Annotated in this window: 54 protein-coding genes (1 of these 54 cut by a window edge); 25 read left to right on the forward strand and 29 right to left on the reverse strand. The window is 68.6% G+C overall.

The features are described 5' to 3' along the window. Window positions 1-313 precede the first annotated feature (313 nt). The 5 genes from rplM (at window position 314) to erpA (ending at window position 2,862) form a co-directional block, all read left to right on the forward strand. Window positions 314-745 (forward strand): 50S ribosomal protein L13, encoded by a 432-nt coding sequence (gene rplM, locus IM738_RS25300; RefSeq protein ID WP_236963745.1) that lies wholly within the window; start codon window positions 314-316, stop codon window positions 743-745. A 12-nt stretch (window positions 746-757) separates the two neighbouring features. After that, window positions 758-1,150, forward strand: a complete 393-nt coding sequence (rpsI, locus tag IM738_RS25305; RefSeq protein WP_077332705.1) for a 30S ribosomal protein S9 — start codon at window positions 758-760, stop codon at window positions 1,148-1,150. Between the two features lie 95 nt (window positions 1,151-1,245). Next, entirely contained in the window at window positions 1,246-1,953 is a 708-nt protein-coding gene (locus tag IM738_RS25310) for a DUF6776 family protein (RefSeq protein ID WP_236963746.1), read from the forward strand. A 30-nt stretch (window positions 1,954-1,983) separates the two neighbouring features. Beyond that, complete coding sequence (locus IM738_RS25315; protein ID WP_236963747.1) at window positions 1,984-2,382, forward strand: bactofilin family protein; 399 nt, start codon at window positions 1,984-1,986, stop codon at window positions 2,380-2,382. A 114-nt stretch (window positions 2,383-2,496) separates the two neighbouring features. Continuing rightward, window positions 2,497-2,862 carry an iron-sulfur cluster insertion protein ErpA gene (erpA, locus tag IM738_RS25320; RefSeq protein ID WP_077332711.1) on the forward strand — a complete coding sequence of 122 codons (366 nt, stop codon included), beginning with the start codon at window positions 2,497-2,499 and terminating at the stop codon, window positions 2,860-2,862. A 73-nt stretch (window positions 2,863-2,935) separates the two neighbouring features. Here erpA and IM738_RS25325 read toward each other — a convergent pair whose 3' ends face one another. Next, the gene (locus IM738_RS25325) at window positions 2,936-4,204 is read right to left on the reverse strand and encodes a peptidoglycan DD-metalloendopeptidase family protein (protein WP_442908533.1); all 1,269 of its coding nucleotides are present in this window, start codon (window positions 4,202-4,204) and stop codon (window positions 2,936-2,938) included. Window positions 4,205-4,466: 262 nt separating this feature from the next. Between IM738_RS25325 and tyrS the strand changes: the two genes are divergently transcribed. Next, the gene (gene tyrS / locus IM738_RS25330) at window positions 4,467-5,729 is read left to right on the forward strand and encodes a tyrosine--tRNA ligase (RefSeq protein WP_236963749.1); all 1,263 of its coding nucleotides are present in this window, start codon (window positions 4,467-4,469) and stop codon (window positions 5,727-5,729) included. A 293-nt stretch (window positions 5,730-6,022) separates the two neighbouring features. On the opposite strand, the gene IM738_RS25335 is transcribed toward tyrS, so the two are convergent. The 10 genes from IM738_RS25335 to glgB all read right to left on the reverse strand — a co-directional run bounded on the left by IM738_RS25335 (window position 6,023) and on the right by glgB (window position 20,913). After that, window positions 6,023-6,715, reverse strand: a complete 693-nt coding sequence (locus IM738_RS25335) for an ankyrin repeat domain-containing protein (RefSeq protein WP_236963750.1) — start codon at window positions 6,713-6,715, stop codon at window positions 6,023-6,025. Next, window positions 6,712-7,203, reverse strand: a complete 492-nt coding sequence (locus IM738_RS25340; protein WP_236963751.1) for a GlcG/HbpS family heme-binding protein — start codon at window positions 7,201-7,203, stop codon at window positions 6,712-6,714. Before IM738_RS25340 ends, IM738_RS25335 begins: the two co-directional genes overlap by 4 nt. A gap of 104 nt (window positions 7,204-7,307) precedes the next feature. Beyond that, a complete protein-coding gene (locus IM738_RS25345) occupies window positions 7,308-7,946 on the reverse strand; it encodes a response regulator transcription factor (protein WP_236963752.1) in 639 nt (212 codons plus the stop codon). Between the two features lie 61 nt (window positions 7,947-8,007). Beyond that, a complete protein-coding gene (locus tag IM738_RS25350; protein WP_236963753.1) occupies window positions 8,008-9,489 on the reverse strand; it encodes a sensor histidine kinase in 1,482 nt (493 codons plus the stop codon). 239 nt (window positions 9,490-9,728) lie between these two features. Beyond that, window positions 9,729-12,206 carry a glycogen/starch/alpha-glucan phosphorylase gene (locus tag IM738_RS25355; protein WP_236963754.1) on the reverse strand — a complete coding sequence of 826 codons (2,478 nt, stop codon included), beginning with the start codon at window positions 12,204-12,206 and terminating at the stop codon, window positions 9,729-9,731. A gap of 36 nt (window positions 12,207-12,242) precedes the next feature. After that, window positions 12,243-13,775, reverse strand: coding sequence for a glycogen synthase GlgA (gene glgA, locus IM738_RS25360; protein ID WP_236963755.1), 1,533 nt, complete (start codon window positions 13,773-13,775; stop codon window positions 12,243-12,245). Between the two features lie 135 nt (window positions 13,776-13,910). Then, entirely contained in the window at window positions 13,911-15,173 is a 1,263-nt protein-coding gene (gene glgC / locus IM738_RS25365; RefSeq protein WP_236963756.1) for a glucose-1-phosphate adenylyltransferase, read from the reverse strand. A 142-nt stretch (window positions 15,174-15,315) separates the two neighbouring features. Further along, window positions 15,316-16,827, reverse strand: coding sequence for a 4-alpha-glucanotransferase (malQ, locus tag IM738_RS25370; RefSeq protein ID WP_236963757.1), 1,512 nt, complete (start codon window positions 16,825-16,827; stop codon window positions 15,316-15,318). 22 nt (window positions 16,828-16,849) lie between these two features. Then, window positions 16,850-19,006: a glycogen debranching protein GlgX gene (gene glgX / locus IM738_RS25375; protein WP_236963758.1), complete on the reverse strand. Its 2,157-nt coding sequence runs from the start codon at window positions 19,004-19,006 to the stop codon at window positions 16,850-16,852. Beyond that, the gene (glgB, locus tag IM738_RS25380; RefSeq protein ID WP_236963759.1) at window positions 19,003-20,913 is read right to left on the reverse strand and encodes a 1,4-alpha-glucan branching protein GlgB; all 1,911 of its coding nucleotides are present in this window, start codon (window positions 20,911-20,913) and stop codon (window positions 19,003-19,005) included. The genes glgX and glgB overlap by 4 nt, the downstream gene beginning before the upstream one ends. A gap of 97 nt (window positions 20,914-21,010) precedes the next feature. Here glgB and IM738_RS25385 point away from each other — a divergent pair, with 97 nt between their 5' ends. From IM738_RS25385 to IM738_RS25395, 3 genes are all read left to right on the forward strand, one after another. After that, window positions 21,011-21,940 carry a cation diffusion facilitator family transporter gene (locus IM738_RS25385; protein ID WP_236963760.1) on the forward strand — a complete coding sequence of 310 codons (930 nt, stop codon included), beginning with the start codon at window positions 21,011-21,013 and terminating at the stop codon, window positions 21,938-21,940. A gap of 118 nt (window positions 21,941-22,058) precedes the next feature. Continuing rightward, window positions 22,059-22,499 (forward strand): D-aminoacyl-tRNA deacylase, encoded by a 441-nt coding sequence (gene dtd, locus IM738_RS25390; protein WP_236963761.1) that lies wholly within the window; start codon window positions 22,059-22,061, stop codon window positions 22,497-22,499. Between the two features lie 35 nt (window positions 22,500-22,534). Continuing rightward, window positions 22,535-23,533 (forward strand): chorismate transformation enzyme, FkbO/Hyg5 family, encoded by a 999-nt coding sequence (locus IM738_RS25395; protein ID WP_236963762.1) that lies wholly within the window; start codon window positions 22,535-22,537, stop codon window positions 23,531-23,533. Between the two features lie 128 nt (window positions 23,534-23,661). Here the strand turns inward: IM738_RS25395 and ybeY are convergent, their stop codons facing one another. Continuing rightward, window positions 23,662-24,114 (reverse strand): rRNA maturation RNase YbeY, encoded by a 453-nt coding sequence (ybeY, locus tag IM738_RS25400; RefSeq protein ID WP_236963763.1) that lies wholly within the window; start codon window positions 24,112-24,114, stop codon window positions 23,662-23,664. Window positions 24,115-24,118: 4 nt separating this feature from the next. Further along, window positions 24,119-25,099: a PhoH family protein gene (locus IM738_RS25405; protein ID WP_236963764.1), complete on the reverse strand. Its 981-nt coding sequence runs from the start codon at window positions 25,097-25,099 to the stop codon at window positions 24,119-24,121. Between the two features lie 37 nt (window positions 25,100-25,136). Between IM738_RS25405 and ruvA the strand changes: the two genes are divergently transcribed. The 3 genes from ruvA to IM738_RS25420 are packed head-to-tail and all read left to right on the forward strand — an operon-like array spanning window position 25,137 to window position 26,221. Further along, window positions 25,137-25,715, forward strand: coding sequence for a Holliday junction branch migration protein RuvA (gene ruvA, locus IM738_RS25410; RefSeq protein ID WP_236963765.1), 579 nt, complete (start codon window positions 25,137-25,139; stop codon window positions 25,713-25,715). Between the two features lie 40 nt (window positions 25,716-25,755). Then, window positions 25,756-25,968 (forward strand): type II toxin-antitoxin system RelB family antitoxin, encoded by a 213-nt coding sequence (gene relB / locus IM738_RS25415; protein WP_236963766.1) that lies wholly within the window; start codon window positions 25,756-25,758, stop codon window positions 25,966-25,968. Further along, window positions 25,952-26,221, forward strand: coding sequence for a type II toxin-antitoxin system RelE family toxin (locus tag IM738_RS25420; RefSeq protein ID WP_236963767.1), 270 nt, complete (start codon window positions 25,952-25,954; stop codon window positions 26,219-26,221). Before relB ends, IM738_RS25420 begins: the two co-directional genes overlap by 17 nt. A 124-nt stretch (window positions 26,222-26,345) precedes the next feature. On the opposite strand, the gene IM738_RS25425 is transcribed toward IM738_RS25420, so the two are convergent. After that, window positions 26,346-27,497 (reverse strand): carbonic anhydrase, encoded by a 1,152-nt coding sequence (locus IM738_RS25425; RefSeq protein WP_236963768.1) that lies wholly within the window; start codon window positions 27,495-27,497, stop codon window positions 26,346-26,348. A 136-nt stretch (window positions 27,498-27,633) separates the two neighbouring features. On the opposite strand from IM738_RS25425, the gene ruvB reads away from it, so the two are divergent. The 3 genes from ruvB to IM738_RS25440 are packed head-to-tail and all read left to right on the forward strand — an operon-like array spanning window position 27,634 to window position 31,377. Beyond that, complete coding sequence (gene ruvB / locus IM738_RS25430) at window positions 27,634-28,692, forward strand: Holliday junction branch migration DNA helicase RuvB (protein ID WP_236963769.1); 1,059 nt, start codon at window positions 27,634-27,636, stop codon at window positions 28,690-28,692. Window positions 28,693-28,723: 31 nt separating this feature from the next. After that, window positions 28,724-29,683 (forward strand): SPOR domain-containing protein, encoded by a 960-nt coding sequence (locus IM738_RS25435; protein WP_236963770.1) that lies wholly within the window; start codon window positions 28,724-28,726, stop codon window positions 29,681-29,683. A 41-nt stretch (window positions 29,684-29,724) separates the two neighbouring features. Further along, window positions 29,725-31,377 (forward strand): rhomboid family protein, encoded by a 1,653-nt coding sequence (locus tag IM738_RS25440; RefSeq protein WP_236963771.1) that lies wholly within the window; start codon window positions 29,725-29,727, stop codon window positions 31,375-31,377. Here the strand turns inward: IM738_RS25440 and IM738_RS25445 are convergent, their stop codons facing one another. From IM738_RS25445 to IM738_RS25475, 7 genes are all read right to left on the reverse strand, one after another. Continuing rightward, entirely contained in the window at window positions 31,378-33,105 is a 1,728-nt protein-coding gene (locus IM738_RS25445) for a lysoplasmalogenase family protein (protein ID WP_236963772.1), read from the reverse strand. A 167-nt stretch (window positions 33,106-33,272) separates the two neighbouring features. Next, the gene (locus IM738_RS25450; protein WP_236963773.1) at window positions 33,273-34,208 is read right to left on the reverse strand and encodes an ATP-binding protein; all 936 of its coding nucleotides are present in this window, start codon (window positions 34,206-34,208) and stop codon (window positions 33,273-33,275) included. Further along, window positions 34,199-34,984 (reverse strand): AlbA family DNA-binding domain-containing protein, encoded by a 786-nt coding sequence (locus tag IM738_RS25455; protein WP_236963774.1) that lies wholly within the window; start codon window positions 34,982-34,984, stop codon window positions 34,199-34,201. Before IM738_RS25455 ends, IM738_RS25450 begins: the two co-directional genes overlap by 10 nt. Continuing rightward, window positions 34,903-35,172, reverse strand: coding sequence for an AlbA family DNA-binding domain-containing protein (locus tag IM738_RS25460; protein ID WP_236963775.1), 270 nt, complete (start codon window positions 35,170-35,172; stop codon window positions 34,903-34,905). The genes IM738_RS25455 and IM738_RS25460 overlap by 82 nt, the downstream gene beginning before the upstream one ends. Next, window positions 35,169-35,312 (reverse strand): hypothetical protein, encoded by a 144-nt coding sequence (locus IM738_RS25465; protein ID WP_236963776.1) that lies wholly within the window; start codon window positions 35,310-35,312, stop codon window positions 35,169-35,171. Before IM738_RS25465 ends, IM738_RS25460 begins: the two co-directional genes overlap by 4 nt. A gap of 123 nt (window positions 35,313-35,435) precedes the next feature. Beyond that, a complete protein-coding gene (locus tag IM738_RS25470; RefSeq protein WP_236963777.1) occupies window positions 35,436-36,602 on the reverse strand; it encodes a DSD1 family PLP-dependent enzyme in 1,167 nt (388 codons plus the stop codon). Then, entirely contained in the window at window positions 36,586-37,224 is a 639-nt protein-coding gene (locus tag IM738_RS25475) for a histidine phosphatase family protein (RefSeq protein ID WP_236963778.1), read from the reverse strand. Before IM738_RS25475 ends, IM738_RS25470 begins: the two co-directional genes overlap by 17 nt. A gap of 110 nt (window positions 37,225-37,334) precedes the next feature. On the opposite strand from IM738_RS25475, the gene IM738_RS25480 reads away from it, so the two are divergent. Continuing rightward, window positions 37,335-39,698 (forward strand): hybrid sensor histidine kinase/response regulator, encoded by a 2,364-nt coding sequence (locus tag IM738_RS25480; RefSeq protein ID WP_236963779.1) that lies wholly within the window; start codon window positions 37,335-37,337, stop codon window positions 39,696-39,698. Between the two features lie 114 nt (window positions 39,699-39,812). On the opposite strand, the gene IM738_RS25485 is transcribed toward IM738_RS25480, so the two are convergent. The 4 genes from IM738_RS25485 to IM738_RS25500 are packed head-to-tail and all read right to left on the reverse strand — an operon-like array spanning window position 39,813 to window position 42,773. Beyond that, complete coding sequence (locus tag IM738_RS25485) at window positions 39,813-40,496, reverse strand: DUF4136 domain-containing protein (RefSeq protein WP_236963780.1); 684 nt, start codon at window positions 40,494-40,496, stop codon at window positions 39,813-39,815. 52 nt (window positions 40,497-40,548) lie between these two features. Beyond that, entirely contained in the window at window positions 40,549-41,580 is a 1,032-nt protein-coding gene (gene ttcA / locus IM738_RS25490; RefSeq protein ID WP_236963781.1) for a tRNA 2-thiocytidine(32) synthetase TtcA, read from the reverse strand. 5 nt (window positions 41,581-41,585) lie between these two features. After that, window positions 41,586-41,969, reverse strand: coding sequence for a dihydroneopterin aldolase (locus IM738_RS25495; RefSeq protein WP_236963782.1), 384 nt, complete (start codon window positions 41,967-41,969; stop codon window positions 41,586-41,588). Between the two features lie 12 nt (window positions 41,970-41,981). Next, window positions 41,982-42,773 (reverse strand): SDR family oxidoreductase, encoded by a 792-nt coding sequence (locus tag IM738_RS25500; RefSeq protein WP_236963783.1) that lies wholly within the window; start codon window positions 42,771-42,773, stop codon window positions 41,982-41,984. Between IM738_RS25500 and IM738_RS25505 the strand changes: the two genes are divergently transcribed. The 9 genes from IM738_RS25505 to IM738_RS25545 all read left to right on the forward strand — a co-directional run bounded on the left by IM738_RS25505 (window position 42,772) and on the right by IM738_RS25545 (window position 51,376). Then, on the forward strand, window positions 42,772-43,941 hold the full coding sequence (locus IM738_RS25505; protein ID WP_236963784.1) for a class I SAM-dependent methyltransferase: 1,170 nt from the start codon (window positions 42,772-42,774) through the stop codon (window positions 43,939-43,941). The two genes, IM738_RS25500 and IM738_RS25505, sit on opposite strands and share 2 nt — an antisense overlap. A 9-nt stretch (window positions 43,942-43,950) precedes the next feature. Then, window positions 43,951-44,145 (forward strand): DUF2905 domain-containing protein, encoded by a 195-nt coding sequence (locus IM738_RS25510; protein WP_236963785.1) that lies wholly within the window; start codon window positions 43,951-43,953, stop codon window positions 44,143-44,145. Between the two features lie 79 nt (window positions 44,146-44,224). Beyond that, window positions 44,225-44,665, forward strand: a complete 441-nt coding sequence (gene trxC / locus IM738_RS25515; protein ID WP_236963786.1) for a thioredoxin TrxC — start codon at window positions 44,225-44,227, stop codon at window positions 44,663-44,665. A gap of 133 nt (window positions 44,666-44,798) precedes the next feature. Next, window positions 44,799-45,779, forward strand: a complete 981-nt coding sequence (gene glk, locus IM738_RS25520; RefSeq protein ID WP_236963787.1) for a glucokinase — start codon at window positions 44,799-44,801, stop codon at window positions 45,777-45,779. Between the two features lie 151 nt (window positions 45,780-45,930). Beyond that, on the forward strand, window positions 45,931-47,181 hold the full coding sequence (locus IM738_RS25525) for an ABC transporter substrate-binding protein (RefSeq protein WP_236963788.1): 1,251 nt from the start codon (window positions 45,931-45,933) through the stop codon (window positions 47,179-47,181). Window positions 47,182-47,281: 100 nt separating this feature from the next. Further along, window positions 47,282-48,550: an ABC transporter substrate-binding protein gene (locus IM738_RS25530; RefSeq protein WP_236963789.1), complete on the forward strand. Its 1,269-nt coding sequence runs from the start codon at window positions 47,282-47,284 to the stop codon at window positions 48,548-48,550. Beyond that, window positions 48,550-49,428 (forward strand): carbohydrate ABC transporter permease, encoded by an 879-nt coding sequence (locus IM738_RS25535; RefSeq protein ID WP_236963790.1) that lies wholly within the window; start codon window positions 48,550-48,552, stop codon window positions 49,426-49,428. The genes IM738_RS25530 and IM738_RS25535 overlap by 1 nt, the downstream gene beginning before the upstream one ends. Further along, on the forward strand, window positions 49,418-50,278 hold the full coding sequence (locus IM738_RS25540) for a carbohydrate ABC transporter permease (RefSeq protein ID WP_236963791.1): 861 nt from the start codon (window positions 49,418-49,420) through the stop codon (window positions 50,276-50,278). The genes IM738_RS25535 and IM738_RS25540 overlap by 11 nt, the downstream gene beginning before the upstream one ends. Window positions 50,279-50,281: 3 nt before the next feature. Then, window positions 50,282-51,376: an ABC transporter ATP-binding protein gene (locus tag IM738_RS25545; RefSeq protein ID WP_236963792.1), complete on the forward strand. Its 1,095-nt coding sequence runs from the start codon at window positions 50,282-50,284 to the stop codon at window positions 51,374-51,376. Window positions 51,377-51,544: 168 nt separating this feature from the next. On the opposite strand, the gene IM738_RS25550 is transcribed toward IM738_RS25545, so the two are convergent. From IM738_RS25550 to IM738_RS25565, 4 genes are all read right to left on the reverse strand, one after another. Beyond that, window positions 51,545-52,912 carry a sensor histidine kinase gene (locus IM738_RS25550; protein ID WP_236963793.1) on the reverse strand — a complete coding sequence of 456 codons (1,368 nt, stop codon included), beginning with the start codon at window positions 52,910-52,912 and terminating at the stop codon, window positions 51,545-51,547. Continuing rightward, window positions 52,909-53,613 carry a response regulator transcription factor gene (locus IM738_RS25555; RefSeq protein ID WP_236963794.1) on the reverse strand — a complete coding sequence of 235 codons (705 nt, stop codon included), beginning with the start codon at window positions 53,611-53,613 and terminating at the stop codon, window positions 52,909-52,911. Before IM738_RS25555 ends, IM738_RS25550 begins: the two co-directional genes overlap by 4 nt. Window positions 53,614-53,825: 212 nt before the next feature. Continuing rightward, window positions 53,826-54,236 carry a hypothetical protein gene (locus tag IM738_RS25560; RefSeq protein ID WP_236963795.1) on the reverse strand — a complete coding sequence of 137 codons (411 nt, stop codon included), beginning with the start codon at window positions 54,234-54,236 and terminating at the stop codon, window positions 53,826-53,828. Between the two features lie 9 nt (window positions 54,237-54,245). Beyond that, window positions 54,246-55,060, reverse strand: the 3' portion of a protein-coding gene (locus tag IM738_RS25565) for a multifunctional CCA addition/repair protein (protein WP_236963796.1). The gene runs 496 nt beyond the window's last position; only the last 815 of its 1,311 coding nucleotides appear in the window; the start codon falls outside the window, past its right edge; it ends in the stop codon at window positions 54,246-54,248.

A 55,060-nucleotide genomic window follows, 5' to 3' on the forward strand; every position in this document is an offset into this window, starting at 1 on the left:
CGACAGGCGGAGCGAGGACTTGAGTTCTCGTGCTACTTCCTGGCTTTATGAGGTTGCTGCGCTGCAACATGCTGTACGTGTGCACAGTCTCCTGTAGCGTTCAACTACTTTGTAACCACCTCGGTTCAAAGTGAACCATGACCTGGCCGGGTGGCTACTTGCCACGCCACGCCCAAAAATCGTACAATCAAAGGCTTCGCAGCGATTCAGTGGCTCCGCGACGAAGCACCAAATCCCACCTAAGAGTCTTCCATCAGAGAAGAACCGACCGTGGAAAAGAGCCCGCCAAACCACCTCTTTGCAGAGAAAACTCATGACTACTACGTTCAGCGCCAAACCAGCTGACGTGAAGCACGAGTGGTTTGTGATTGACGCGACCGACAAGGTCCTCGGACGAGTTGCCAGTGAAGTGGCTCTCCGTTTGCGCGGCAAACACAAGGCCATTTACACGCCTCACGTCGATACCGGTGACTTCATCGTCATCATCAACGCATCCAAGATCCGTGTCACGGGCACCAAGTCCACCGACAAGATCTACTACCGTCACTCGGGCTACCCCGGCGGTATCTATGCCACCAACTTCCGCGACATGCAGGCCAAGCACCCCGGCCGCGCGCTCGAGAAGGCCGTCAAGGGCATGCTGCCCAAAGGTCCTCTGGGCTACGCCATGATCAAGAAGCTCAAGGTGTACGGCGGTGCCGAGCATCCCCACACCGCCCAACAGCCGCAAGTGCTGGACATCTAAAGGAGCCTCAAGATGATTGGTGAATGGAACAATGGCACCGGCCGTCGCAAATCCAGCGTCGCCCGCGTGTTTCTGAAAAAAGGCTCCGGCCAGATCGTGGTCAATGGCAAGGACATCCAGGCCTACTTCGGCCGCGAGACCTCCATCATGATCTGCAAGCAGCCCCTGCTGCTGACCAACCATGCCGAGACCTTCGACGTGATGGTCAACGTGCACGGCGGTGGAGAATCCGGCCAGGCCGGTGCGGTGCGTCATGGCATCACCCGCGCCCTGATCGACTACGACGCCACACTCAAGTCCGGTCTGTCGCAAGCTGGCTTCGTGACCCGCGATGCCCGCGAAGTCGAACGTAAAAAGGTCGGTCTGCGTTCCGCACGCCGCGCCAAGCAGTTCAGCAAGCGCTAACCAGCGCCTGGTCTCTGCCGCAGAAACCGCCTTCAAGCCTGGCTTGGGGCGGTTTTTGTTTTCTGTGGCCCGTTTCTTGTTAAAGGGGTTGGCATATGAGGTTGCGCCTGTTGCGCAGAAGAATGACGGTGAGTGCGCCGCGCATGGCGATCCGCAGTGCCACGCCTTGGCCGCTTCGCTGGTTGCTCGCGGCTGTGGTGCTGGGGTTCTCGGGCGCACTGGCGCTGTGGGCCTTTGAGTTCGGCAAAGAGATTGCCGGGCTTGAGCGCAACGCCAAACAGGAGCTGGAGCAGTTGCGCAGCGAGGTGCAGGCATTGCGTGCCGACCTGGGCAAGGCACGGTCGGTCGTCAACACGTCGGAAAGCCTCTTGACCGCAGAGAAGGCCGCGCAGGCGCAGCTGATGTTGCAGATCGGCCAGTTGCAGGCCGACAATCAGTCGCTGCGCAGCGACCTCGGCTTCTTCGAGCGCCTGATCCCCGCCGCAGGAAGCGATGCGCTGAGCATCCGTGGCTTGCAGATCGAGCGCGTGGCTGAAGCTCAGCTCAGATGGCAAGTCCTGATGATTCAGGCAGAAAAAAATGCCCCCGATTTCAAAGGACAGCTGGAGGTGAGTTTCACCGGAACGCTGGATGGTCGTCCATGGACGGCATTGCACGCGCCTGCCCCCTCACCGGTGCTGATCAAGGGCTCTCTGCGCCAAGAGGGCCTTGTGGACGTTCCGCCGCAGGCCGTGGTAAAAATCGTGACCGCGAAAATCTTGCAGGGCGGGGCCGTGAAGGTTCTGCACACCATCAAACTCTGACCTCCGTCTCTCCTGAACCACCCCCCCCCCATGTTTGGCAAAAAAAAACAACCCCCCATCAAAAGCCTGATCGCCCAGGGAACGCGCATTGAAGGCAATGTGGTGTTCCACGATGGACTTCGCGTGGATGGCGAAGTGGTCGGAGACATCCGCGCGAGCGACGAGCAGCCCAGCATTCTGGTGATCAGCGAGTCGGCCAGTGTGAGTGGCCAGATCCATGCGGATCACGTCATCATCAATGGCACCGTCAAGGGTCCCGTGTTTGCCTTCGACCTGCTGGAGTTGCAGCCCAAAGCCCGCATCGAAGGGGATGTGTCCTACAAGGCGCTGGAAATGCACCAGGGTGCCACGATCTCCGGCCAGCTCAGGCCCATGACCGGCGGCCTCGAAGACAAACCCACACTGAAATTGGCGGCAAACAACGGGTGAGCACAATCCCGAGCGTTTTGCTATAGCATTGCATTTCGTCGTGAGTGAAGGGCATTCACGATACCCTTTTCGGACTTGGGTCAAGGCCCGATTCCCCACCATTCAAGGACACGCATGAGCGCCGTCGCCGACAACATTCAGACCGACATGCCAGCACCGCTGGTCTTCACCGACAGTGCCGCGGCGAAAGTGGCCGAGCTGGTGGCCGAAGAAGGCAATCCCGACCTGAAACTGCGCGTGTTTGTGCAAGGGGGCGGGTGCTCGGGGTTCCAGTACGGATTCACGTTTGACGAAGTGGTCAACGAGGACGACACGACGATGACCAAGAACGGCGTGTCGCTGCTGATCGACGCGATGAGCTACCAGTACCTGGTGGGGGCTGAGATTGACTACAAGGAAGACTTGGAAGGCGCCCAGTTCGTGATCAAGAACCCCAACGCCAGCACTACCTGCGGGTGTGGATCGAGCTTCAGCGTCTGAGCCCGCTGGGCGGCCGCAAATAAAAAAGGAGCGCATGGCGCTCCTTTTTTATTGCCGCTCGAAAGCGGGGGGGTCATTCGGCGCTGGCTTGCAGCACGGTGGCGGCCGCGTTGAGGCTCAGCCGCTGTTGTTGGGCGACGGCTTCAAAACGGGCGCGGAAGGCCTGGTTGAGAGGGATGTTCTCGCTCTGGCGTGCGATCTCCAGCGGATCCTGGTGCACGCCTTTGACTCGGAACTCGAAATGCAGGTGCGGACCGGTGGAGGCGCCGGTGGATCCGACGGCACCGACGAAGTCGCCCTGTGACACCTTCTGACCGGTGCGCACGTCAATGCGACTCAGGTGGGCGAAGAGGGTGGACTGGTTGTCTCTGTGGGTGATCTCGACGACGTTGCCATAACCGCGCTGGACGCCCGCGAACGTCACCACGCCATCGCCGATCGTGCGCACCGGGGTGCCAGTGGGGGCGGCGTAGTCAATGCCGAGATGGGCCTTCTGCTTGCCCGAGATCGGGTGGAAGCGCATGCCGTAGCCGCTGCTCACGCGCGAAAACTCGAGGGGCGAACCCAGGAATGACTTGCGCGAGCTCTCCCCGTTGAAGCCGTAAAAGGCACCCTTTTGCCCTGGTTCCTCGAACCACACTGCCGCGTGCGTGCGTCCGTTGTTGACAAATTCGGCACTCAGCAGGCGGCCGGCACGCATCGTTTCGCCATCGGCTTCGAGGTTTTCGTAGACCACGCTGAAGCGGTCGCCCTGGCGCAGGTCGCGACGGAAATCGATGTCGCTGGCGAACACTTCCGCCAGTTGCACGGCCACGCTGTCGGGCAGGTTGGCCGCGTCGGTGGCGGCGAACAGCGAACTGTGGATCACGCCACTGGCCAGGCGGACCTGTGCGGTCAGTTCACCGCTTTCCCGGCTGACCTTGAATCCGTCCGGCCCGTTTTCGACCACCATTCGCTGAAACACGCGACCGTCGTCTGGCACCCAGCGTGCGCTCAGGCGATGCAGCGCCTGCTGGTCGTTCGTTTCGACGGTGACCAGTTTGCCGATCCTGCCTTCGAACAGCTGCCGGGCCTGCGGGTCGCTTTGCAGCAGGGCCACGGCGGCGGGGTCGCGCACATCCAGGCGCTGCAGCAGGCTCTGGGCGGTGTCGTCGCGGCGCACGGTGTCGCTGCGGTACAGCGTCAATGGAATGGTGGCACCCAGACTCAGGTCTGCGAGTGGACGCAACGGCAGTTCTTCAACGACCTCGCGCACCGGCAACAGGGCCGCGTCGGGCGCGAGGGGCGCGATGCCGAAAGCGGTCACACCGGTGCCAAGCAGCAGCGCACCAATACCAGCCATGATGCGGCGTGGATGGCGAGCGAGGCTGTCGAGGACCGCTTGAGGGGTGGACCGTGCCAGTTGGGGCAGCTTGTCTGTGCGGGAAGAAGAAATCAAGATCGATGTCCGGCAGAAGTGGCGGGGGGCGCCACCCGTCGATAGGGGTGTTCGGGTCGCATCAGCCAGGGCATCGACGTGGGCCACGGCTCGCCCTCTAAAATCCGGGCTCGCGAAACCCAAAAGTATAGTCACATCACCCCGTGATGCATCTGAAAAAACCCTTATGAATCACAGCGAAATCGATACCAAAGGTGTTCAAAAACCGCTCGTTGCCGGTGTCGGACTGACGGACGGCGTGCGCGAAGCGCTGGAGGTGACATTGCGGGGGTGTGAGGAGTTGATTCCGCACGACGACTGGGTGAAAAAGCTCACGCGGTCTGAGCAGACGGGCGTGCCACTGCGCATCAAGCTCGGGCTGGACCCGACCGCGCCCGACATCCACATCGGCCACACGGTGGTGCTCAACAAGATGCGCCAGCTGCAGGACCTGGGGCACCAGGTGATCTTCCTGATCGGCGACTTCACCAGCCTGATCGGCGACCCTTCCGGGCGGAACAACACACGCCCGCCGCTGACCAGCGAGCAGATCAAGGCCAACGCCGAAACCTACTACAGGCAGGCCAGCCTGGTGCTGGACCCGGCCAAGACCGAGATCCGTTACAACAGTGAGTGGTCGCTTCCATTGGGTTCGATGGGCATGATCCAGCTGGCGGCCAAGTACACCGTGGCACGCATGATGGAGCGCAACGATTTCCACGACCGTTTCAAGGCCGGCACGCCGATCAGCGTGCACGAGTTCCTGTACCCGCTGATGCAGGGCTACGACTCGGTGGCCTTGAAGAGCGACCTGGAGCTCGGTGGCACGGACCAGAAGTTCAACCTGCTGATGGGGCGCCACCTGCAGCAGGAGTACGGCCAGGAGCCCCAGTGCATCCTGACGATGCCGCTGCTCGAAGGCCTGGACGGCATCGACAAGATGTCCAAGAGCAAGAACAACTACATCGGCATCACCGAAGAGGCGAACAGCATGTTCGCCAAGGTGCTGTCAATCAGCGACACGCTGATGTGGCGCTGGTTCACGCTGCTGTCGTTCAAGTCGCTGGCCGAGATCGAAGCGCTCAAAAAAGAGGTCGAAGGCGGGCGCAACCCGAAGGACGCGAAGGTGATGCTGGCCAAGGAGATCACCACGCGGTTCCACAGCGCGGCCGCCGCTGACTCGGCCGAGCAGGATTTCGTCAACCGCAGCAAGGGCGGTGTGCCGGATCAGATTCCCGAGGTGACGCTGTCGGGGGCGCCCATGGGCATCGCTGCGCTGCTCAATGCGGCGGGCCTGGTGGCGTCCAACGGCGAGGGCAACCGGTTGATCGACGGCGGCGGTGTGCGCATCGACTCTTCGGTGGTCAGCGACAAGGGGCTGAAGCTGGGTGCCGGGGTGTATGTGGTGCAGGTTGGCAAGCGGAAGTTTGCTCGGGTCACGCTTTCATAAACCTGCACCTCGCGGGATCGGGGCGCCAGCGCGCTCTGTTCCGTTCGTGTCCCCCGGACCGGCTGCGCCGGTCCTCCTCCTTGACCTCACTGCACAGAGCGCGCTGGCGCCCCGATCCGAGGTGATGTGGGCGCTCAACTGTGGGCGTGCCCGGGTGTGCGCGGTCTGACGCGATGGGTGGATGGCGCAGCGAAGTAAAGGAGGAGGGCTGGCGCAGCCAGCCCGGGGGACATGAGCGGAGCCGTCCGCCCCATCGCGTCAGGCCATGAAGCCACGTGTGAACGAACCAGGACTCAGCGCGCCCCAGCCTTCTCCAGCAAAGAAACCATCGCCGAGTACCCACGGGCCTTCGCCAGCGCCAAAGGTGTCTGACCACTGCGGTCCGCCAGCTGCAGGTTCGCCCCCGCATCGATCAGCGCCTTCAACGTCGCCTGGTGACGCGCACCCCCATCGCCCAGCACGATGGATTCGATCACCGCCGTCCAGTGCAGGTTGTTCACGTGGTCCAGCGGCGCGCCAGCGGCGATCAGCTGCCTCACCACGCCGTCATGCCCCAGGTGGGCCGCCGCGATCAGGGCGGTGCCGTCGTAGCGGCTGGTCACCTGTTTCGCGCTCGCGCCCAGCTGCAACAACACCTTCAGCGTGTCCTCGTCGTCCGCCACCGATGCGATGGTGACGGCGTCGTAGCGGTCGCTTTCCAGCTTGTTCAGGCCGGCGCCGGATGTCACCAGCGCCCGAATCACCTCGCGCTGGCGGGCGAATGTGGCCACGTGCAGCGGCGTGCGTCCGTACCCATCGACGGCGTTCAGTGCCGCACCCGACGACGTGAGGCGCTGGACCTTGGCCACGTCGCCCTTGTGCGCCGCCATGTGCAGGCCCGTGTAGGCCACTGCCTCGGCCGTACTGGGTGCGACCTGGGCCTGGACCGACACGCCAGCCAACGTCAGCGACAAGGCCAGCGAAATGACCCGGAGGGGCGTTTTCATTTCAGCAGGTCCGCAACCTTGGCAATGCCGGCGTTGGCGCACTGCTCGTCCAGATGACCGCCGGGCGCACCGCCCACACCCACCGCACCAATCACTTCGTTGCCCACCTTCACCGGCACGCCGCCGCCCAGCACCAGGAAGCCGGGGATGTCCACCAGCGTCGCCGCGCCGGGGTTCTTCTGCACGTTCTCCAGCATCGCGGCGGTGGTGTTGCGGGCCGAGGCCGAGGTGTAGGCCTTGCCTTGGGCGGCGCCGATGGTGTGCGGGCCGGCGTTGTCGGCGCGCTGCAGGGCGCGCAGGTTGCCGGCGCGGTCGACCACGGCGGCGGTCACGTTGTAGCCCGCGGCGCTGCACGACGCGACGGTGGCGGCGGCAATCTGGTTGGCGAGGTCCAGCGACATGTTCTTCTCGGTGCGCACGGCCTGCGCGCTGGCGGCGGTGGCGATCAGGGACAGGGCGAGGGTGGATGCAAAAACGGTGGCTTTCATGGGGTTCTCCTTCGGGTGTGTGCGGTTCGATCAACCGTGGGAGAACTGTAAAAATTCACGGCCTTCGCCACCATTCGGGCGGCTACGCGCGGTGCTCCGTAGAACTACGGAGTGCCGCCGTTGCTCTCGGCGTCCACCAGCGCGGCGTAGTGGCGGATCAGCTGCGCCAGCGACTCGGCCTGCAGCTTGGCGAACAGGTTGGCGCGGTGGCTTTCCACCGTGCGCGGCGAGAGCTCGAGCGCGCGGCCGATCTCCTTGTTGGTCAGGCCGGCGACGATGAAGCCCAGCACCTCGCGCTCGCGCTCGGACAGCTGCGCGTAGCGCTCGCGCGCGGCGCGGTCGGCCTGGTGGCGCTCGCGCGAGCGCACGTGCTGGCGCACCGCGTTCTGCAGCGCCTCGATCAGCAGCTCGTCGTTGACCGGTTTCTCCAGGAACTCGGCCGCGCCGGCCTTGAAGGCGCGGCGGCACATGTCCACCGTGCCGTGGCCGGTGAGCATGATCACCGGCTGGTCCACGCCCTGCGCCACCAGCGTGTCGAGCACCGCCAGGCCGCTGATGCCGGGCATGCGCACGTCGAGCACGATGGCGCCGATGCCTTCGCGGTCGAAGCCGCCAAGGAAGGCCTGCGGGTCGGCCCAGGTCGTGACGCGCAGTCCCACCGTGCCGATCAGCAGGGCGAGACCCTCGCGAACGGCCGCGTCGTCGTCGATCAGGTGGATGGTGGGTGACAGGGTAGGGCTCACAAGGCTTCCTCCGCTCTTTGGGCTTCGGGGCGAGCTTGCTTGGGGTGGACCGGCGCGGTGCTCATCCGTGCTTCTCCGCCAATGGCAGGCGCAGGCTGAACTCCGCGCCGCCTTCGGGTCGGTTGGCGGCACTGAGCGAGCCGCCCATGCCGCTGGCCAGGGTCTCGCACAGCGAGAGACCCAGCCCGAGGCCGCCTTCACGGGTGGAGAAGAAGGGTTCGAACAGGCGCGGCAGCACCTCGGCCGGGATGCCGGGGCCGCTGTCGGCCACCCGCAGTTCGCCTTGCCCGTCGGCCCGTGACACCGTGAGCGTGAGCCGGCGCGCCGTGGGCACGGCACCCTCCATCGCCTGCAGCGCGTTCATCAGCAGGTTGTGCACGATCTGGTCCAGCGCCACCGGGTCGGCCGCCACGCTCACCGCGTCCGCAGCCTGCAGTTGCGGTACCACACCGCGCCGCTGGCACTCGGGCTCCAGCAGGTACAGCGCCCGGCGCACGGCTTCGGCCAGTTCCACCGCGAGCACGCCGCTGCGGGTGTCCGGCCGCTCGACCGTGCGGCGCAGGCGGCCCACCACCTCGGCTGCGCGGCGGGCCTGCGCGGCGGCTTGCTGCATGGCGGTGCGCGCGGTGTCCAGCTCGGGCGGCTCGTCGGCCAGCAGGCGCTGTGCGGCCTGGGTGTTGGCCAGCACGGCGGTGAGCGGCTGGTTGAGTTCGTGCGCCATGCCGGCGGCCAGCTCGCCCATGGTGTTCAGCCGCGCCACCTGGCCGAGCCGCAACAGCTCTTCGGCGCGGCGCCGCGCGATCCGCTGGCGCTGCCACTGGGCCAGGGCCGCGAGCACCAGCGCCACCGCCAGCGTCCACGCCAGCATGCGGCCCCAGGGCAGTGCGTCCCAGCCCATCTGCCGCGTGGCGACCACGTCGAAAGGCTGGCTCCCGGCGGCCAGGTGTTTGTGGAATTCGAAGCGCCAGCCGCCGGTGCCTGCCAGCGCGGCGGCATCGCCCGCCTGCAGCTCGAAGGCCTGGCCTTCGTGTTCCAGCGCGACGCGCACCGGGCTGCTGGCGGGCTGCATCGGCCACTCGGCCCAGGGCACCATGCCACGCAGGTCGATGGTGAGGGCGTAGGCCGTGGGGTCGGCGGCGAGCACCAGCCGGTAGCGGCCGCTGGCCAGGTCCAGCGCCGCGAGCGCGGCCCGCTGTTGGGCGCGCGAGGCGGCCTCGGCGGCAGCCAGGGCCGCGTCCGGCCAGGCCGCGTCGCGGTCACGGCGCTGCACCGCGAGGATGTGCGGGTAGAGCGCGGGCAGGCGCTGTTCGGGGGGCGTGGCGCCCGGCGTTTCAGGCCCGGGCTGCAGCAGGGCCAGGGTGTCGAGGATGGCGTCGTGCTGCACCACCTGCTGGCTCAGCAGCCGGTGCACGATGCGGGCGTCGGTCTCGAACAGGGCGCGCTGTTCGTCGATCGCCTGCCGCGCGAGCAGCACGGCACCGGCCAGCGAGACCGCCGCCCCGACCATCCACCACCACCGTGTGCCCGACCCCGTGTTGCGCATGCGGCTGATTCTGGCACGCACGCCGCCGGATCAGAGTCTCATCGATCCGCGCAACGGCGGAGTGTGAGGCTCAGCCGGGCCAGCCGCCGGGCCGCCCCAAGGCAGGCCCAGCCCCCTCGGGGGGCAGCGACCCGCGTAGCGGCGGAGCGTGGGGTCAGCCGGGCCAGCCGCCGGGCCGCCCCAAGGCAGGCCCAGCCCCCTCGGGGGGCAGCGACCCGCGTAGCGGCGGAGCGTGGGGGTCACCCAAACAGCGGCTTCACGTTCCAGATGTCGTCGGCGTATTCGCGGATGGTGCGGTCGGAGGAGAACATGCCCATGCCGGCCACGTTCATGATCGCGTGGTGGGCCCACTCGCTGGGGCGGCGGTACAGCTCGTCCACCTTCAGCTGGGTCGCGACGTAGTCGGCGTAGTCGGCCAGCAGCAGGTAGTAGTCCGATTCGAGCAGCGTGCGCGTGATGTCGTGGAAGCGGTTGGGCTCTTCGGGGCTGAAGGCGCCTTCGGCGATGCGGTCGATCGCGGTCTTGAGGTCGTAGTTGTGGTCGTAATAGCGGCGCGGGTTGTAGCCGCTGGCGCGCAGGGCCGCGACCTGCTCAGTGCGGTTGCCGAAGATGAAGATGTGCTCCAGCCCCACGTTTTGGGCGATCTCGATGTTGGCGCCGTCCCAGGTGCCGATGGTCAGTGCGCCGTTGAGCGCGAACTTCATGTTGCCGGTGCCCGAGGCCTCGGTGCCGGCGGTGGAGATCTGCTCGGACAGGTCGGCCGCGGGAATGATGACCTCGGCCAGCGACACGCGGTAGTTCGGCAGGAACACCACCTTGAGCTTGTCGCCGATGCGCTTGTCGTGGTTGACGGTGCGTGCCACGTCGTTGATCAGCTTGATCACCAGCTTGGCCATGTAGTAGGCCGAGGCCGCCTTGCCGCCGAAGATCACGGTGCGCGGCACCCAGTTGGCGTTGGGGCGCGCCAGGATCTGGTGGTAGCGCGTCACCACGTGCAAGACGTTGAGCAGCTGGCGCTTGTACTCGTGCATGCGCTTGATCTGCACGTCGAACAGGCTCTCTGGGTCGACCACGATGCCGGTCTCTTTGGCGATGCGTTCGGCCAGGCGCTGTTTGTTTTGTGCCTTGGCCAGTCGGAACGCGCTCTGGAACTCGGTGTCGTCGGCCAGCGCGCGCAGTTGCGCCAGCTCGCCGAGGTGGCGGCGCCAGGTGGTGCCGATGCGCGCGTCGATCAGCGCCGAGAGCGGCCGGTTGGCCTGCGAGAGCCAGCGGCGCGGCGTGATGCCGTTGGTCTTGTTGTTGAAGCGCTCGGGCCACAGGCGAGCGAAGTCGGCAAAGATGGTCTCCACCATCAGCTGGCTGTGCAGGGCCGACACGCCGTTGACCTTGTGGCTGGCCAGCACCGAGAGGTAGGCCATGCGCACGCGGCGCTGGCCGTGTTCGTCGATCAGGGAGATGCGGCGCAGCAGCTCGTTTTCACCCGGGAAGCGGTCGTGCACCTCGGCGAGGAAACGCGCGTTCAGGTCGTAGATGATGCGCAGGTGGCGCGGCAGCAGGCGGCCCATCAGCTCCACCGGCCAGGTCTCCAGCGCCTCGCTCATCAGCGTGTGGTTGGTGTAGCTGAAGATGCGCTGGCACAGGTCCCAGGCGGCGTCCCACTCCACGTGGTGCTCGTCCACCAGGATGCGCATCAGCTCGGGCACGGCCAGCGCCGGGTGGGTGTCGTTGAGGTGGATGGCGACCTTGTCGGCGAGCTGGTCGAAGCTGCCGTGGTGCTTCAGGTAGCGGCGCACGATGTCCTGCAGCGAGGCGCTGACGAAGAAGTACTCCTGGCGCAGGCGCAGCTCCTTGCCGTGTTCGGTGCTGTCGTCGGGGTAGAGCACGCGCGAGACGTTTTCCGACTGGTTCTTGGCTTCGACCGCGCGCATGTAGTCGCCCTTGTTGAAGGCGTCGAGGTTGATGCCGCTGGAGGCGCGCGCGGTCCACAGGCGCAATGTGGCGACGCTGCTGAGCTCGTGGCCGGGCACGCCGCTGTCGTAGGCGGTGGCGATCACATCGTCGGTGTCGACCCAGCGCACGTGCTCGCCTTCCTGGACCAGCCGGCCGCCGAACTGCACGGGGTAGCTGAACTCGGGGCGCATGAATTCCCAGGGGTTGCCGTTGACCAGCCAGTAGTCCGGCTCTTCGACCTGGCGCCCGTCGACGATGCGCTGCGCGAACATGCCGAAGTCGTAGCGGATGCCGTAGCCCATGCCGGGCAGGCCTACCGTGGCCATGGAGTCGAGGAAACAGGCGGCCAGGCGACCCAGGCCCCCGTTGCCCAGGCCGGCGTCGGTTTCCAGGTCGATCAACGCGTCGAAGTCGGCGCCGAGCTGGGTGCAGGCGGTCTTCGCGTCGTCGTAGATGCCGACCGCGAGCAGGGCGTTGGTGAGCGCGCGCCCGGTGAGGAACTCCAGCGAGAGGTAGTACACGCGCTTGGCATCGTTGTCCTGTGTCACGGCCAGGGTCTCGCGCCAGCGGTGCATGGTGCGGTCGCGCACCGCGTGGAACAGGGCAAACAGCCAGTCGCGGCGCGTGGCCGAGCGCAGGTCTTTGCCCACCGCGTAGACCAGCCGGTTGGCGATGGACTTGCGCAGCGCATCCACCGTGTTGTCCAGATGGTCGTACTCGAACGGTGCGGTGGCGGTGCCGACGGTGGGGGTCAAGGGGGTGTTCATGGTCTCGGTTCGAAAACGGTGAGCGGGTGGTCTGCGTCAAGCAGAAGCTGTGCCAGTGGCATCGGCGCGGGCCTGCTGGTAGACCCGCAGGGTGTCGGTGGCGGCGCGTTCCCAGCCGAAGCGCAGCGCCATGGCGTGGCGCTGCACGGCCTGCCAGTCGGCCGGGCGGCGGCGCAGCGCAAAGGCGCGGCGCAGGGCGGCCATGAGGCTGGCCACGTCGAAGTCCTGGAAGACGAAGCCGCTGGCGCTGCCGTCATCGAGGTTTTCGAGGCTGCAGTCGACCACCGTGTCGGCCAGTCCGCCCACGGCGCGCACCAGCGGGAGCGTGCCGTAGCGCAGGCCATAGAGCTGGGTCAGGCCACAGGGCTCGAAGCGCGAGGGCACCAGGATCACGTCGCTGCCGGCGATCACGGTGTGGGCCAAGGCCTCGTCGTAGCCGATGTGCAGGGCCACGGCGCCCGGGTGGCGCTGGGCCGCGTGCTGCAGCGCCTGTTCGATCAGCGGGTCGCCCGCGCCCAGCACGGCCAGCTGGCCGCCACGTCGCACCAGCTCGTCGACCACACCGGGCAGCAGGTGCAGGCCCTTCTGCTCGGTCAGGCGGCTCACGACACAGAACAGCAGCGCGTCCGGCTGGGCCTTCAGGCCCATGCGCTGCTGCAGCCGTGCCTTGGCCGCAGCCTTGCCGCGCAGGTCGTCGGCGCTGTAACCGGGTTGCACCAGCGCATCGCCCGCGGGGTTCCAGATCGCGTCGTCGACGCCGTTGAGGATGCCGTGCAGGCGGTCGCGCCGCTCGCGCAGCACGCCATCGAGCCCGCAGCCCTGCTCCTCACCCGTGATTTCGCGCGCGTAGCTCGGGCTCACCGTGGTGATGGCGTCGCTGTATTGCAGGCCGGCCTTCATGAACGACACCTGGCCGTGGAATTCCAGGCCATGGACATGAAACAGCGCATCGGGCAGACCCAGGCGGTGGCACACGCTGACCGGGAACACGCCCTGGTAGGCCAGGTTGTGGATGGTGAACACCGTGGCGGGGCGGCGGTGGCCCGCTGCGACGAGGCGGGCCAGGTAGGCGAAGGCCAGACCGGTGTGCCAGTCGTGGCCGTGCACCACATCGGGGTGCCACGCCGGGTCCAGACCGGTGCCCAGCAGCGCCGCCGCCCAGCCCAGCCAGGCGAACTGGTCGGCGGCGTCGGCCCAGGGCTTGCCACTGGCGTCGTGGTACGGGTTGCCGGGCCGATCGAACAGGCCGGGCGCTTGCAGCAGCATCACGGCCTGCCCGCTGGCGCTGATGCGGCCCAGCTGCAGCCAGGGCGTGGGCCCGGGCGCCGAGCTGGCCAGCGGCCCCAGCCCGCCCGGCAGGCCCATGGTGCCGCCCGCCGGCACCAGCAGGCTCGGTCCTTCGGGCGTGACCCCGGCCACCACCGAAGGGAACGCGGGCAGCAGCAGGCGCACGTCGGCGCCCAGCGCAGACAGCGCCGGCGGCAGGCCCGCACTCACGTCGGCCAGACCGCCGGTTTTCAGCAGCGGGAACACCTCGGAGCAGACGTAAAGGACTTTTGGCGGGTTCATGCAGAAATCCATGTCCGAGAGAAGGGAGTCAAGCCAGCACACCGCGGAACCGGCTTCGCCGGGCCGCCAGTGTGGCCCCCCTTCCAGGGGGGTGACGCCGAAGGCGGCGCGGGGGGTGATCAAGTTCTCGGGGGGTCATGTCAGTTTTTCAAGCATCGCCCGCGTCACCAGCACCACCCCGCTGTCGGTGCGGTAGAAGCGGCGCGCGTCCTCGGCGGCGTCGAAGCCGATCTGCATGCCTTCGGGGATCACGCAGCCGTTGTCGATCACCACCTTGCGCAGTTTGCAGTGCCGGCCCACGTCGACCTCGGGCAGCAGCACCGCCTCTTCGACGGTGGCGTAGGAGTGGATGAAGACCTTGGAGAACAGCACCGAGCGGTTCACCGAACCGCCCGAGATGATGCAACCGCCGGAGACCAGCGAGTCCACCGCCATGCCGCGGCGGCCGTCGTCGTTGAACACGAACTTGGCCGGGGGCAGCTGTTCCTGGTAGGTCCAGATCGGCCAGTCGCGGTCGTACATGTCGAGCTCGGGGAGGGGGCCGGTGAGGTCGAGGTTGGCGGCCCAGTAGGCGTCCACCGTGCCCACGTCGCGCCAGTAGGCCGGCGCCTCGGGCGAGCTTTTCACGCACGACATGCCGAAGGGGTGGGCCACGGCCTGGCCCTCAGCCACCATGGCGGGGATCAGGTCTTTGCCAAAGTCACGGCTGGAGCCGGGCGTGGTGGCGTCTTTTTCCAGGGCCGCAAACAGGTGCTTGGCGTCGAACACATAGATGCCCATGCTGGCCAGCGACACGCCGGGTTTGCCCGGCATGGCGGGCGGATTCTCGGGTTTTTCCAGGAAGTGGGTGATCTGGCGGTTGCCGTCGATGGCCATCACGCCGAACGCGCTGGCCTCTTCGATCGGCACCTCGATGCAGGCCACGGTGCACTTCTTGCCCTGGGCCACGTGGTCCGCGATCAGCTCGGCGTAGTCCATCTTGTAGATGTGGTCCCCGGCGAGGATGAGGATGTAGTCGGGGTTGTGCGCGCGCAGGATGTCCAGGTTCTGGTAGACCGCGTCGGCCGTGCCCAGGTACCAGCTCTCGTCGTCCATGCGCTGCTGCGCCGGCAGCAGGTCGATGAACTCGTTGAACTCGTTGCGCAGGAAACTCCAGCCGCGCTGCAGGTGGCGCAGCAGCGAATGGCTCTTGTACTGCGTCAGCACGCCGATGCGGCGCACGCCCGAGTTCAGGCAGTTGGAGAGCGCGAAGTCGACGATGCGGAACTTGCCGCCGAAGTACACCGCGGGCTTGGTGCGGCGGTCGGTGAGCGCCTTCAGGCGCGAGCCACGCCCGCCCGCGAGCACCAGGGCGATGGTGCGCTTGGCCAGGTACTGGGGAGTGTTCTTGTGTTCCATGCGTGTCTCCTGTTGTGTTGAAAGGCGGTGGGAAGGGAAAGCCGGAGCGCGTGACCCACCCAGGGCACCCAAAGCACCGGCTTTGCCGGGCCAAAGGGTGCGTCCCCCCGGGGGGACGCCGCGAAGCGGCGCAGGGGGGGACTCACTCCTGCCTCCAGCGGCCGTGGGCGCGGGTCATGGCGGCCAGGCGCTCGGCGGGGCGGTGGTCCACCTGGCTCCAGTCGAAGCGCCATTCCCAGCAGCCGGTGGCCAGGCCGGGGGTGTTCATGCGGTGTTTGGTGTCCAGGCCCAGCACGTCCTGGAACGGCACCACCAGGGTGTTGGCGACCGACATCGACAAGGCGTTGATCAGGGTCCAGTGCGGCTCGGTGTCCACGCAGTGACCCAGGTAGGCCCGCGCAGACGCTTTTTCGCCGGCGGGCGCGCTGTGCCACCAGCCCACCGTGGTCTCGTTGTCGTGCGTGCCGGTGTAGGCCACGCTGCCACGTTCCAGGTTGTGCGGCAGGTAGGGGTTGGCCGGCCCGCTGCCGAAGGCGAACTGCAGGATGCGCATGCCCGGGTACCCGCAGGCCTGGCGCAGCGCGGTCACCTCGGGCGTGATCATGCCCAGGTCTTCCGCAATGATGGGCAGGTGGCCCAGTTCGTCCTCGATCGCCCGGAAGAACGCCAGCCCGGGCCCGGGCTGCCACTGGCCGGCCACGGCGGTGGGCTCGCTGGCGGGGATCTCCCAGTGCGCCTCGAAGCCGCGGAAGTGGTCGAGCCGCACCACGTCGACCTGCTGGAACAGGTGCGCCAGCCGGTCTTTCCACCAGCGGTGGTCGCGGTGGGCCATGGTTTCCCAGTTGTAGAGCGGGTTGCCCCAGCGCTGGCCGGTGGGGCTGAAATAGTCGGGGGGCACACCGGCCACCACGGCGGGTTCCATCTGCTCGTCCAGCAGGAACTGATCGGCGTGGGCCCACACATCGGCGCTGTGGTGCGCCACGAAGATCGGCGCGTCACCCACCATCTGCACGCCGCGCTCGCGCGCGTAGCTGCGCAGGTTCTGCCATTGCACCCAGAAGCGCCACTGCACGAAGCGCCAGAAACCCAGCGCGTGGGCCGACTGTTCGCGCACCGCGTCCAGCGCGGCCGGATCGCGGCAGGCCAGCGGCTCGGGCCAGAGCGACCAGGGGCCACCGTGGCGTTCGTCGATCACCATGAAGAGGGCGTGGTCGTCGAGCCAGTGGGCGTGCGCTTCGCAGAACGTGGCCAGGGCCTCGCGGCAGACGTCGGTGGCGCGCTGGTTGAAGCCATCCCAGGCCTTGCGCAGGCAGGCCATGCGGTACGGTGCCACGCGCTCGAAGTCGCAGCGGTGGTGGTCGAAGCCCTTGCGTGCCATCCAGGGCAGCCAGCCCTGTTGCACCAGGTCGTCCAGGTCCACCATCAGCGGGCTGCCGGCGAAGACCGAGACGCTCTGGTAGGGCGAATTGCCCGGGCCGGCGGGCGAGAGCGGCAGGATCTGCCAGAGCGACTGGCCGGCCGAGGCCAGCCAGTCGACAAAGTGGCGCGCGGCAGCGCCGAGGTCGCCCGAGCCGTGGGGGCCGGGCAGGCTGGTGATGTGCAGCAGCACGCCGCTGGTGCGGCGCGCGAGGATGTCGTGGGGGGTCGGGTTCATGGCGTGGTGCGTGGGGTTGGCATCAGCCTTGCAAACTCTGGACCAGCAGGTAAACGCCCGGTTCGTTCAGCAGCAGCGCCCCGGTGTGGGCGCCACCGGACACGTCGGTGCGGGTCAGCGCGCGGGCGCTGTCCAGCCGCAGCGACCAGCCGCCCGCCGGCAGCGCCATGGTGGTGGGGCCGTGGCCCGCGTGCCACACCAGCAGCAGGCGCTCGGTGGGGGCTTGGCCGGGTTCGCCGGCGGTAATGAGCGCGCCCAGCGTGCGGTGGTCCGTGCTTTGCCAGGCCTGGAACGACGGCGCCAGGCCGTTCACGTCGATCCAGGCGATGTCGGCCGGCCCGCCCTGGGCGGGTGGCTGGCCGCTGAACCAGCGGGCCTGGCGCAGGCCCGGGTGCTGGCGGCGCAGCGCGGCCAGGCCGCCCACGAAACCGGCCAGGGTGGTGTCGGCCCGCGCCCAGTCGAGCCAGGTGATGGCGTTGTCCTGGCAGTAGCTGTTGTTGTTGCCCTGCTGGCTGTGGCCGATCTCGTCGCCGGCCAGCAGCTGCGGCGTGCCCTGGGCGCAAAACAGCGTGGCCAGCAGGGCGCGGCGCCACAGGCCGCGCCGGTGCCGCACGCCGGGGTCGTCGCTGGCGCCTTCCGTGCCGGCGTTCGCGCTCAGGTTGTGGCCGTGGCCGTCGCGGTTGTCTTCGCCGTTGGCGCGGTTGTGTTTGCGGGCAAAGGCGGTGAGGTCGGCGAGGTTGAAACCGTCGTGCGCGGTGAGCAGGTTGACGCTGGCGGTGGGCAGCCGGTCGTGGCGGCGGAAGCGGTCGCTGCTGGCGCAGACGCGGTTGGCGAGTTCGCCGCGCGTGGCCGGGTGGCCGAGCCAGAAGGCGCGCACGCCGTCGCGGAAGCTGTCGTTCCACTCCAGCCAGCCCGGTGCGAAGCCGCCCAGGTGGTAACCGTTGGGGCCGATGTCCCAGGGCTCGGCGATCAGCCGCACGTGGCGCAGCACCGGGTCTTGCGCCATGGCGGTGAGCAGGGGGGCTTGGGGGTGGAAGGCATGGCCGAGCGCGGCGACGCGGCCCAGCGACACCGCGAGGTCGAAGCGGAAGCCGTCCACGCCGTAGGCCATCACCCACCAGCGCAGGCTGTCCATCACCCACTGCACCACGCGCGGCTCGCTCACGTTGAGGCTGTTGCCGCAGCCGCTGAAGTTGTGTGGCACGCCGCGCTCTGCCATCGCGTACCAGTGGTTTTGTCCGAGGCCGCGCCAGCCGAGCGTGGGACCGTCGAGGTCGCTTTCGGCCGTGTGGTTGAAGACCACGTCGAGCACCACCTCGATGCCCGCGCGGTGCAGCGCGTCCACCATCAGGCGGAACTCGGCGCGCACGGTGGCGGCCTCATCGGCATCCGAGGGATCGCTGCCCTTGGTGGCGGCCGCGTAGGCGGGCTCGGGCGCAAAGGCGTTGAGCGTGTTGTAGCCCCAGTGGTTGGAGAGGCCGCGCGCCAGCAGGTGGCGTTCGCTGATGTGCTGGTGCACCGGCAGCAGGCAGACGGTGGTGACGCCCAGGCGCTGCAGGTGGGCGAGCACGGCCGGGTGGGCCAGGGCGGCGTAACTGCCGCGCTGCGCCTCGGGCACCTCGGGGTGCAGACGGGTCAGCGCTTTCACATGGGCTTCGTAGAGGAACACGCGCTCACCCGCGACCCAGGGGCGCGGAGCGATGGCCTGGCCGGCGTCCAGTTCGGCCTGGGTGTCCAGCACCACGCACTTGGGCATGGCGGCGGCGTTGTCTTGCGGGTCGGGCTGGTGCTGCCCCCAGGCTTGTGTGGGCTGCAGCGGGTCCGCCGCGCTGTGGACGGTCTGCAGCGCCAGGCGCCCGGTGTCACCCACCAGGGCCAGCGCCCAGGGGTCGAGCAGCAGGCGGGCGGGGTTGAAGCGCTGGCCGGCGTCGGGGTTCCAGGGGCCATGGGCGCGCAGGCCGTAGAGCTGGCCCGCGGCCAGACCGGGCACGAAGCGCGACCACAGGCCATTCCCCGCGGCCACCAGCGCCACCCGCCCGGTGGATCGTTGCGCCGCGTCGAACAGCTCCACCTCGATCGCACCGGCCTCGGGAGCCCAGACGGTAAAACGCACACCAGGCTGCCCGTCCTGCACCTGCAGGTGGGCACCCAAGCCGGGGGCGGAGTGCGCTGTGTTCATGCGCTCGCGGGTTCGGGCTGCAGCCAGACAACGGCCAGCGGGGGCAAGGTGAGCGCCGCCGACCAGCCCTGGCCGTGCAGCGGCTGTGCCTCGGCCTGCACGCGGCCATGGTTGCCCACGTTGCTGCCGCCGTAGTGGCTGGAATCGGTGTTGAGGCCTTCGCGCCAGGCGCCGTCGTGCGGCAGTCCGACGCGGTAAGCGTGGCGCACCACCGGCGTGAAGTTGGCGACCACGACCACGGTGTCTTCCAGCCGCTGCCCGTAGCGCACGAAGGCCAGCACACACTGGTCGGCGTCGTCCACCACCAGCCACTGGAAGGCGTGCGGGTCGGTGTCTCGCGCGTGCAGCGCGGGCTCGCGGCGGTAGGTGTGGTTGAGGTCTCGCACCAGTTGCTGCACACCCGCGTGCGTCGGGTCGCCCAGCAGGTGCCAGGGCAGCTCGCTGTCGTGGTTCCACTCGGTGGGCTGGGCCAGCTCGGCGCCCATGAAGAGCAGTTTCTTGCCCGGGTGCGCGTACATCCAGGCGTAGAGCGCGCGCAGGTTGGCGAGCTGCTGCCAGCGGTCGCCGGTCATCTTGCCCAGCAGCGAGCCCTTGCCGTGCACCACCTCGTCGTGCGAGAGCGGCAGCACATAGTCTTCGCTGTAGGCGTAGGCCATGGCGAAGGTCATCTTGTGGTGGTGCCAGCGCCGGTTGACCGGGTCTTCCGCCATGTAGGCCAGGGTGTCGTGCATCCAGCCCATGTTCCATTTGTGGTCGAAGCCCAGGCCACCCTCCTGCACCGGGCCGGTCACGCGCGGGAAGGCGGTGGACTCTTCGGCGATGGTGGTGGCCTGCGGCGCTTCGCGCTGCAGCACCTCGTGCACCTCGCGCACGAAGGCGATGGCCTCGTAGTTCTCGCGCCCGCCGTCGCGGTTGGGCACCCACTCGCCTTCGGGGCGGCTGTAGTCGCGGTAGAGCATGGAGGCCACCGCGTCCACGCGCAGGCCGTCGATGCCGTACTGCTCGATCCAGAACAGCGCATTGCCGACCAGGAAGTTGCGCACCTCCAGGCGACCGAAGTTGTAGATCAGCGTGTTCCAGTCGCGGTGGAAACCTTCCTTCGGGTCGGCGTGTTCGTAGAGCGCGGTGCCGTCGAAGCGCGCCAGCGCGTGTTCGTCGGTCGGGAAGTGGGCGGGCACCCAGTCGAGGATGACCTTCAGGCCGGCGGCGTGCGCCGCATTCACGAAGCGGCGGAAGCCCTCGGGTGTGCCGTAGCGCGCGGTGGGCGAATACAGGCCGGTGGGCTGGTAGCCCCAGGAGGCGTAGAACGGGTGCTCGCTGACCGGCAGCAGCTCCAGGTGGGTGAAGCCCATGCCGGTGGCGTAGGGCACGAGGTGCTCCACCAGGTCGTCCCAGGTGGGCAGGGTGTGGCCGCCGCCCGGGCGTTTCCACGAACCCACGTGCACCTCATAGACCGCCATGGGCGCGGCCGGCCGCGTGTGAGCCGCCGTGGCCACGGGCGAGGCGCGCAGGGGTTCGCAGACGCGCGACGCGTTGCCCGGCGGCAACTCGGTTTCACGCGCGTAGGGGTCTGTCTTCATCACGGTGCTGCCGTCGGCGCCGTGCACCTCGAACTTGTACCAGGCGCCCACGCCGGCCCCGGGCACGAACAGCTCCCAGACGCCGCACTCGGGGCGCAGCCGCATCGACTGCACCCTCCAGCCGTTGAAATCGCCCGTCAGCCCGACGTGGCGCGCCGCCGGTGCCCACACGGCAAAGGCCGTGCCCGCGACGCCGCCCATGACCGTGGGGTGGGCCCCCAGCTTTTGCCACGGCCGCAGGTGCTTGCCCTCGGCGAGCAGCCAGGCGTCGGTTTCACCGATCCAGAAACCGGGGGGCGAGGGGGTGTCGGTGGTGCTGGGGATCATGGTGGTGAGTCTCTGAGGCATTCTGTCACCGAACCGGTACCAGGCGGTTACCGATGAGGGTGGTCGAGGCGTGCGGGCGCTGGGTGACAATCGGTCCATGCCCACGTCCGCAACCCGTTTTCTCACCCCGCAGCGCCTGCTCATGGCCTCGGTGGTGGTGGCCCTGATCACCATCACGCTCAAGACCCTGGCCTGGTACGTCACCGATTCGGTGGGCCTGCTGTCCGACGCGATGGAGTCGCTCGTCAACCTGGCCAGCGCCATCTTCGGCCTGGTGATGGTGACGATCGCGGCCCGCCCGGCGGACGACGACCACCCCTACGGCCACCACAAGGCCGAGTACTTTTCGTCCGGTTTCGAGGGCATCCTGATCATCGTGGCGGCACTGGGCATCGTCTGGACAGCGGTCAGCCGCCTGCTCGACCCCCAGCCCATCGAGCAGGTGGGCTGGGGCCTGGCGCTGTCGGTGGCGAGCTCGGCGCTCAACGGCCTGCTGGCCTGGGTGATGTTCCGCGCGGCCAAAGAGCACCGGTCCATCGCGCTGGAAGCCGATGCCAAACACCTGACCACCGACGTCTGGACCTCGGCCGGCGTGGTGATCGGCATTGCCCTGGTGCACTACACCGGCTGGCTCTGGCTGGACCCGGTGGTGGCCATTGGCGTGGCGCTCAACATCCTGAAAGAAGGGTTCCACCTCATCTGGCGCTCGTCGCAAGGGCTGATGGACGAGGCCCTGGAGCCGGAGGTGATGACCACGATCCAGCAGACGCTGGACGGCTTTGCGAGCCAGCGGGGCGAGGTGGCCATCATCCGCTTTGACCACGTGAGCACCCGCAAGGCCGGGCAGCGGCGGTTTGTGGACATGCACATGCACATGCCGGCGAGCTGGTCGCTGGGGCGGGCTGCCGCGGTGCGCGCCAGCGTCGAGCAGGCGCTGATGAGCGCGGTGCCGGGGCTGCGGGCCTCGATCCAGCTGCTGCCCAGCGACGTCGAGGCCCACTTTGACGATGCCAAGGATCTGATATGAACCACCCCCGCCGCGCTGCGCGCGACCCCCTCAAGGGGGCGGCACTGGCCGTCCGGCAAAGCCGGCCCGGCGGTGCCCTGGGCTTGCTTCGCCACGCGTGGCGCTGGTGGTTGTTGACATGATGGCGCTGCTGCAACGCGTTCGCGAAGCCCGTGTGGTGATCGCGGGCGAGACGGTGGGCGAGATCGGCCAGGGCCTGCTGGTGCTGGTCTGCGCCGAGCCGGACGACACCGAGGCCATTGGCGAGAAGCTGCTGGCCAAGATCCTGAAGCTGCGCATCTTCTCCGACGACCAGGGCAAGATGAACCGCAGCGTGCAGGACGTGGCGGGCGGCCTGCTCATTGTCAGCCAGTTCACCCTCGCTGCCGACACCCGCAGCGGCAACCGCCCCGGCTTCACCCAGGCCGCGCCGCCCGCGCTGGGCGAGGCGCTCTACGACCGCTTCGTCGAGACCGCACGCCGGCAGCACCCCGTGGTGCAGACCGGCCGCTTCGGTGCCGACATGCAGGTCCACCTGATCAACGACGGGCCGGTGACGATCCCCCTGCGCATGGGTTGAGCGCGGCGCGTCCCGATCCTGTTTTCTTTGACGTCATGACCCTTCAACTGTTCGATTCTTTTTCCGCCTCACCGCGCCCCGACGCCGACCGCATCCTGGGTGGTTTCCGTCTGGGCGATGCGACGCTCGATGCCGCGCCCGCCTGGCCGTTGCAGCGCCTCGTCACCCCGTTGCTGGGCGCCGACCGCCGCGGGTTCGAAGAGGCCTGGGTGGTGCCCGGCGACGCGCCGATGCTCGCTGGCCACACCGAAGGCATTGCCTGGCGCCGCTGTGGCGACCTGCTGTTCGGCGTGATCGAGCTGGACGAGGCGCAGGTGACCGCCGCACCGCCGCGCTCGGCGCTGCACATCGCGAGCGAGATGGCCTACGCGCGCCTCTTCCGCCTGCTCGATGCCCAGGGCCTGCCCCACCTGTGGCGGCTGTGGAACTACATGGCCGACATCAACCGCGAGTCCGACGGGCTGGAGCGCTACCGGCAGTTCAACCTGGGGCGCGCCGAGGCCTTCGAGCACGCGGCGCGCAGCGTGGTGGGTCGCGTGCCGGCGGCGTGTGCGCTCGGGCTTGCGGGCGGGCCGCTGAGCATCGCCTTCCTGGCCAGCGCCACGCCGGTGATCCCGATCGAGAACCCGCGACAGGTCAGCGCCTTCCTCTATCCGAGCGACTACGGGCCGCGCCCCCCGACCTTTTCACGCGCGGCGCTGGCGCAGCCGCCTGGGCAGGAAATCCTGTTCGTGTCCGGCACGGCCAGCATCGTCGGCCACCAGACGGTGCACCGGGGCGATGTGCGGGCGCAGACGGCCGAGAGCCTGGACAACATCGCGGCGGTGCTGGAGGCGGCACGGCCGCACGCCCGCCGCGGCGGGTTCGAGTTGCCCGATCTCGCCTACCGCGTGTACGTGCGCGACGCCGCCGATCTGGCGGTGGTGCGCGAGGTCATCGCCGAGCGCGTGGGCGGTGCGCCCGTGGTGTGTGTGCTGGCCGACGTGTGCCGGTCGGATTTGTTGGTGGAAATCGAGGCACAGGGGTTTAAGTAACCCCCCTGCGCCGCTTCGCGGCTTCCCCCCTTGAAGGGGGGACCCCACCAGTGGCCCGTCCTGAGCATGACGAAGGGCGGTTCCACGGTGGGTCTGGCGAAGGCACGTGCTTCGGAACGCCAGCTGGGTCAGTACGGGCTGGCGAAGCCCAACCCGGCGAGGATTTCAATCTCCCGCGCTTCCATGTCTTCGGCGTCTGCTTCGCTGGTCTCGTGGTCCCAGCCCTGGGCGTGCAACGTGCCGTGCACCAGCAGGTGCGCGTAGTGCTCGGCCAGTGGCTTCTTGAGTTCCTTCGCCTCGCGCGCCACCACCGGCGCGCACAGCACCAGGTCGGCCATCACCAGGGGCTCGGTGGCGTAGTCGAAGGTGAGCACGTTGGTCGCGTAGTCCTTTTGGCGAAAGTCGCGGTTCAGGGCCTGACCCTCTTCGGCGTCCACGATGCGCACGGTGATCTCGGCGTCGGCGTCCAGCGCGTGGCGGATGCAGCGCATCACCCGGTGGCGCGGCAGCGCGGCGCGGTGGAGGGCGGCGTCGTCCAGCGCGCCGAATTGCAGGGACAGGGAGAGCGAGGGCAGGGCCATGGCGTCAGACCGTCTTTCGGCGCGCGCGTTTCACCAGCGGCGTGTCGGCGGTGCCCGGGCTGCGCGCGTCGTAGGCGTCCACGATGCGGGCCACCAGCGGGTGGCGCACCACGTCGGCGCTGGTCAGGCGGTTGAAGGCGATGCCGGTCACGCGCTTGAGCACGCGCTCGGCGTCGATCAGGCCCGAGAGCTGGGTGATGGGCAGGTCGATCTGGCTCACGTCACCGGTGATCACGGCCTTGCTGCCGAAGCCGATGCGCGTGAGGAACATCTTCATCTGCTCGACCGTGGTGTTCTGCGCCTCGTCGAGAATGACAAAGGCGTGGTTGAGCGTTCGCCCGCGCATGAAAGCCAGCGGCGCGATCTCGATCTGCTGGCGCTCGAAGGCCTTCTGCACCTTGTCGGTGCCCATCAGCTCGTAGAGCGCGTCGTACAGCGGGCGCAGGTAGGGGTCCACCTTCTGGCCCAGGTCGCCGGGCAGAAAGCCGAGTTTTTCCCCGGCCTCGACCGCCGGGCGGGTGAGCACGATCTTCTGCACCGCGCTGCGCTCCAGCGCATCGACCGCGCAGGCCACGGCGAGATACGTCTTGCCGGTGCCGGCCGGGCCGATGCCGAAGGTGATGTCGTGCGTGGCCATGTTCTCCAGGTAACGCGCCTGGTTGGGCGTGCGCCCGCGCACCTCGCCGCGCCGCGTCTGCATGGCCAGCGCGCCGTCGCCCGGCTCGGCCAGCGCGGTGTCGCCGCTCAGCATGAGCTGCACCTGTTCGGCGGGGATCGGCTTCTTCGCCATCTGATACAGCGCCTGGATCACCTCCAGCGCCTGCTGCGCCCTGGCCTTGGGGCCTTCGATGCGGAACTGCTCGAACCGGTGCGCCACCTTGAGCTGCAGCGCCGCCTCGATGCTGCGGATGTGGCTGTCCATCGGGCCACACAGGTGGGCCATGCGGGCGTTGTCGGGCGGGGAGAAGGTGTGGCGGAGGATCAAAACGGATAATCCAGGACAGTCCAATGAAAGGTCTTCAATGATAGGCAAGTTGACCGGCACGCTGCTGGAAAAGAACCCGCCCCAGATCCTGATCGATTGCCATGGCGTCGGTTACGAGGTGGACGTGCCCATGAGCACCTTCTACAACCTGCCCGCGCTGGGCGAAAAAATCTCGCTGCTCACGCACTTCGTGGTGCGCGAAGACGCGCAGCTGCTCTACGGCTTCGGCAGCGCGGCCGAGCGCGAGGCCTTTCGCCAGCTCGTCAAGATCAGCGGCATCGGCCCGCGCACCGCGCTCTCGGTGCTCTCGGGCATGAGCGTGGGTGATCTGGCGCAGGCCGTGACCGCGCAGGACGCCGGGCGCATCGTCAAGGTGCCGGGCATCGGCAAAAAGACCGCCGAGCGCCTGCTGCTCGAACTCAAGGGCAAGCTCGGCGCCGACCTGCCGCTGGCCGGGGGCGCCACCGCCGTGGGCGACGCGGCCAGCGACATCCAGCAAGCGCTGATGGCGCTGGGCTACAACGAGAAAGACGCGGTCGCCGCGCTCAAGGCCCTGCCCGCGGGCGTGGGGGTGAGCGAGGGCATCAAGCTGGCGTTGAAGGCGCTGGCGAAGTAAACTGGCGCATCGCTATATTTGTATAGCAAAGGAGTGCCGCATGCTAGCCATCCGCCTGACCCCCGACATCGAAGCACGCTTGAACCGCCTGACCCAAGAAACCGGTCGCACCAAGACGGCCTTGGCGCGCGAGGCCATCTTGGAGCACCTGGACGACCTCGAAGATTTCTACCTGGCTGAAGCCCGGGCGCGAAAAAACCGCAAGACCATCCCGCTGACCGACGTGGAGCGCGAGCTTGGCTTGGCAAATTGAGTTCGACCCCGACGCGCTGAAAGAACTCAAAAAACTCGACCGACCGATCCAGACGCGTCTGGTCGCGTTTCTGCGCGACCGCCTGTCTCTGCTGGAAGACCCACGAAGCATCGGCGAGGCGCTGTCCGGCGCTCGCTTGGGCAGCTATTGGAAATACCGCGTGGGCGACTGGCGCATCGTTTGCGACATTCAAGACCAGCGCATCGTCGTGCGCGTGTTGCGCATCGGCAATCGGCGCGAGGTCTATCGCTGAACGGGGCAGCGGAAGGCATGGAGAAGAGGGGAAGCCCCTCCGTGAACGCGGCGGAACCGGCTCCGCCGGGCCGCACCGCGTTGCCCCCTGGGGGGTGACGCCGCAGGCGGCGCGGGGGGCTCCTTTACTGCGCGTCCCGCACCACCCGCCCGTTGAGCGCCTGCACCGGTCGCGCGTTCATCGGGAACAGCTGGGCAAACAGCTTGAGCTGCTCCTTGCTCACCGTCACCGGCGCCTTGATCACGTTCCACAACACGCCCTCGGTGCAGGGCGGCGTGGTGAGTGAGCCCATGAACTGGTAGTAGCGCTGGTCTGTGGGCAGCAGGGTGTTCATGTCGAGCAGGCCGGCGGGCAGGCGCACGCGGTCGCCCGTGTCCAGCGGCATGTGGGTCCAGACCTTGTGCACCAGCTCGTTGGCCGAGCCCGGGTCGATCAGCACGGCGACCACGGCGAGCTGACCTTCGTCGTTCTTGTGCACCAGGTGCGCGACCATCGAGAAGCCCTTGTGGTTGACCTTCTCTTCCGCCGGGTGGTGGAAGTGGAACTGCAGCAGCTGGTAGGTCGAACCGCGCACGCTCAGGGTGTTGCCGGGCTCCAGATCGACCTGGATGGTGTGGCCGTTGTTCACCACGCTGCCGCCGGTGGGGCGGTAGTCGAACTGCAGCGGCTCGGCCGGACCCTGGAGGGTGCTGGTGTCCTGGATGTGCACGGGCGACTGGCGCTTGCCGATGGCACAGGTGTTGAACTCGGGTTTCACGCCGGCCCAGTGCTCGGGGCCGTACTTGCCTTCGTAGGACCAGTGGGGTTGATGGTCTTTGGTGCTGTGGGCTTCGGGCGCGGCGTGGCCGCTGCGGATGGCGGCGCTGGCGCGGCTGTGGTCGGGGGCGGTCGTGGCATGGAGCCTGCCGCGTGGCTTGGTGGCGGCCGGCGCCTGCGGTTCGGCCGCCGGTGCCGAGGCGACCGCGGGGCCGCCTGCCGGCTGGCGCGCGGGCTCGCCGATCACCAGCGAGACCCCGCTTTTGGTGCCGCCAGCGGCGTCGAGGGCGGCCTTGATGCGGCTGGCCGCCGCCAGCGTCTCGGTCGAGCGGTCGCCGCCGGCGGCCGGGGGGGCGGCCTGGGGCTTGGCGGTGGCGGAAGGGCGGGTCTCGGTGTGCGCTGCCGCTGCCGGGGCCGCCGCGGCGTCGCTGGCGGCGGCGGGGCCGGCCAGGCCGCACAGCGCCGCCACCGCGAGCCAGGACAGCGGGGCGGACAGGCGGAGCGCGGAGTGCGTTTTCATGGCGGGTGCGGGGTTCGTGCGTGGGGCGGTGTTGCCGGTGTATCGGCAGCGGCGATCACCGACTTGAGCGGCTGCCTGCGGAACGCGGCCTGTATAGTCAATGACCGCCCCGCTGTTCCCAACCGACGCCCCTGCCGTGAGCATCCAGACCGACGATTTCGCCCCCGCGCCCCGAGTGGTCTCGGCCGCCGCTGTGTCGCCCAAAGAAGAGGCGATCGAGCGCGCGCTGCGGCCCAAACTGCTGGACGAATACGTGGGCCAGCAGAAGGTGCGCGAGCAGCTGGAAATCTTCATCGGCGCGGCCAAGAAGCGCAGCGAGGCACTGGACCACGTGCTGTTGTTCGGCCCGCCCGGCCTGGGCAAAACCACGCTGAGTCACATCATTGCGCAGGAGCTGGGCGTGAACCTGCGCCAGACCAGCGGCCCGGTGCTGGAAAAGCCCAAGGACCTGGCCGCGCTGCTGACCAACCTGGAGCCCAACGATGTGCTCTTCATCGACGAAATCCACCGCCTCAGCCCGGTCGTCGAAGAAATCCTGTACCCCGCGCTGGAGGACTACCAGATCGACATCATGATCGGCGAGGGCCCCGCAGCGCGCAGCATCAAACTGGACCTGCAGCCCTTCACCCTGGTGGGCGCGACCACGCGCGCCGGCATGCTCACCAACCCGCTGCGCGACCGCTTCGGCATCGTGGCGCGGCTGGAGTTCTACACCGCCGACGAGCTGGCGCTGATCGTCCGGCGCAGCGCCGGTTTGCTCAACGCGCCGATGGACGAGGCCGGCGGCTTCGAGATCGCGCGCCGCTCGCGCGGCACACCGCGCATCGCCAACCGCCTGCTGCGCCGCGTGCGCGACTACGCCGACGTGAAGGGCACGGGCCGCATCACCAACGACATCGCTCACCGCGCGCTGGCCATGCTCGATGTGGACCCGGAAGGCTTTGACCTGATGGACCGCAAGCTGCTCGAAGCCGTGATCCACCGCTTCGACGGCGGGCCGGTGGGGCTGGACAACATCGCGGCCAGCATCGGCGAAGAGCGCGACACCATCGAAGACGTGATCGAGCCCTACCTGATCCAGCAGGGCTTCCTGCAGCGCACGCCACGCGGGCGCATCGCCACGCTGGCGGCCTACCGCCACCTCGGTGTGATGCCCCCGCAGTCGGGCGATCACCTGTTCCCGGACTCGAACTGACGTGCCAGGGGGTTGGGACCACACCACCGGCATGCCGCCTGGCACGGAGGCGCTGTACCGGGCGGCGCTGGGTCCTGCCGGCGCCCTGGCTTACCTGCCTTTCTTCACCCGCTTTGAAGCAAGTGGTCGCTCGGGGGTGGTCTGGAGCACGCGCGCGGCGGTGGGCCACCTGGCGTGGCTGGTCTACTGGCGCCTCTGGGACGCGGTGCTGGCCCTGGCCAGCCTGGCGGTCGCCGGGGCGGGCGCGCTGGGCTGGCTCTGGACGCACGCGGACGCTGTGCCCACGGGGGTGCGGGTCGGCTTGACGGTGACCGTGGCCGTGCTCTGGTGCGCCTTGCCCGGCTTGTGGGGGGTGGCCTGGCTGCACGCCGGCCTGCGCCAGCGCGCGAAGCTCGCAGTCGAGGAGGCCGACACCTTCAAGGAGGCCCTGGAACGGCTGGAGCGTTCGGAGAACGCGTGGCGCCTTCGGGGCTTGGGTGCCGCAGGGGCGGTGGCCCTGGCCGTCGCGCTGCTGGCCGGGGTGGTCTGGCAACTGTGGCGGGTGCCCGTGGCCGCGGGCGAGTCCGCCAGCGCGCCGCCTCGTCCGACGCAGTCGCCCGTCGCCAGCCCTGCCGCCGTGCCGTCGCCCGTGGCCGCCCAGCCGGCGCCGTCCAGGCCCGAACCCGAGCCCGACCTCGAACCCGTGATCGAGCACCCGGTGGCTTCGCCGGCCGCTGCGCCGGGGCCTGCCGCTCCCGAGGCGCCGGGCATCCGCCCCCGGCCCCGGGGTTTCGGGGTCAACGTCGGCATGTTCGCTGTGGCGGGCAATGCCGAGCGGGTGAAGGCGCGCCTGGCCGAGGCGGGTCTGCCGGTGCTGGACGACCCGGTCGAGTCGGCGCGAGGGACGCTCACCCGCATTCGGGTGGGGCCGTTTGAGCAGCGCGAACAGGCCGAGGCGGCCGCCAAGACGGTGCGGACGCTGGGCCTGGAAGCCCGGGTCTACGCGCCCTGACGCGCCGCTCGGCGAGCGCCAGCAACCCCGGGAGGATGGTGATGGAGGCATTGCGGCCAGACGGCAGCCAGGTGTTTCGCGCGTCGTGGCGCAGCGGGGTGGTGTGGACGGCGCTGCTCACCGCGCTCCTGGCCGTGGGTCTGGGCTGGGTCGCCTGGGACATTGGGGCGAACGGCAAGGGCGGCCTGCTGGGGGTGTTGTCCCTGTTCTTCCTCGGGGTCGCCTGGCTGGTGCTGCGGCCCCTGTTCAGCACTGTGCCGGTGCTGAGCGTGGGCCCGCAGGGGGTGGGCGGTTTTCTGCTCCAGGGGCACACGGTGCCGTGGAGCGAGATCAGCGATGTGCAGCACGCGACCGTGCAGGGGCAGCCCATCGTGACGCTGGTGCTGCACCCAGGCGCGCCTTCGCTCGCCCGCACGCGCTCGCTGCTTCGCCTGGGCCAGCACCGCAACATCACCCTTGGTCCGCTGCGCAAGGCAGACCGGGAGCCGGCGCTGGCGGCCTTGATGCAGGCCTTCCGGCGGTACGCGGGGGCGCAGTCGCTGGCCGCGGCCCGGGCCCTCATGGACGCCGCCGTGACCGAAACCGAATTTCACGAGCGCCTGCACGCGCGCACGCCCTCGACCTGGGCGCTGTATGCGGTGATGGCGGTCAACGTCGGTGTGTGGCTGCTCAACCTGCTGAATGGCCTGAGCGCGATGCAGCCGAGCTCGGCCGAGCTGTTCGCCTGGGGCGCCAACTCGACCACGGCGGTGGTGCGCGACGGCGAGTGGTGGCGCCTGCTCACCGCCACCGTGCTGCACGCCGGGGTGATGCACCTGGCGCTCAACATGTATGCGCTGTGGGACGCCGGGCGCCAGGTCTGCCGCTGGTTCGGCAACGGGCAGTTCCTGCTGATCTACCTGGGCGCCGCGCTCGCGGGCAGCGCGCTGAGCCTGCATTTTTCGGCGCAGCAGGCGGTGTCGGTGGGGGCTTCGGGCGCGGTGTTCGGCGTGCTCGGTGCGTTGATGGCGGGGGTGTACCAGCACCGCGAGCGGGTGCCCAAAGCGATGGCCACACGCTTGCTGACCAGCCAGGGCCTCTTTGTGGTCTTCATGCTGGCGCAGGGCTTCACCCGGTCCGGCATCGACAACGCGGCCCACGTCGGCGGTCTGGTGGTAGGCGTGCTCATCGCCTGGCTGCTGGTCGAGCTGGTGGACGAGCGGGCCAGCTTCACTCAGCGCTTCGGTCACCAGGTGCTGGCGGTGGCCGTGACCGCGTTGGGCGTGGGTGGCTTGGTGTGGTCCGCACAGCCCGGGGTGGATCACCGCGAACTGTTCGGGAACCAGGCCATGCTGCGCGAGGTGTTGCCGCCACTGCAGGCGGCCGAGAAAGCGCTGCAGCAGGACGCCCAGGCCAGGAAGGAAGGGCGTTTGCCGCACGACCGGTTTCTTGACGCGCTGGAGCAGCGCCACATTCCAGCCGTGCGCGGCGTGCTGCAGACCATGGACCGCGTGCACCCGGTGCAGGCGCTGCCGCTGCTGGATGACCTGAGAAACCGCAACGTGTACCTGCTGGAAATGATGGAGCTGGAACTGGGCATGGCCCGCGGCTCGGTGGACCCGGCACAGGCGCGACCCCGGTTGGCCGAACTCTCCAAGCTGCTCACGGCCGTGGACCAGCGGCTGAAAGACCGCAGCGCGAAAGCGCCGGACTGATCAGGCCCGCGCGGTGTCCGCGGCGCGCAGCAGGCCCATCACCATCAGGCACTGCGCGGCGCCGTAGCTGCCGAGCACCCAGAGCGCCGACGCGGGCAGGGGGGTGACGAATCGGTTGATCGCCAGCAGCGTGTCGCTCACCATGAAACACAGGGCGCCGGCGGCGACCAGGCGCGAGGGGCCGTCGCGCCACACACTGGCGCGCCCCAGCGACTGCGAAGCCATCAGCGTGATCGCGAGCACATAGACCGCCACCGGCACCCGCAACCCGGGCGGCAGCCCGCCGGCCCACAGCAGCGCGTACACCATCGTCCCCAGCGCGCTCACGCCGGCCCAGACGCGGCGCTGGGGCAGCCAGGGCGCGTCCTGCCGGAAGCGCAGGGTGTAGGCGATGTGCGCCAGCAGAAAGGCCACCAGGCCGGGGATGAACAGGCCCTCCAGCATCAGGGCCACGTCGCCCGCGAGCGACGCCAACAGCGCGGCCAGCAGCCAGGCGCTGCCCGGGGCGTCCGGCCGCGAGCGCTGGTGCGCCGCCACCAGGGCCAGTGCGATGCCCATGGTCAGCGGTTTGAACACCAGATGCAGCGTGGCCCAGCCCGTGGCCGCCGTGGCCGCAGAGAGCGCCGCGCATTCGATCAGCAGCAACTCGCCCTGTGAGATGCGCCCCTGCAGCAGCGCGCCCAGCGCCCACAGGCCCGCGAGCAGCACACCGGCCCCGCTGGCGTTGTGCAGCAGCGGGCTGCTGTCGGCGTGCCAGAGGAAGAGCGCCACGCCGCCCAGCAACACCGCGAACTGCAGCGCGGCAAACACCTGCACGGCGCGCGCCACCGGCGGGTCGAAGCGCTGCACGGCGGCGATGTCGAAGGCCGCGACCGGGTGCTTCGCCGCCACGTCCGCCGCCCGCCAGCCCGGGGGATTGAGCCAGGTGCGCAGCTTGTCGCCCCAGCGCGTGGCGTGCCAGCTGTCGCGGGCGAGCGCCGCGTAGACCTCCAGGTTGGCCCAGACCGGGTCCCAGCTCTGCAACGGCTTGCGCGTGCCGTAGACGCAGGGCTCGCGCGGGTCTTCGGGTTCAAACGTGCCGAACAGGTGGTCCCACAGCATCAGGATGCCGCCGTAGTTCTTGTCCACGTAACGATCGTTCACGCCGTGGTGCACGCGGTGGTTGGAGGGCGAGGCGAACCAGCGGTCGAAGCGGCCCATCGAGCCGATCTGCTCGGTGTGGATCCAGAACTGGTACAGCAGGTCGATCAGCCCGACCACGACGAACACCAGCGGCGGCACACCCGCCAGCGCCATCGGCAGGTAGAACACCCAGCCCAGCAGCGGGTAGCTCACCGGCTGGCGCAGCGCGGTGGACAGGTTGTAGTGCTGGCTCTGGTGGTGCACCACGTGCGCGGCCCAGAGCACGCCGACCCGGTGGCCCAGGCGGTGGTTCCAGTAATAGAGGAAGTCGTAGGCCAGCAGCGCCAGCAGCCAGCCCACCGGCGTGGTCCAGAAGCCCGAGTCGGGCCACAGGGCGGCGTGGGTGTACACGGCGGTGTAGATGCCCAGGCGCAGCAGCAGGGCGAACACGGCAGCGACCTGGCTCAGCATGCCCAGGCCGATGCTGGACACCGCGTCGGACAGCCGGTAGGTGTTGCGGCCGCGGCGCAGGCCGACCGCGAACTCGATGGCGATGAGCAGGAGGAAGACCGGCGTGGCGAAGACGATGACCTGGCTGGGTGACATGCCGGCCATTCTGGTCGGCTCTGCTCGAAGGCGCCTCTGGCATCAACCCTGATTGGGCTGAGACGTTGTTCGGCTTGAATGGGGGACGCTGCCCGCTGGGCAAACCGCTTCAGGCGGTACTCCGTGCAATGTGGTCAGCGATGTGCTCTGGTTTTTGGGGGGGCGTGTCATGCGCTGCTTCTCACCGCCCGATACGCCTGCTGCGGATCGTTGGGTTCCTCGGGTCGTGTCATCACCAGGCGTCCGTCGCGCATGAGCGGGCGCAGGTAGTTCTGCCGCACCACCTCGGTGTTGCGGCGCAGCACCAGGGCGAGTTCGTCCACCGGCCACGCGCGTTGGCTGCACAGGGCCACCACCAAGTCTTGTATCTCCTGCGGCGGGTGGCGTTGGCCGATGGCGCCCAGACGGGCGGCCAGGGAGCCGGGCAGGTCGTCCAGCAAGGCGGTGCGGGCGGCGTCTTGCCCGTCGGAGCTCGGGGGGTTGCTAGATAAGGCCCCGGGGTTACTAGACAAGCCGCTGCTCTGGGGCTGCTGGGTGGCGGGGTTGCTAGACAAAGACACCTCTGCTCCGCTCGCTCCTGCGAGGGCGCCCAGACCCAGCCGCTCCGCGGGCACGTAATAGGTGGCCGAGCCCCGGCCTTTTTGCGCCAGCAGACCGGCGTCGCGCAGGCAGCGCAAGGCGGCGCTGGCGCTGAGAGTGTCCACCTTGTTCAGGGCGCGGTAGCTGGCGTTGTCAATGGCGCCAGCCTCGCGCACGACCACAAGGGCCTTGACTTCGTCGGGGCTGAGCTGGGCGTCTTTGAACCGGGCCAGCCAGGCCACGTCGTCGGCGCCCAGAAAGTGGTGGAAGAAGTACCGGGCCACAAACTGGTCGTTGCCGCGGTCGGACTCGAACAGCGGTGGCGTCAGGCCTGCCTGTTCCATGGTGTCGCGCATCACACGGATGCCGCTGCCCTTGGTTTCGGCAAAGCGGGTTTCGTGCAGCACGGCAGCGATTCGCGGGTTGCGCGGCTCGCTGCCGGGTTCGCCCAGGTGCTCGGGCGACTTGAGCGATAAGCCCGGGTTGCGGATTTCCAGCCGGTTGGCGTAGCGAGTTATCTGCACCGGCTGTGGCTGTGGCTGCGGTAGCTGCGGTGCATGAGCGCGTTGACCAACGCTTCACGGATCACGCGTTGGGGGATCACTGGTTTGTCCTGGCGCTGCAGGTCGCCTTCTTTCAAGGCAAAGCCTTTGGGCAGGTCGTCGAGCACGGCGGCCTGGGCGCGGCGGATCAGGCGAAAGAGTGGGTCGCGCAGTTCGATGGTGTCGAAGCGGCGCTCGGGGTCGGGCACCCATTCGCGGCCGGGCACGCGGATGTAGTCCACCCGCGTCATGGGGAAGCAGCGGCGCAGCACCTGCGGTTGGCCAAATAGCATGACGCCGGCCACGGAGGGGCGCAGGGCGCCTTGTTCGTCTTTGCCGATGCATCCAAGCGAGCGCAGCAGTTCTTCGTCGGTCCAGCGCAGTTCTTCGGTGTCGGGGTTGGCTTCGGCGCGGGCCTGGCGGTAGTCGGCCAGGGCTTCGGGGGCGATGTCGTCCAGCGAGGTGTCGGGCACCAGACTGGCGTCGAAACTTTCGCGCTGACGGCCTTGGTAGAACACGGCCAGGTCGTCGTCGGTGCAGTGCTGGTCCACGCTGCCGACGCGGCGCAGTGCGCCTTTGGGGAGGCCCTGGGCTTTGAAAAAGATGGGCTTGTCTTGCGGTTGCGCCTCGGGCACAAAGGCCACCACCACGGCCTGGCCGTTCACCTGCTCGGTGCTCAGCTCGATGCGCACCGGCTGGTTGAAGGTCTCGCGGCACTGGGTGGCGAGGTCGGCGCAGAGCTTGTCGGGCTGTGGCACGCCCTCCACCTGGTAGCTGGGGAACAGGGCACGCCCAGCAGCAACCAGCCGCCGCCCAGGCCGGGCTCGTTGGCAAAGGCGCACACCGTTTCCAGCAGCGACTTGCCGGCCTCGCTGGCGCGCTTGGCCTCGATGCGCTCGGTTTCGTCGAGCAGGTTCAGGTTTTGCAGCAGTTCCAGCGCGGTCATTGGACGCTCGCTTCGGCGGTGACCTCGCTCAGCAACCGCAGGATTTCGGCCTCGGCCTTTGTCAGGTTGGCGTCGATCTTGGCCTGCGGGCGCGGCGGGGTGATCCAGATGAAGCAGGACAGGTGGTGGGATTTGCTCATGGAGGCTAGTTGCGGAGCGTTTCTCGCATGTCTATCGCGGGTCAGCTGGCAGTTTAATCCGCCCGATTTCGGGTAATTGAGTTGTTCCGAGCAACTGGATGAACGCCGTGGGGACCTTCAAACTCAGGCCAACGCACCCCGCGTGTCGATGGTGATCAGGCGCTCGACATGGCCCTGTGTGAGACCCCCACGCACGCCGACAAAAAAGTCGTGCAGGTTGACCGTGGGGTCGCAGTGGCCGGGGATCAGCCAGACCGTGTCGCCCAGCGCGGGCAGCGGGGCGCCGGGGGCGGCGGCGCGGAGCACCCCGTGTTCGTCGCCGCCGTTGGCGAACACCAGGCCGGCGGGGTGGGCGACCCGTGGCAGGCCGCTGTCGATGGCGTGGCTCTTGTGGCCGGCGTCGCAGACCGCGTGGTCCGCGCTGCGGCTCATGACCTGCGACTTGACGAACAGCGCGTGCTCGAACACCGGCGAGGCCGCGTCTCGTTCGTTGGTCGCGTAGTCGGCGTCCATGAACAGGTAGGAGCCGGCCTGCAGCTCGCCCCAGAGCCCGCTGGCGGCCTCGTTCACCAGGCTGCCGGTGCCCGCGCCCGTGACCAGCGGGGCATGGAGGCCGTGCTGGCGCAGCGCGTCGAGTGTCAGGCGCACGGCCTGGGCCGAGGCGGCGATGGCATCGGCGCGCTCGGCCGCGCCGCGGCGGTGTTGGGCACCGCCGTGGTAGGCCTGCAGGCCGGCCCAGCGCATCGCAGGGTGCTGGTGGATGAGGCGCACGAGCGCGAGCGCGGCTTCGCCCGGCGGGACACCGCAGCGGCCCTGGCCGACGTCGATCTCGACGAACACGTCGATGGCCGCCGCTTCATGCACACCCGCCGCCTGCAGCGCCGCCGCGAGCCGGTCAATGCCCTCGGCGCTGTCCACCGCGAGGGCGAAACGGGCCGCGCGGTCGCGCACCGCCCCCGCCAGCCGCTCAAGCTTGTGCGCTGCGATCACTTCGTTGCTGATGTAGATGTTGCCCACGCCCGCTGCCGCGAGCCGCAGCGCCTCGTCGGTCTTCTGCACGCAGACGCCGACCGCGCCCTGCGCCATTTGCAGCCGGGACAGCTCGGCGCTCTTGTGCATCTTGGCGTGGGGCCGCAGGCGCAGCCCGCGCTCGCGCGCGAACGTGGCCATGCGCGCGAGGTTGCGCTCCATGGCATCGAGGTCGATGACCAGCGAGGGCGTGTCGATGGCGTCCACACCCTGGCCGACCCAGGCCTGCGCACGCTGCCAGGTGTCAGGTGGTGCTTTCATCGAGCGAAGCGTCTTGCAGGTGCGAGGTGTCGGCCCAGCCCACCAGGCTCAGGCCCTCGGGCGACCACAGCAGGCGGTTGACGGCCGTGTTGGTCATGACCCAGCTGCGCGGGGCCTGCAGGTCGAGCCGGGTGGCGGCGCGGTAGAGGATGTCAAGCACGCCGCCGTGCGCGACCATCATCACCTGCTCGCCGGGGTGGCGCGCGGCCAGTTCTTCCACCGTGGCGATCACGCGCTCGCGCAACTGCAGCAGCGACTCGCCGCCCGCGGGCACGAAGTCGGGCACGCGCTTGCGCCAGGACAGCGCGTCCTCGGGCCAGCGGGCTTCCAGGTCGGCCCAGGTCTGGCCTTCAAAACGACCGAAGGCGCGCTCACGCAGGCCGGTGTGGGTGGCCACGGTCTGGCCGCGCGCGCGGGCGACCGCCTGTGCGGTCTCCAGGGCGCGGCTCAGGTCGCTGGCGTAGAAGGCGGCGATGGGTTCGTCGCGCAGCGACTGCGCGAGCAGCTCGGCCTGGCGGCGACCGCGCCCGTTGAGCCCGATGTCGGTGTGGCCCTGTATGCGGGTGTCGCGGTTCCATTCGGTTTCGCCGTGGCGCACGGCGAGGATGCGGGTGACTTGCAAGGGGGAACCTGTCAAAAGCGGCGGAATTGGCCTGCACTTTAGCTGTTCACCCGGGGTCTGACCACCCGACAGCGTGGGCGCTGGCGGGTTGTTTCGCCCAGAATACGGGCATGTCCTCATCCGCACCGGCACCGGCGCCGGATTTTTCCTCGCTGTTCCAGTTCCTGCCCATCGGTGCCTACCGCAGCTCGGCGGCGGGCGAGATGCTGCGGGCCAACCCGGCGCTGGTGCGCATCAACGGCTATGAAGACGAACGCTCCATGCTGATCGATGTGAACCGGGCCCACAGCGACTGGTATGCGACGCCGGGGCAGCGTGCGCGTTTTCAAGCGCTGCTGGCGCGCGACGGGTACGTGCGCGGCCTGGTCTCGGAGGTGGTGCGCCACACCGACGGGGGGCACCTGTGGATCAATGAAAACGCCCACACCGTGCGTGACGCGGCGGGCGCGGTGCTCTACTACGAAGGCACCGTGGAGGACATCACCGAGCGGGTTCGGGCGCAGGAGGCGCTTGCCCGCAGCGAAGAACGCCTTCGCCTGCTGACCACCCAGATTCCCGGCATGGTGTTCGTGGTGCAGGTGCCCGACGAGGGCGATCCGGTGTACCGCTTCGTCAGCGCCGGGGTACAGCAGATTTACGGGCTCACGCCGGAAGACGTGCTGCGCGATGCGAACGTGCTCTCGCGCTACCGCCACCCCGACGACGCGCCCCGGTTTGCCGAACACATCCGGCGCATCCATGCGGGTCTGCCGGACATCGGCTTCGAGTACCGCATCGTCCTGCCCGACGGCACCGAGCGCTGGCTGTACCGGCGCTCGGACACGGTGGCGCACGAGGACGGGGGGCAGGTGCGGGTGGGGTTGCTGCTCGACATCACCGACCGCAAGCGGGCCGAGATCGCGCTGCACGAGAGCGAGGCGCTGTGGAAGCTGGCGCTGGACAGCGCGGGCGACGGGGTGTGGGACTGGAACATCGTCACCGGAGCGGAGTACGTGTCGCCGCGCATCAAGGCGATGTACGGGTACACGGACGGCGAGCTGCTCCAGGACTCGAACGAGCTGGATGAGCGAACCCATCCCGACGACGTGCCTCAGATGCAGGCCGACCGCGCCGCCCACTTTGACGGACGCATGCCGGTCTACCGCAACGAGCACCGCATCCGGTGCAAGGACGGCAGCTGGAAGTGGGTGCTGTCGCGTGGCATGGTGATCGCCCGCGACGACCAGGGCCGACCGCTGCGCATGGTGGGCACGCACACCGACATCTCCGAGCTCAAGGCCGCCGAGGCCCACCAGCGTGCGCTGGAGACGCAGCTGCGCGAATCGCAGAAGATGGAAGCCATCGGCACGCTGGCCGGTGGCGTGGCGCACGATTTCAACAACCTGCTGGCCGCCATCCTGGGCAACCTGGCGCTCGCGCGAGAAGACGTGGGGCCCGACCACCTGGCGCAGGAAAGCCTGACCGAGATCGGCCGCGCCGCGATCCGTGCGCGCCAGCTGGTGCAGCAGATCCTGGCGTTCAGCCGGCGCCAGACGCAGGAGCTGCAACGCCAGCCGCTGCTGCCGCTGGTGGAAGACGCCCTGCGCCTGCTGCGTTCGCTGCTGCCGGCGGGCGTGCGCCTGAACACGCGCCTGGGCGCCGCGGCGATGCCGGTGCTGGCCGACGCCACGCAGATCCAGCAGGTGCTCATGAACCTGTGCACCAACGCCTGGCAGGCCATGGGGGCGCAGCCGGGCGACATCACCGTGGCTTTGCGCGAAACCCCGGTGGACGCGTCGCTGGCCCTGAAGCTGGGCGGCATCGACCCGGGGGCTTACGTGTGCCTCAGCGTGGCCGACAACGGCCCGGGCATGGGCGCCGACACGCAGCGCCGCATCTTCGAGCCCTTTTTCACCACCAAGGCGCCGGGCAGCGGCACCGGGCTCGGCCTGTCGGTGGTGCACGGCATCGTCAAGGCACACCGGGGTGCGATCGCGGTGCACAGCATGCCGGGTGAGGGCGCGCGCTTCGACGTGTACCTGCCACTGGCCTCGAACGCGGCCACGGCCGAAGCGCCGTCCGGGCAGGTGCCCGGCCCGGCCCCGGCCCCGGCCCCAGCCGCCGCGGGGCGCCACATCGTGTATGTGGACGACTACGAGGCGCTGGTGTTCCTGGCGGGACGCCTGCTGCGCAAGCACGGCTACCGCGTGACCACCTTCGTGTCGGGCGAAGAAGCGCTGGACTGGTTTCGCCGTTCGCAGGAGCCCGTCGACCTGCTGGTGACCGACCAGAACATGCCGGGCATGAGCGGTGTCGAGCTGGTGCGCGCGGTGCGCGAACTGCGTCCTTCGCAGCGCATGGCCATCGTGTCGGGCCATGTGAACGAGCAGCTGGTGAACGAGGCCCAGGCGGTGGGCGTGAGCGATGTGCTGGGCAAGCAGGACAGCATGGACGCGCTGGCCGAGTCGGTGCGGCAGCTGCTCGACCCGGGGTAGGTCGCCCCCACGCTCCGCCGCTGCGCGGGTCGCTGCCCCCCGAGGGGGCTGTTTCGCCTTGGGGCGGCCCTGCGGCGAAACGAGGCGCCCCCAGCCGCTGCCGCTGCGCCCGTTTCAGCGGGGCAGGTCCACGATCACCTCGCGCACACCCGCCGGCGGCAGGGGGAAGTCGCGCAACGCGGCGCTGATCATGGCGCGCCAGAGCGCGGGTGAGTCGTTCCAGCGGCTGTCGTGGGCGGCGCGGGTTTCGTAGACCACCCGTCCGCTGTTGGCGTCGCGCACCACGATCGACACCTTGCGTTCGTAGTACGGCAGGTCGTGGTACGGAAACATCGGGCCCCAGACCAGCTGGCCGCCGAAGCGCGCGCCTTGTCCACCCACGCCAAAACCAAACATGGGCCAGAAGTGGGGCGACGGATCGTCCCAGGGGGAACGAACCTGGCGTTGACCGCTGGCGCTGACCTGCACCGTCCAGGGCGATGGGGCGTTGCCGTCCACCGCCGTCCAGCCCAGGGGGGCGAGCACGTCGCGAGCGAGCGATTCGAGGGTGGTTTGCCGGGCGGCCGCCGAACCGCCGCCTTCGCGCTGCGAGGGCAGGCGCTCGAAGCGGTAGGTCTGGGGCGCCTGGGGCAGGGCCGCCGGCGCGGTGGCTGCGGTGCCCGTTTCGGTCCAGCGCGCAAAACTCTCGACCTGGCTGTCCACCCGGTAGGTGCTCGCGCAGCCGCCGAGCAGCAAGGCCGCGAGCGTGGCGGTGGTGGTCCAGCGGCGTGGCATCAAGGAGGGGGTGTCGGTGTGCATCGCGGATTCTCCAGCGGGATGGCCCGCCCCTGGGTGGAATGGGCGACGGGCCTCAGGCCACGCCGATCGGTATGACCGGCCGCGTGCGGCTTTCGTTCCCGCCGGTCGGGGCGTCAACGGGCCCGGCGCCGGGCATGTCGTCGGCGTCCACGTCGACGGGCGGCACCAGCGGGGGCAGCTCCTCGTCGTCAAACGCCTTGTCGCCGTCTTCGTCGGCCTCGCCCGTGACTTCGAGGGCCGCGAACGGGAAGATCTTGCGGTCCATCAGGTGGCTGGGCACCACGTTCTGCAGCGCCGTGAGCATGTTCTCCAGGCGGCCGGGGAATTTCTTGTCCCAGTCGCGCAGCATGTTGCCCACCTGCTTGCGCTGCAGGTTCTCCTGGCTGCCGCAGAGCGTGCAGGGGATGATGGGGAACTGCCTGACCTCGGCCCAGCGGATCAGGTCTTTCTCGGGCACGTAGGCCAGCGGGCGGATCACCATGAACTCGCCGTTGTCGCTCACCAGCTTGGCCGGCATGCCCTTGAGCTTGCCGCCGAAGAACATGTTGAGGAACAGCGTCTGCAGCATGTCGTCGCGGTGGTGGCCGAGCGCGATCTTGGTCGCGCCCAGCTCCTTGGCCACGCGGTACAGGATGCCGCGGCGCAGCCGGCTGCACAGGCTGCACATGGTCTTGCCCTCGGGGATCACCTTCTTGACGATGGAGTAGGTGTCCTGCGTCTCGATGTGGTGCTTCACACCGAGCTTCGAGAGGTACTCGGGCAGGATGTGGTCGGGGAAACCGGGCTGCTTCTGGTCGAGGTTGACCGCGATGATCTCGAAGTTGATCGGCGCGCGCGCCTGCAGCTTCAGCAGGATGTCGAGCAGGCCGTAGCTGTCCTTGCCGCCCGAGACGCAGACCATCACGCGGTCGCCTTCCTCGATCATGTTGAAGTCCACGATGGCGCGGCCGACCTCGCGGCACAGGCGCTTTTCGAGCTTGTGGTTTTCGCGGTGTTGCTTGCTGGCGGCGCCATGAACCACCTCGGGTGACGGGCTGTCGTCGGTGCCGGATGCGATCCAGGTGGTATTGAGTGTCTGATCCATGTTGTTCACCACTGTCCACTTTCCATGCGGATCGCGACTTCGCAATCCTCAAAAATTTCAAGTTTCGCGATCTTCACCCGCACGCCGATCACGCCGGGCAGCTGCATCAGGCGGCGCGTGAGCTTGCCGATCAGGCTCTCCAGCAGGTTCACGTGTTCGGCGGTGCACTCGTCGATGATGATCTGGCGCACCTTGCGGTAGTCGAGCACGTGGGAGATGTCGTCGTCGTGTGGCAGCAGCGGCTGGGTGCCCTGGTTGAGCTCGGCGTCCACCTGGATCGGTTGTGGGGTGGTCTTTTCCTGCTCCAGGATGCCGAGGTTGGCGTCAAAGCGCAGGCCGGTGAGGGCCAGGATCTGGGTGCCGGCCTGCGGCGCTTGGGGTGTGGTCATGGGGTGCGCCGATCACATCAGCGAAAAATCGCGCTCGAAGCGCATCAGGTGCTGACCGCCGTCGACCAGCAGCGTGGTGCCGGTGATGGAACGGTTGGTCAGGGCGAAGGCCACGGTCGCGGCCACGTCTTCGGGCGTGGACGAGCGGCCCAGCGGCGACTGCCGGTGCAGTTCGGCGAATTTGTCGTTGCTCAGCAGGTGGCTGGTGAGCGTGAGGCCCGGCGCCACGCCGACCACGCGCACGCGCGGCGCCAGCGCCATGGCCAGCATGGTGTTGGCGGCTTCGAGCGCGGCCTTGGAGAGCGTGTAGCTGAAGAAATCGGGGTTCTGGTTCCAGAGCTTCTGGTCCAGCAGGTTGACCACGGCGCCGTCGCGTTCGCTGGGCAGCAGGTGCGTGTGCAGCGCTTGCGCCAGCAGGATGGCGGCGCCGGTGTTGGTGCGCAGGTGCTGGTCCATCGCGGCAAAGCCGAAGCTCTGTGCGCTGTCGTGTTCAAACAGCGAGGCGCTGTTGACCACCGCGTCCACCTGGCCGAAGCGCGCCACCACGGCGGGCAGCAGGGCGCGCACGCTGGCCTCGTCGCCCAGGTCGGCGAAGAACGGCGCGGCGCTGCCAGGGCGGCCGGTGAGGGCGTCGCAGTCGGCGGCGGTCTGTTGCGCCTCGGTGGCCGACTGCCGGTGGTGCACTGCCACGTTCCAGCCCGCGCGCGCCAGCGTGAGCGCGATCTCGCGGCCCAGGCGCTTGCCCGCGCCGGTGACCAGCACGGTGCGCGGAGCGGGTGGCGAAGGGGGCGTGGCGCGGGGCATGGCGGACAATGTCAGGGTGAACACCGAATCTGTGAGCGAACCGTCAAGTTTAACGAGCGCCCTGCTGGCGCGCCTTCGCGAGGCCATCCGCGCGTCGGGCGGCTGGCTGCCGTTCGACCGCTTCATGGCCATGGCGCTGTACGAGCCAGGGCTGGGTTATTACGCCAACCAGAACCCCAAATTCGGCCAGATGCCTGCGGGCGTGGCCGGGCAGGGCAGCGACTTCGTGACCGCGCCCGAGCTGTCACCGCTGTTCGGCCACACGCTGGCGCGCCAGGTGGCGCAGGCGCTCGCCGCGACCGGCACGGATGAGGTCTGGGAGTTCGGCGCCGGCACCGGCGCGCTGGCCTTGCAGGTGCTGGACGCGCTGATGGCGATGGGCCGCGCGCCGCGCCGCTACACCATCGTCGATCTCTCGGGCAGCCTGCGCGAGCGCCAGCGCGCCACGCTGGCGTCGCACGCTGCGGTGGTTCACTGGGCGGATGCGCTGCCCGAAGTGCTCGAGGGTGTGGTGCTGGGCAACGAGGTGCTGGACGCGATGCCGGTGCAACTCTTGCAGCGCGTGGGTGGGCAGGACCACGGTGTGTGGAACGAGCGCGGCGTGGTGGAGGCGCCCGATGGCCGACTGATCTGGGCCGACCGCAGCACCGCGCTGCGCCCGCCGCTGGACATCGAAGGGCCGCACGACTACCTGACCGAGATCCACCCGCAGGCCGAGGCTTTCATCAAGACCCTGGCCGACCGCCTGCGGCGCGGCGCGGCGTTCTTCATCGACTATGGCTTCCCGGAGGGTGAGTACTACCACCCGCAGCGCCACATGGGCACGCTGATCTGCCACCGCGCGCACCAGAGCGACGATGACCCGCTGGCCGATGTGGGCGAGAAGGACATCACCGCCCACGTCAACTTCACCGGCATCGCGCTCGCCGCGCAGGGCGCCGGCATGAGCGTGCTGGGCTACACGAGCCAGGGCCGCTTCCTGATCAACTGCGGCCTGCTCGATGTGGCGAAGGACGCCGGCGCGCGCGAGAACGCCATGCTGGGCAAGCTGGTGAACGAGCACGAGATGGGCGAGCTGTTCAAGGTGATCGGCCTGGCGCCCGCCGGCAGCGAAACCGGTTGGGACCCGATCGGGTTCACCGCCGGTGACAGAACCCACCGGCTGTAGGGTCCGCGAATGATCCGCTGGATGATCGTCATCTTCCTGGCCCTGCTGCTGATCAGCTGGTTCACGCCGCTGCTGCACAAGCTGGGCTTCGGCAAGCTGCCGGGCGACCTGCGGTTCCGCGCGTTCGGGCGCGAGTGGTTCATCCCGCTCACCACCACCATCCTGCTGAGCTTCGTGGCCAGCCTGATCGGCCAGATCCTCTGAGGGGTTGATACCCTGAGGGGTGTCTTGAAATCGGTGCTGCGGCGCCCAACTGCGGAGAAACCCCACTGGAGCCCCCTGCATGTCCACCGATTCCTTGCACATCGTCTGCCCCCACTGCCACACCACCAACCGCGTCGCCAGCGCCGATCTGGGCGGCGATCCGGATTGCGGCAAATGCCACCAGCCCTTGTTCACCGGCCACCCGGCGGCGCTGGACGAAGCGGCGTTCGAGAAACACATCGCGCGCTCGCAGGTCCCGGTGCTGGTCGATTTCTGGGCGCCCTGGTGCGGCCCCTGCCGCGCGATGGCCCCCGCCTTCGAGCAGGCTGCGCAGCAGCTGGAGCCGCAGATGCGGCTGGCCAAGGTCAACACCGAAGAGGCGCAGGCCCTGGCCACGCGGCTCAACATCCGCAGCATCCCGACCCTGGCGCTGTTCGTGAACGGCCGCGAGGTCGCGCGTCAGCCCGGCGCCATGGGCGCGGCCGACATCGTGCGCTGGGCGCGCTCGCAGCGCGCCTGAGCCGCGGGGACGTCCGGCCCGGGGTGGGCGGCGCCACCCACATGTAACTTGGTTACGGGTTCGGCATAATCCCCTGTTGCTCATGGCCGGTATCGGGTACCGTGCCGGGTCAGCACCTGTGGAGCCCTCACCCATGTCCCCCAACCCACCTGACACCCCCCGCCTGCTGGCCGACGTCGGCGGCACCAACGCCCGTTTTGCCTGGCAGTCGGCCCCCGGCGCCCCGATCACGGACATCCGCATCCTGCCCTGCGCGGACTTTCCCCGGCTGCAGGACGCCATGCGCACCTACATCGACGGCCTGGGCCGCGGGGCGCCGGCGGCCGTGGGCATGGCCATCGCCAACCCCATCACCGGCGACCAGGTGCGCATGACCAACCACCACTGGTCGTTTGCGCAGTCGGCCGTGGTGGCCGAGTTCGGCCTGAAGACCTTCCGGCTGCTCAACGACTTCACGGCACTCGCGCTCGCCTTGCCCGACCTGCCCGCCGACGAGCTGCGCCAGGTCGGCGGCGGTGCGCCGGCGCCGGGCGTGGCCATGGGGCTGGTCGGCGCCGGCACCGGGCTCGGTGTGTCGGGGCTGGTGCCCGACGGGTTCGGCGGCTGGATTCCGCTGGAAGGCGAGGGCGGCCACGTCACGCTGCCGGCCACCACCGCGCGCGAGCGCCTGGTGATGGACGGCCTGATCCGGCGCTATGGCCACGCCTCCTCCGAACGCGTGTGCTGCGGCCAGGGGCTGGTGGACACTTGCGCCATCCTGTGCGAGGCCGATGGCGTCACCGCCCAGGGGCTGGACAGCGCCGCGGCCGTCAGCGACGCGGCCTTCAAGGCCGGGCACCCGCAGGCGCTGGAGACCATGCACCTCTTCTGCGCCATGCTGGGCTCGGTGGCGGGCAACCTGGCGCTCACCCTGGGCGCGCGCGGCGGCGTCTACGTGGGCGGCGGCATCGTGCCGCGTCTGGGCGCCTGGTTCGATGGTTCGCCGTTTCGCGAGCGCTTCGAGAACAAGGGCCGCTTCACCAGCCTGCTGACGGGCATCCCCGTGTGGGTGATCACCTCGACCCAATCGCCGGCCCTCCTGGGCGCCGCGCGCGCCCTCGAATCGCCGCATTGAAACTTTGTGACGTGACCACGGGTTTTTCCCGATGCCCTGATATATTAATTAATGAAAAATTAATGCATCCGGGGTGACATGGTGTCTCTCTGGATGGAACACCGCTGCGGCCTCTGGCTCACGCAGCAACCCCTTCTTATCTGGAGACATGATGCTGAAACTCTCGAAACTCGCGATGGCCGTGGCCCTCACCGTGGCCGGCTCTGCGGCGCTGGCCGGTGACGTGGAGGTCCTGCACTACTGGACCTCAGGCGGCGAAGCCAAATCGGTTGCCGAGCTGAAAAAAATCATGCAGGCCAAGGGCCATGTGTGGAAAGACTTCGCGGTCGCCGGTGGTGGTGGTGACAACGCCGCCACGGTGCTCAAGAGCCGCGTCGTGTCGGGCAACCCGCCCGCCGCCGCCCAGATCAAGGGCCCGGCCATCCAGGAATGGGCCGCCGAAGGCGTGCTGGCCAACCTGGACGCCGTCGCCAAGGCCGAGCAGTGGGACAGCCTGCTGCCCAAGGTGGTGGCCGACGTGATGAAGTCCAAGGGCAACTACGTGGCCGCCCCGGTCAACGTGCACCGCGTCAACTGGATGTGGGCCAACGCCGCCGTGCTGAAAAAGGCTGGCGTGGCGGGCGCCCCCAAGAGCTGGGACGAGTTCTTTGCCGCCGCCGAGAAGGTCAAGAAAGCCGGCCTGATCCCCGTCGCGCACGGTGGCCAGAACTGGCAGGACTTCACCACCTTCGAATCGGTGGTGCTGGGCGTCGGTGGCGCCAAGTTCTACCAGGACGCGCTGGTCAAGCTCGACCAGAAGGCCCTGACCAGCCCGACCATGACCAAGTCGCTGGAAACCTTCCGCAAGATCAAGTCCTACACCGATCCGGCCGCCCCTGGCCGCGACTGGAACCTGGCCACGGCCATGGTGATCCAGGAAAAGGCCGCCTTCCAGTTCATGGGTGACTGGGCCAAGGGTGAGTTCTCGGCCGCCGGCAAGGTGCCCGGCAAGGACTACATCTGCGCCGCCGCCCCCGGCACCGCCAACGCCTACACCTTCAACGTGGACTCCTTCGCCATGTTCAAGCTGAAGGACGCGACCGCACAGAAGGCCCAGGGCGACCTGGCCGCGGCCATCATGGGACCTGAGTTCCAGGAAGTGTTCAACCTGAACAAGGGTTCCATCCCGGTCCGCCTGAACATGAAGATGGACAAGTTCGACGACTGCGCCAAGCTCTCCAGCAAGGACTTCGTGGACACCGCCAAGAGCGGTGGCCTGGTGCCCTCCGTGGCCCACGGCATGGCCATCGCGCCGGCCGCCGAAGGCGCCATCAAGGACGCCGTGAGCCAGTTCTGGAACGACGACAAGATCTCGGTGGCCGACGGTGTGAAGAACATCGCCAAAGCCGCAGCGACCAAGTAAGCGTGCACCGGGGCACCGCGCGGTGCCCTCCGAAACACCTGTCCGGCGCCGTGTCGGCCCGGACAGGTCTTTTTTTGCCTCCCTTTTTTCCTCCATGTCCATGACCTTGTCTGCCGTTCTGCAACGCGCGCTGGCGGTGACGATCCTGCTGGTGGGTGCGCCCGCCATCGCGGGTGAGGTGGAGGTGCTTCACTACTGGACGTCCGGTGGCGAAGCCAAGTCGGTGGCCGAGCTCAAGGCCTCGATGGCCCAGCGCGGGCACAGCTGGAAAGATTTCACCGTGCCCGGTGGTGGTGGACAGAACGCCATGGCCGCGCTGCGCGAGCGCGTGCTCCAGGGCCAGCCGCCCGCGGCCGCCAACATCAAGGGCCCCGCGATCCAGGAATGGGCCGCACTTAACGCCCTGACCAGCCTCGACGCCATGGCCTCGTTCGACCGCTGGGACGACGTGCTGCCCAAGGTGGTTGCCGACCAGATGAAGCACAAGGGCCGCTACGTGGCGGTGCCGGTCAATGTGCACCGCGTGAACTGGCTGTGGGCCAACGCCGCTGTGTTGCGCAAGGCGGGTGTGGCGACCGCGCCCCGCAGCTTCGACGAGTTCTTCGCCGCCGCCGACCGCATCCGCGCGGCCGGCTTCATCCCGGTCGCCCACGGCGGCCAGGACTGGCAGGACTTCACCCTGTTCGAGTCCATCGTGCTTGGCGTGGGGGGCCCGGCGCTCTATACCCGCGCGCTGGTCAACCTCGAACCCGCCGCGCTGTCGGGCGACGCCATGCGGCGCTCGCTCGAACTGATGCGCCGCATCAAGCCCTACACCGACGCCGCGTCCCCCGGGCGCGACTGGAACCTGAGCACCGAGCTGGTGATCGGCGGCAAGGCCGGCTTCCAGTTCATGGGCGACTGGGCCAAAGGCGAGTTCATCGCCGCCGGCCAGACCCCCGGCAAGGACTTCCTCTGCGTGCCCGCGCCGGGCACGGCCGAGGCCTACACCTACAACGTGGACTCGTTCGCCATGTTCCAGCTCAAGGGCTGGGAAGCGCAGAAGGCGCAGGGCTACCTCGCCTACCTGCTGATGGGCAAGGATTTCCAGGAGCGCTTCAACCTGCGCAAGGGCTCGATCCCGGTGCGCCTGAACATGCCGCTGGACCGTTTCGACGACTGCGCCAAGGTGTCGGCCCGCGACTTCGCGGCCACCTCGCGCAGCGGTGCCCTGGTGCCCTCGGTGGCCCACGGCATGGCACTCACCCCGGCCCAGCAAGCGTCCATGCGCAAGCTGGTGTCGGACTTCTGGAACAACGACAAGCTCACGGTGAGCGAGGTGCAAAGCCAGCTGACGGCCCTGTCGGCGCCATCGCAGAAATCCTACTGATGAAATCCTTTGAAACCCTCTTGCCCAAGTTGGTGATCACCCCGGCCTTCGTGCTGGGCTTCGCCTTCATCTACGGGCTCATGATCTGGAACGGCGTGCTCTCGCTGACCGGTTCGCGCATGCTGCCCAACTACGAGAACTTCGTGGGCCTGGACCAGTACGCCGCGCTCTGGGAAATGGACCGCTGGTACGTGGCCCTGAAAAACCTCGGCATCTTCAGCGTGCTCTACGTCGGCGGCTCGATGGCCGTGGGCATGGTGCTGGCGATCTTTCTCGACCAGAAGATCCGCGCCGAAGGCCTGCTGCGCACCATCTACCTCTACCCCATGGCGCTGTCGTTCATCGTGACCGGCACCGCCTGGAAGTGGATCCTCAACCCCAGCGACGGCCTGCAGAAGCTCATGCAGGACCTCGGCTGGACGACCTTCAGCTTCGACTGGCTGGTGCAGTCGGACTACGCGATCTACTGCGTGGTGATCGCGGGCATCTGGCAGTCGGCCGGGTTTGCGATGGCGCTGTTCCTCGCCGGTTTGCGCGGCATCGACGACAGCATCATCAAGGCCGCGCAGATCGACGGCGCCTCGCTGCCGCTGATCTACTGGCGCATCATCCTGCCGATCCTGCGGCCGGTGGTGTTCTCCACCGTGCTGGTGCTCTCGCACCTGTCGATCAAGAGCTTCGACCTGGTGATGGCGCTCACCGCGGGCGGACCCGGTTTCGCGACCGACGTGCCCGCCACCTTCATGTACACCATGAGCTTCACGCGCGGCCAGATCGGCCTGGGCGCGGCCAGCGCCACCATGATGCTGGCGACAGTCGCGGCCATCGTCGTTCCCTATCTGTACAGCGAACTCAGGGCGAAACCTCATGACCGCTAAATCCTTTTCCTTCGGTCGCCTGTTCACCTACAGCCTGCTGCTGGTGGCCGCGCTGTTCTTCCTGGCGCCGCTGTACGTGATGGTCGCGACCTCGCTCAAGGACGCCGAGCAGATCCGCTCGGGCAACCTGCTGAGCCTGCCCAACAGCCTGAACTTCGAATCGTGGCGCCTGGCCTGGTCCACCGCCTGCACCGGGGTGGACTGCCGCGGCCTGCAGCCCTACTTCTGGAACTCGGTGATCATGGCCGTGCCGGCGGTGCTGATCTCCACCGCCTGGGGCGCGATCAACGGCTATGTGCTGAGCATGTGGAAGTTCCGGGGTTCGGAGGTGCTGTTCGGCTTCCTGCTGTTCGGCGTGTTCATGCCCTTCCAGGTGGTGTTGCTGCCCATGAGCCAGGTGCTGGGCTGGCTCGGCATCTCCAGCTCCATCGCGGGGCTGGTGCTGGTGCACTGCCTGGCTGGCATGGCCGGCACCACGCTGTTCTTCCGCAACTACTACACCGCCGTGCCACGCGAGTTGGTGAACGCCGCGCGCATCGACGGCGCGGGTTTCTGGCGCATCTTCTGGCGCATCGTGGTGCCGATGTCGACGCCCATCATGATGGTCACGCTGATCTGGCAGTTCACCAACATCTGGAACGACTTCCTGTTCGGTGTGGCCTTCAGCGGCGCCGACAGCAAGCCCGTCACCGTGGGCCTGAACAACATGGCCAACACCACCAGCAGCGTCAAGGCCTACAACGTGGACATGGCCGCGGCCATCATCGCTGGCCTGCCCACCATGCTGGTGTACGTGCTCGCCGGTCAATATTTCGTCAAAGGACTCACGGCTGGCGCCGTGAAGGGATAACACATGGCTTCTTCTCTGCACATCAAAGGCATCCGCAAGGCGTTCGGCAAGGGCGACAAGACGGTGGAGGTGCTCAAGCGCATCGACATCGACGTCGAGCCGGGCGAGTTCCTCATCCTGGTCGGCCCCTCGGGCTGCGGCAAGTCCACCCTGCTCAACATCATTGCGGGTCTCGAAGAACCCACCGAGGGTGAGCTGCACATCGCCGGCAAGAACGTGATCGGCATGGCGCCGGCCCAGCGCGACATCGCCATGGTGTTCCAGAGCTACGCGCTGTACCCGACCATGACGGTGGCCGACAACATCGGCTTCGCGCTGGAGATGCGCAAGGTGCCGGTCGAGGTGCGCAGGAAGCGCATCGAAGAGGTCGCCGCGCTGCTGCAGATCAGCCACCTGCTCGACCGCCGCCCGGCCCAGCTCTCGGGCGGCCAGCGCCAGCGCGTGGCCATGGGCCGCGCCCTGGCGCGCGACCCGCAGCTCTTCCTGTTCGACGAGCCGCTGTCCAACCTCGACGCCAAGCTGCGCGTGGAAATGCGCGCCGAGATCAAGCGCCTGCACCACCTGAGCGGCATCACCACGGTGTACGTGACCCACGACCAGATCGAGGCCATGACGCTGGGCAGCCGCATCGCGGTGATGAAGGATGGCATCCTGCAGCAGATCGACACGCCCGACGAGATCTACCGTCGCCCGGCCAACACCTACGTGGCGGGCTTCATCGGTTCGCCCACCATGAACTTCATCCCCGGCACCGTGGAGCGCTCGGGCGACAGCGGCAAGTTTGTCTTTGAAGGCGGTTCGCTGGACCTGCCCTGCCCGGACGTGCCGCAGGTGACGCTGGGCCAGCGGCCCGAGCACATCCACCTGAGCGACGACGCGCCCTGGCGCGGCCAGGTGGTGCTGGTGGAGCCCACCGGGGCCGACACCTATGTGGTGGTGAAAACGGCGGTGGGCCTGATGACGGTGCGCGCGCCGGCCAACACCAAGATCCAGGTGGGCGACACCGCCGGCATGACGGTCAGCGGCCGCCACAACAACTGGTTCGACCACCAGTCGGGCGTGCGGCTCAAGGAGATGGACGCGCACCACGCGCCCTGAGAGGCTGAGAGTCTTTCGCCCATGCCCGCTCACCACCCCAAAACGCCCCCGCTCCGCGTTGCAAATGCGCGCCATAGCCCGAGCTATGGCTGTGCTTTGCGCCTTGATCGGGCACGTTTTGGGGTGTTGCTCGGACACGCCCGAAAAACTCTCAGCCTCTGAGCGCCTTCACGTGAGGGTCAGAATGACCCTGAGGCCTTGTGGAACCACGCGTTCCACCTGCGCGTCGCCGCCGTGGCGCCGCGCGATCTCCTTCACGATGGCCAGGCCGAGGCCGCAGCCGCCGGGTTGTTCGCTGGCGCGCCAGAAGCGCTGGAACACGTGGGCCATGTCGCCGTCGCTGAGCCCCGGGCCGTTGTCTTCGACGATCAGGCGGGTGCTGTCGCCATGGGCCTCGACCTTGAGCGTGACCGCGCTGCCGCGCGGCGTGTAGCGCAGGGCGTTGTCGATCAGGTTGGCCATCGCTTCGCGCAGCTGCAGGGCGTCACCCTGCATCTCGCGGTGGTCGTTGCCTTCAAAGCCCAGGTCCACGCCCGACGCGACGGCCTTGGGGGTCCATTCGCGGGCCACCTCGCGGGCGAGCGCGGCGAGGTCCAGCGTCTCGCGCCGGGCCGTGGTTTCGGTGCGCGCCAGGGTGAGCAACTGGTGCACCAGGTGGGCGCTGCGCTCGGCGCCGGTGCGCACCTTGTTCAGGCGCGCGCCGAGCACCGGGTCTGCGGTCTCCCGCTGTGCGAGTTCCACCTGGCTGATGAGCCCGGCCAGCGGTGTGCGCAGCTGGTGGGCGGCGTCGTTGATGAAGCGCTTTTCCTGGTTCACGTTGCGCGCCACCTCGTCGAGCAGGCCGTTGATGGCCTGCACCAGGGCGTGCACCTCGTTGGGCGCCTGCGTCATGCCGATGGGCGAGAGCGCGTTGACCGAGCGGTGCTCCAGCTGCGCTGTCAGGCGCGTCAGCGGCGCCAGGCCGCGCTGGATGCCGCCGTAGACCGCCAGGCTCAGCAGCACGCCGGCCGCCAGCAGCGGCGCCAGCATGTCGGCGATCAGTTCGCGCGCGATGCGCTGCTGCACCGCCAGGCTCTTGCCCACCTGCACGCGCATGGTCTGCGGCGAGTTGTCTTCGCCGTAGTTCAGGTCCATGGCCACAAACCGCATCGCACGGCCCTCGAAGGAGGCGCTGTAGAGCAGCGGTTCGCCAGGCACCGGGGTCAGTCCCCGGGGCTGCGGCAGGCGCTGGTTGCCCAGCAGGAACTGGCCCGGGGGCGACGACACCATGTAGCTGATGCGGTCGTCCGGGTCCTGCTCCAGCACGTCCTGCGCGGCGCGCGGAAAGTCGATCAGCAGCCCGGAGCCGATGGGTTTGACCTGGCGCGCCAGCGCCCGCACCGACTGGGTCAGCGACTGGTCGATGCCCTTCTCGGCGTACGAGAGGGCGATGCGGTAGGCCAGCAGGCCGCCCCCGGCCCAGAGCACCAGCTGGGGCAGCAGCAGCCAGATCAGCAGCTGACGGCGCAGCGACAGGCCCGGCGTGCTCGCCGTCATGGCGGGCCGGCCGATTCGAGCAGGTAGCCCAGGCCGCGGATGTTGCGGATGTTGAGCGTGGAGCCCGCGAGCTTGCGGCGCAGGCGGTGCACGTACACCTCCAGCGCGTTGGACGCCACGCCGCCGGCTTCGCCCGGCTCGGACTGCCAGACCGCCAGCACGTCTTCACGGCTGACCACCTGCCCGCTGTGGCGCACCAGCAGGTCGAGCAGCGACCACTCGCGCTGGGTCAGCTCGATGGCCTCGTTGCCCAGCCAGGCGCGCGGCAGCACCGGGTCCACGCGCAGGCTGCCGGTGGCCGGTGGCGGCGGGGGGGCGGCAGGGCCGAAGGCGGGCAGGCTGGCGCGCCGCAGCATCGACTGCAGTCGTGCCAGCAGCTCGTCGCGGTTGAATGGTTTGGTGAGGTAGTCGTCGGCCCCGGCGTTCAGGCCTTCGACCCGGTCCTCGATGCCGTCGCGTGCGGTGAGAATCAGCACCGGCAGGGCGGGCAAGCGCAGGCGCAGCCGCCGCAACACCGTGAGCCCGTCCAGCTTGGGCAGGCCCAGGTCGAGCACCACGCCCTCGAACGCGTCGTTCTGCAGGCGCTCCAGCGCCTGCTCGCCGTCGGCGGCGGTGTCGATGCGGTGACCCGCCTGCATGAGCTGGGCGCTCAGTCCGTCGCGCAGCAGTTCGTCGTCTTCAACAATCAGCAGGTGGGCCATGCGGCCAAATTATCCGGGCTTTTGATGCGGGCCTACACGCTCAAACGGCTTTGCATGGCGCCGGAGCGCCACCCCGACGCATGACGCGGTGCCGCCCAGGGGCACCGCCGGGCCGCCCTTCGACAAGCTCAGGACGGACGGCCAGTGCCGTCCCCCTCCCGCCGAAGGCGAGAGAGGGGGGTGACGCGCAGCGGCGCGGGGGGTGCTTGCCTTCAAGCGTCTTCCATGTTCCAGCGAAAACCGCAGCGCTTGCAGCACACCGGCACCAGCCGGGCGGCCGGCTCGGCGACGCGTGTCTTGTCCAGCAGCAACAGGCCATAGGCTTTGCATTGCCCGCAGTTGGCCTGGTTCGCCATTTCTTCGGCGTGCATCAACAGGTAGAGGTAACGGCGCAGCGCCCAGAGCGAGACACTCGCACAGATCAGCACAAAGGCCGTGTCGATCAGCTTCTCGCCCCAGCTGCCGCCTTTGAAGGCCTCGAAGCTGGCGATCAGCGCCACCGCCGACACCAGGGCCAGCGCCATGTGGGCGTGGCTGGAAAGCAGCTCGCGTTCGTACCATTTGCGAAAGCCGAAACGGCGGATGCCTTCGGGCAGGGCGGGGTTGAACGGGTTGCTGGCCATGTCGGGCTCCTAGGAAGGCTCCAGATTCAGCGACTGGGCCACGGCGCGGCAACGCGCCTGGTGGATGGCATGGGCGATGCGTTCGCCCGCCGCCGGCGCGCTGACCTGTGCATTGTGGTCCGGATGGGCGCCTGGCTGCTGGGCGGCGCGGGCTATCTCCCCGGTGTCGACGGACCGCGCCGCCGCCAGCACGCCCAGCAGCCGGGCGCTCTGGGGGTAGGCATTCTCGCCATGCCCGAGACGCCCGCGGGCATCGCACTCGCAGGCCAGCAGCACCTCGACAAACCGTTCCGGTCGCCGCAGCGCGTCGCAGCGCTCCAGCAGCCGCACCAGCGCCGCCGCACCCAGGTCGCCGCTGCGGTGGATGTTGCCGTGCTCGCGCGCCACCACGTCGGCCAGCTCGCGGCTCTCGCGCGGCACGCGCCAGCGGTCGCACACGCCGCGCAGCAAGCGGGCGCTGCGCTCTTCGTGGCCGATGTGGCGCGGCAGGACGTCGGCGGGCGTCGTGCCCTTGCCCAGGTCGTGGCACAGGCAGGCGAAGCGCACCGGCAGGCCCGCGCCCAGGCGCGCGCTCATGTCGAGCACCATCATCAGGTGCACGCCGGTGTCGATCTCGGGGTGGTATTCAGCGCGCTGCGGCACGCCCCAGAGCCGGTCCACCTCGGGCAGCAGCCGCACCAGCGCGCCGCATTCCCTGAGCACCTCGAACATGCGGCTCGGCCGCTGCTCCATGAGCCCGCGCGAGAGTTCCTGCCAGACCCGCTCGGGCACCAGGTGGTCCACCTCGCCGTCATCGACCATCTGGCGCATCAGGGCCTGTGTGT

It is taken from the genome of Hydrogenophaga sp. SL48, assembly GCF_021729865.1.
In the GTDB taxonomy this organism is placed as follows: domain Bacteria; phylum Pseudomonadota; class Gammaproteobacteria; order Burkholderiales; family Burkholderiaceae_C; genus Hydrogenophaga.

What these genes read in the sequence shown, in the direction of transcription:
- rplM (WP_236963745.1), top strand. Translation starts at nt 314, where the DNA reads ATGACTACTACGTTCAGCGCCAAACCAGCTGACGTGAAGCACGAGTGG.
- rpsI (WP_077332705.1), top strand. Translation starts at nt 758, where the DNA reads ATGATTGGTGAATGGAACAATGGCACCGGCCGTCGCAAATCCAGCGTC.
- IM738_RS25310 (WP_236963746.1), top strand. Translation starts at nt 1,246, where the DNA reads ATGAGGTTGCGCCTGTTGCGCAGAAGAATGACGGTGAGTGCGCCGCGC.
- IM738_RS25315 (WP_236963747.1), top strand. Translation starts at nt 1,984, where the DNA reads ATGTTTGGCAAAAAAAAACAACCCCCCATCAAAAGCCTGATCGCCCAG.
- erpA (WP_077332711.1), top strand. Translation starts at nt 2,497, where the DNA reads ATGAGCGCCGTCGCCGACAACATTCAGACCGACATGCCAGCACCGCTG.
- IM738_RS25325 (WP_442908533.1), bottom strand. Translation starts at nt 4,204, where the DNA reads ATGGCTGGTATTGGTGCGCTGCTGCTTGGCACCGGTGTGACCGCTTTC.
- tyrS (WP_236963749.1), top strand. Translation starts at nt 4,467, where the DNA reads ATGAATCACAGCGAAATCGATACCAAAGGTGTTCAAAAACCGCTCGTT.
- IM738_RS25335 (WP_236963750.1), bottom strand. Translation starts at nt 6,715, where the DNA reads ATGAAAACGCCCCTCCGGGTCATTTCGCTGGCCTTGTCGCTGACGTTG.
- IM738_RS25340 (WP_236963751.1), bottom strand. Translation starts at nt 7,203, where the DNA reads ATGAAAGCCACCGTTTTTGCATCCACCCTCGCCCTGTCCCTGATCGCC.
- IM738_RS25350 (WP_236963753.1), bottom strand. Translation starts at nt 9,489, where the DNA reads ATGCGCAACACGGGGTCGGGCACACGGTGGTGGTGGATGGTCGGGGCG.
- IM738_RS25355 (WP_236963754.1), bottom strand. Translation starts at nt 12,206, where the DNA reads ATGAACACCCCCTTGACCCCCACCGTCGGCACCGCCACCGCACCGTTC.
- glgA (WP_236963755.1), bottom strand. Translation starts at nt 13,775, where the DNA reads ATGAACCCGCCAAAAGTCCTTTACGTCTGCTCCGAGGTGTTCCCGCTG.
- glgC (WP_236963756.1), bottom strand. Translation starts at nt 15,173, where the DNA reads ATGGAACACAAGAACACTCCCCAGTACCTGGCCAAGCGCACCATCGCC.
- malQ (WP_236963757.1), bottom strand. Translation starts at nt 16,827, where the DNA reads ATGAACCCGACCCCCCACGACATCCTCGCGCGCCGCACCAGCGGCGTG.
- glgX (WP_236963758.1), bottom strand. Translation starts at nt 19,006, where the DNA reads ATGAACACAGCGCACTCCGCCCCCGGCTTGGGTGCCCACCTGCAGGTG.
- glgB (WP_236963759.1), bottom strand. Translation starts at nt 20,913, where the DNA reads ATGATCCCCAGCACCACCGACACCCCCTCGCCCCCCGGTTTCTGGATC.
- IM738_RS25385 (WP_236963760.1), top strand. Translation starts at nt 21,011, where the DNA reads ATGCCCACGTCCGCAACCCGTTTTCTCACCCCGCAGCGCCTGCTCATG.
- dtd (WP_236963761.1), top strand. Translation starts at nt 22,059, where the DNA reads ATGATGGCGCTGCTGCAACGCGTTCGCGAAGCCCGTGTGGTGATCGCG.
- IM738_RS25395 (WP_236963762.1), top strand. Translation starts at nt 22,535, where the DNA reads ATGACCCTTCAACTGTTCGATTCTTTTTCCGCCTCACCGCGCCCCGAC.
- ybeY (WP_236963763.1), bottom strand. Translation starts at nt 24,114, where the DNA reads ATGGCCCTGCCCTCGCTCTCCCTGTCCCTGCAATTCGGCGCGCTGGAC.
- ruvA (WP_236963765.1), top strand. Translation starts at nt 25,137, where the DNA reads ATGATAGGCAAGTTGACCGGCACGCTGCTGGAAAAGAACCCGCCCCAG.
- relB (WP_236963766.1), top strand. Translation starts at nt 25,756, where the DNA reads ATGCTAGCCATCCGCCTGACCCCCGACATCGAAGCACGCTTGAACCGC.
- IM738_RS25425 (WP_236963768.1), bottom strand. Translation starts at nt 27,497, where the DNA reads ATGAAAACGCACTCCGCGCTCCGCCTGTCCGCCCCGCTGTCCTGGCTC.
- IM738_RS25435 (WP_236963770.1), top strand. Translation starts at nt 28,724, where the DNA reads ATGCCGCCTGGCACGGAGGCGCTGTACCGGGCGGCGCTGGGTCCTGCC.
- IM738_RS25440 (WP_236963771.1), top strand. Translation starts at nt 29,725, where the DNA reads ATGGAGGCATTGCGGCCAGACGGCAGCCAGGTGTTTCGCGCGTCGTGG.
- IM738_RS25445 (WP_236963772.1), bottom strand. Translation starts at nt 33,105, where the DNA reads ATGTCACCCAGCCAGGTCATCGTCTTCGCCACGCCGGTCTTCCTCCTG.
- IM738_RS25460 (WP_236963775.1), bottom strand. Translation starts at nt 35,172, where the DNA reads ATGACCGCGCTGGAACTGCTGCAAAACCTGAACCTGCTCGACGAAACC.
- IM738_RS25465 (WP_236963776.1), bottom strand. Translation starts at nt 35,312, where the DNA reads ATGAGCAAATCCCACCACCTGTCCTGCTTCATCTGGATCACCCCGCCG.
- IM738_RS25470 (WP_236963777.1), bottom strand. Translation starts at nt 36,602, where the DNA reads ATGAAAGCACCACCTGACACCTGGCAGCGTGCGCAGGCCTGGGTCGGC.
- IM738_RS25480 (WP_236963779.1), top strand. Translation starts at nt 37,335, where the DNA reads ATGTCCTCATCCGCACCGGCACCGGCGCCGGATTTTTCCTCGCTGTTC.
- IM738_RS25485 (WP_236963780.1), bottom strand. Translation starts at nt 40,496, where the DNA reads ATGCACACCGACACCCCCTCCTTGATGCCACGCCGCTGGACCACCACC.
- ttcA (WP_236963781.1), bottom strand. Translation starts at nt 41,580, where the DNA reads ATGGATCAGACACTCAATACCACCTGGATCGCATCCGGCACCGACGAC.
- IM738_RS25495 (WP_236963782.1), bottom strand. Translation starts at nt 41,969, where the DNA reads ATGACCACACCCCAAGCGCCGCAGGCCGGCACCCAGATCCTGGCCCTC.
- IM738_RS25505 (WP_236963784.1), top strand. Translation starts at nt 42,772, where the DNA reads ATGGCGGACAATGTCAGGGTGAACACCGAATCTGTGAGCGAACCGTCA.
- IM738_RS25500 (WP_236963783.1), bottom strand. Translation starts at nt 42,773, where the DNA reads ATGCCCCGCGCCACGCCCCCTTCGCCACCCGCTCCGCGCACCGTGCTG.
- IM738_RS25510 (WP_236963785.1), top strand. Translation starts at nt 43,951, where the DNA reads ATGATCCGCTGGATGATCGTCATCTTCCTGGCCCTGCTGCTGATCAGC.
- trxC (WP_236963786.1), top strand. Translation starts at nt 44,225, where the DNA reads ATGTCCACCGATTCCTTGCACATCGTCTGCCCCCACTGCCACACCACC.
- glk (WP_236963787.1), top strand. Translation starts at nt 44,799, where the DNA reads ATGTCCCCCAACCCACCTGACACCCCCCGCCTGCTGGCCGACGTCGGC.
- IM738_RS25525 (WP_236963788.1), top strand. Translation starts at nt 45,931, where the DNA reads ATGCTGAAACTCTCGAAACTCGCGATGGCCGTGGCCCTCACCGTGGCC.
- IM738_RS25530 (WP_236963789.1), top strand. Translation starts at nt 47,282, where the DNA reads ATGACCTTGTCTGCCGTTCTGCAACGCGCGCTGGCGGTGACGATCCTG.
- IM738_RS25535 (WP_236963790.1), top strand. Translation starts at nt 48,550, where the DNA reads ATGAAATCCTTTGAAACCCTCTTGCCCAAGTTGGTGATCACCCCGGCC.
- IM738_RS25540 (WP_236963791.1), top strand. Translation starts at nt 49,418, where the DNA reads ATGACCGCTAAATCCTTTTCCTTCGGTCGCCTGTTCACCTACAGCCTG.
- IM738_RS25545 (WP_236963792.1), top strand. Translation starts at nt 50,282, where the DNA reads ATGGCTTCTTCTCTGCACATCAAAGGCATCCGCAAGGCGTTCGGCAAG.
- IM738_RS25550 (WP_236963793.1), bottom strand. Translation starts at nt 52,912, where the DNA reads ATGACGGCGAGCACGCCGGGCCTGTCGCTGCGCCGTCAGCTGCTGATC.
- IM738_RS25555 (WP_236963794.1), bottom strand. Translation starts at nt 53,613, where the DNA reads ATGGCCCACCTGCTGATTGTTGAAGACGACGAACTGCTGCGCGACGGA.
- IM738_RS25560 (WP_236963795.1), bottom strand. Translation starts at nt 54,236, where the DNA reads ATGGCCAGCAACCCGTTCAACCCCGCCCTGCCCGAAGGCATCCGCCGT.